53 protein-coding genes (1 of these 53 running past the window's edge) are annotated in these 57,671 nt (G+C 48.2%); 28 read left to right on the top strand and 25 right to left on the bottom strand.

All coding sequences use genetic code 11. From position 1 onward, the window contains the following. Together P6910_RS19575 and P6910_RS19580 are read left to right on the top strand one after the other, a co-directional pair. Positions 1–1,300 carry the 3' portion of an OapA family protein gene (locus tag P6910_RS19575; protein WP_317142932.1) on the top strand. It extends 140 nt beyond the left edge of the window, so the window shows 1,300 of its 1,440 coding nt (coding positions 141–1,440); its start codon lies beyond the left edge, outside the window; the stop codon is at positions 1,298–1,300. 44 nt (positions 1,301–1,344) lie between these two features. Further along, on the top strand, positions 1,345–2,475 hold the full coding sequence (locus tag P6910_RS19580; RefSeq protein ID WP_317142933.1) for an anhydro-N-acetylmuramic acid kinase: 1,131 nt from the start codon (positions 1,345–1,347) through the stop codon (positions 2,473–2,475). Positions 2,476–2,528: 53 nt separating this feature from the next. Here the strand turns inward: P6910_RS19580 and P6910_RS19585 are convergent, their stop codons facing one another. The 3 genes from P6910_RS19585 to P6910_RS19595 form a co-directional block, all read right to left on the bottom strand. Continuing rightward, positions 2,529–3,887 (bottom strand): hypothetical protein, encoded by a 1,359-nt coding sequence (locus P6910_RS19585; protein ID WP_317142934.1) that lies wholly within the window; start codon positions 3,885–3,887, stop codon positions 2,529–2,531. Positions 3,888–4,096: 209 nt separating this feature from the next. After that, the gene (erpA, locus tag P6910_RS19590; protein ID WP_317142935.1) at positions 4,097–4,453 is read right to left on the bottom strand and encodes an iron-sulfur cluster insertion protein ErpA; all 357 of its coding nucleotides are present in this window, start codon (positions 4,451–4,453) and stop codon (positions 4,097–4,099) included. Positions 4,454–4,608: 155 nt separating this feature from the next. After that, positions 4,609–5,394, bottom strand: coding sequence for a DUF6776 family protein (locus P6910_RS19595; protein WP_317142936.1), 786 nt, complete (start codon positions 5,392–5,394; stop codon positions 4,609–4,611). Between the two features lie 377 nt (positions 5,395–5,771). On the opposite strand from P6910_RS19595, the gene P6910_RS19600 reads away from it, so the two are divergent. Both P6910_RS19600 and P6910_RS19605 read left to right on the top strand, forming a co-directional pair. Beyond that, positions 5,772–6,272 carry a CDP-alcohol phosphatidyltransferase family protein gene (locus P6910_RS19600; RefSeq protein WP_317142937.1) on the top strand — a complete coding sequence of 167 codons (501 nt, stop codon included), beginning with the start codon at positions 5,772–5,774 and terminating at the stop codon, positions 6,270–6,272. A gap of 9 nt (positions 6,273–6,281) precedes the next feature. Further along, a complete protein-coding gene (locus tag P6910_RS19605) occupies positions 6,282–6,455 on the top strand; it encodes a hypothetical protein (protein WP_317142938.1) in 174 nt (57 codons plus the stop codon). 63 nt (positions 6,456–6,518) lie between these two features. Here the strand turns inward: P6910_RS19605 and P6910_RS19610 are convergent, their stop codons facing one another. After that, positions 6,519–6,728, bottom strand: coding sequence for a cold-shock protein (locus P6910_RS19610; protein ID WP_034832746.1), 210 nt, complete (start codon positions 6,726–6,728; stop codon positions 6,519–6,521). Positions 6,729–6,936: 208 nt separating this feature from the next. Between P6910_RS19610 and P6910_RS19615 the strand changes: the two genes are divergently transcribed. Both P6910_RS19615 and P6910_RS19620 read left to right on the top strand, forming a co-directional pair. Next, positions 6,937–7,080, top strand: a complete 144-nt coding sequence (locus P6910_RS19615; RefSeq protein ID WP_317142939.1) for a hypothetical protein — start codon at positions 6,937–6,939, stop codon at positions 7,078–7,080. 167 nt (positions 7,081–7,247) lie between these two features. Next, positions 7,248–7,760: a GNAT family N-acetyltransferase gene (locus P6910_RS19620; RefSeq protein ID WP_317142940.1), complete on the top strand. Its 513-nt coding sequence runs from the start codon at positions 7,248–7,250 to the stop codon at positions 7,758–7,760. A 213-nt stretch (positions 7,761–7,973) separates the two neighbouring features. Here the strand turns inward: P6910_RS19620 and P6910_RS19625 are convergent, their stop codons facing one another. Together P6910_RS19625 and argC are read right to left on the bottom strand one after the other, a co-directional pair. After that, the gene (locus P6910_RS19625) at positions 7,974–8,489 is read right to left on the bottom strand and encodes a TIGR00645 family protein (protein ID WP_317142941.1); all 516 of its coding nucleotides are present in this window, start codon (positions 8,487–8,489) and stop codon (positions 7,974–7,976) included. Positions 8,490–8,792: 303 nt separating this feature from the next. Continuing rightward, complete coding sequence (gene argC / locus P6910_RS19630) at positions 8,793–9,827, bottom strand: N-acetyl-gamma-glutamyl-phosphate reductase (RefSeq protein ID WP_317142942.1); 1,035 nt, start codon at positions 9,825–9,827, stop codon at positions 8,793–8,795. Between the two features lie 357 nt (positions 9,828–10,184). Here argC and hemJ point away from each other — a divergent pair, with 357 nt between their 5' ends. From hemJ to P6910_RS19655, 5 genes are all read left to right on the top strand, one after another. Beyond that, on the top strand, positions 10,185–10,607 hold the full coding sequence (gene hemJ / locus P6910_RS19635; protein ID WP_317142943.1) for a protoporphyrinogen oxidase HemJ: 423 nt from the start codon (positions 10,185–10,187) through the stop codon (positions 10,605–10,607). A 96-nt stretch (positions 10,608–10,703) separates the two neighbouring features. Continuing rightward, complete coding sequence (locus P6910_RS19640) at positions 10,704–11,531, top strand: DUF805 domain-containing protein (RefSeq protein ID WP_317142944.1); 828 nt, start codon at positions 10,704–10,706, stop codon at positions 11,529–11,531. Between the two features lie 410 nt (positions 11,532–11,941). After that, positions 11,942–13,129 carry an acetate kinase gene (locus tag P6910_RS19645; protein WP_317142945.1) on the top strand — a complete coding sequence of 396 codons (1,188 nt, stop codon included), beginning with the start codon at positions 11,942–11,944 and terminating at the stop codon, positions 13,127–13,129. A 66-nt stretch (positions 13,130–13,195) separates the two neighbouring features. Then, on the top strand, positions 13,196–15,292 hold the full coding sequence (gene pta, locus P6910_RS19650; protein WP_317142946.1) for a phosphate acetyltransferase: 2,097 nt from the start codon (positions 13,196–13,198) through the stop codon (positions 15,290–15,292). 261 nt (positions 15,293–15,553) lie between these two features. After that, the gene (locus P6910_RS19655; protein ID WP_317146572.1) at positions 15,554–15,838 is read left to right on the top strand and encodes a GDCCVxC domain-containing (seleno)protein; all 285 of its coding nucleotides are present in this window, start codon (positions 15,554–15,556) and stop codon (positions 15,836–15,838) included. A gap of 80 nt (positions 15,839–15,918) precedes the next feature. Here the strand turns inward: P6910_RS19655 and P6910_RS19660 are convergent, their stop codons facing one another. From P6910_RS19660 to bioA, 4 genes are all read right to left on the bottom strand, one after another. Further along, positions 15,919–16,581, bottom strand: a complete 663-nt coding sequence (locus P6910_RS19660) for an OmpA family protein (RefSeq protein ID WP_317142947.1) — start codon at positions 16,579–16,581, stop codon at positions 15,919–15,921. Positions 16,582–16,592: 11 nt separating this feature from the next. Continuing rightward, positions 16,593–17,237 carry an MBL fold metallo-hydrolase gene (locus P6910_RS19665; RefSeq protein WP_317142948.1) on the bottom strand — a complete coding sequence of 215 codons (645 nt, stop codon included), beginning with the start codon at positions 17,235–17,237 and terminating at the stop codon, positions 16,593–16,595. A 197-nt stretch (positions 17,238–17,434) separates the two neighbouring features. Further along, the gene (locus tag P6910_RS19670; protein WP_317142949.1) at positions 17,435–17,683 is read right to left on the bottom strand and encodes a hypothetical protein; all 249 of its coding nucleotides are present in this window, start codon (positions 17,681–17,683) and stop codon (positions 17,435–17,437) included. Positions 17,684–17,909: 226 nt separating this feature from the next. Beyond that, entirely contained in the window at positions 17,910–19,403 is a 1,494-nt protein-coding gene (bioA, locus tag P6910_RS19675) for an adenosylmethionine--8-amino-7-oxononanoate transaminase (RefSeq protein ID WP_317142950.1), read from the bottom strand. Here bioA and P6910_RS19680 point away from each other — a divergent pair. The 3 genes from P6910_RS19680 (at position 19,403) to nagA (ending at position 22,304) form a co-directional block, all read left to right on the top strand. After that, positions 19,403–20,257 carry a 6-carboxytetrahydropterin synthase gene (locus P6910_RS19680; RefSeq protein ID WP_317142951.1) on the top strand — a complete coding sequence of 285 codons (855 nt, stop codon included), beginning with the start codon at positions 19,403–19,405 and terminating at the stop codon, positions 20,255–20,257. The two genes, bioA and P6910_RS19680, sit on opposite strands and share 1 nt — an antisense overlap. 110 nt (positions 20,258–20,367) lie before the next feature. Beyond that, complete coding sequence (locus tag P6910_RS19685; protein ID WP_317142952.1) at positions 20,368–21,024, top strand: hypothetical protein; 657 nt, start codon at positions 20,368–20,370, stop codon at positions 21,022–21,024. A 125-nt stretch (positions 21,025–21,149) separates the two neighbouring features. Beyond that, on the top strand, positions 21,150–22,304 hold the full coding sequence (gene nagA / locus P6910_RS19690) for an N-acetylglucosamine-6-phosphate deacetylase (RefSeq protein WP_317142953.1): 1,155 nt from the start codon (positions 21,150–21,152) through the stop codon (positions 22,302–22,304). 43 nt (positions 22,305–22,347) lie between these two features. On the opposite strand, the gene P6910_RS19695 is transcribed toward nagA, so the two are convergent. Both P6910_RS19695 and P6910_RS19700 read right to left on the bottom strand, forming a co-directional pair. Further along, positions 22,348–23,247 (bottom strand): GlxA family transcriptional regulator, encoded by a 900-nt coding sequence (locus P6910_RS19695; protein WP_317142954.1) that lies wholly within the window; start codon positions 23,245–23,247, stop codon positions 22,348–22,350. A gap of 177 nt (positions 23,248–23,424) precedes the next feature. Then, on the bottom strand, positions 23,425–24,129 hold the full coding sequence (locus P6910_RS19700) for a class I SAM-dependent methyltransferase (RefSeq protein WP_317142955.1): 705 nt from the start codon (positions 24,127–24,129) through the stop codon (positions 23,425–23,427). A gap of 297 nt (positions 24,130–24,426) precedes the next feature. Here P6910_RS19700 and P6910_RS19705 point away from each other — a divergent pair, with 297 nt between their 5' ends. The 11 genes from P6910_RS19705 to P6910_RS19755 all read left to right on the top strand — a co-directional run bounded on the left by P6910_RS19705 (position 24,427) and on the right by P6910_RS19755 (position 35,004). After that, complete coding sequence (locus P6910_RS19705; RefSeq protein WP_317142956.1) at positions 24,427–24,726, top strand: type II toxin-antitoxin system RelE/ParE family toxin; 300 nt, start codon at positions 24,427–24,429, stop codon at positions 24,724–24,726. Then, positions 24,726–25,016: an addiction module antidote protein gene (locus P6910_RS19710; protein ID WP_317142957.1), complete on the top strand. Its 291-nt coding sequence runs from the start codon at positions 24,726–24,728 to the stop codon at positions 25,014–25,016. Before P6910_RS19705 ends, P6910_RS19710 begins: the two co-directional genes overlap by 1 nt. Before the next feature lie 145 nt (positions 25,017–25,161). Then, positions 25,162–25,308, top strand: a complete 147-nt coding sequence (locus tag P6910_RS19715; RefSeq protein WP_317142958.1) for a transposase — start codon at positions 25,162–25,164, stop codon at positions 25,306–25,308. A 553-nt stretch (positions 25,309–25,861) separates the two neighbouring features. Continuing rightward, positions 25,862–27,076, top strand: a complete 1,215-nt coding sequence (locus P6910_RS19720) for an aspartate aminotransferase family protein (protein WP_317142959.1) — start codon at positions 25,862–25,864, stop codon at positions 27,074–27,076. A 109-nt stretch (positions 27,077–27,185) separates the two neighbouring features. Next, positions 27,186–28,448 (top strand): hydrolase, encoded by a 1,263-nt coding sequence (locus P6910_RS19725; RefSeq protein WP_317142960.1) that lies wholly within the window; start codon positions 27,186–27,188, stop codon positions 28,446–28,448. After that, complete coding sequence (locus P6910_RS19730; RefSeq protein ID WP_317142961.1) at positions 28,445–29,476, top strand: arginine N-succinyltransferase; 1,032 nt, start codon at positions 28,445–28,447, stop codon at positions 29,474–29,476. The genes P6910_RS19725 and P6910_RS19730 overlap by 4 nt, the downstream gene beginning before the upstream one ends. Positions 29,477–29,512: 36 nt before the next feature. After that, a complete protein-coding gene (locus P6910_RS19735; protein WP_317142962.1) occupies positions 29,513–30,337 on the top strand; it encodes a DUF1338 domain-containing protein in 825 nt (274 codons plus the stop codon). A gap of 113 nt (positions 30,338–30,450) precedes the next feature. Then, complete coding sequence (gene astA, locus P6910_RS19740; protein WP_317142963.1) at positions 30,451–31,488, top strand: arginine N-succinyltransferase; 1,038 nt, start codon at positions 30,451–30,453, stop codon at positions 31,486–31,488. 48 nt (positions 31,489–31,536) lie between these two features. Then, entirely contained in the window at positions 31,537–33,003 is a 1,467-nt protein-coding gene (gene astD, locus P6910_RS19745; protein ID WP_317142964.1) for a succinylglutamate-semialdehyde dehydrogenase, read from the top strand. Positions 33,004–33,036: 33 nt separating this feature from the next. Further along, entirely contained in the window at positions 33,037–34,380 is a 1,344-nt protein-coding gene (astB, locus tag P6910_RS19750; RefSeq protein WP_317142965.1) for an N-succinylarginine dihydrolase, read from the top strand. A gap of 66 nt (positions 34,381–34,446) precedes the next feature. Then, positions 34,447–35,004, top strand: coding sequence for a DUF4136 domain-containing protein (locus tag P6910_RS19755; protein WP_317142966.1), 558 nt, complete (start codon positions 34,447–34,449; stop codon positions 35,002–35,004). 32 nt (positions 35,005–35,036) lie between these two features. Here P6910_RS19755 and P6910_RS19760 read toward each other — a convergent pair whose 3' ends face one another. From P6910_RS19760 to P6910_RS19800, 9 genes are all read right to left on the bottom strand, one after another. Beyond that, positions 35,037–35,162, bottom strand: coding sequence for a hypothetical protein (locus P6910_RS19760; RefSeq protein ID WP_317142967.1), 126 nt, complete (start codon positions 35,160–35,162; stop codon positions 35,037–35,039). After that, the gene (locus tag P6910_RS19765; RefSeq protein WP_317142968.1) at positions 35,149–36,846 is read right to left on the bottom strand and encodes an F-box/WD repeat-containing protein; all 1,698 of its coding nucleotides are present in this window, start codon (positions 36,844–36,846) and stop codon (positions 35,149–35,151) included. The genes P6910_RS19760 and P6910_RS19765 overlap by 14 nt, the downstream gene beginning before the upstream one ends. A 213-nt stretch (positions 36,847–37,059) precedes the next feature. After that, positions 37,060–38,730 (bottom strand): F-box protein, encoded by a 1,671-nt coding sequence (locus tag P6910_RS19770; protein ID WP_317142969.1) that lies wholly within the window; start codon positions 38,728–38,730, stop codon positions 37,060–37,062. Between the two features lie 522 nt (positions 38,731–39,252). Next, entirely contained in the window at positions 39,253–40,824 is a 1,572-nt protein-coding gene (locus P6910_RS19775; protein WP_317142970.1) for a WD40 repeat domain-containing protein, read from the bottom strand. Positions 40,825–40,842: 18 nt separating this feature from the next. Continuing rightward, positions 40,843–42,404 (bottom strand): IS3 family transposase gene (locus P6910_RS19780; RefSeq protein WP_317142971.1). Its coding sequence is split into 2 segments (ribosomal slippage): positions 40,843–41,942 and positions 41,942–42,404, totalling 1,563 coding nucleotides; the frame shifts between segments, so codons are not numbered across the junction. A 43-nt stretch (positions 42,405–42,447) separates the two neighbouring features. Beyond that, positions 42,448–42,732 (bottom strand): F-box protein, encoded by a 285-nt coding sequence (locus P6910_RS19785; RefSeq protein WP_317142972.1) that lies wholly within the window; start codon positions 42,730–42,732, stop codon positions 42,448–42,450. 283 nt (positions 42,733–43,015) lie between these two features. Beyond that, entirely contained in the window at positions 43,016–46,636 is a 3,621-nt protein-coding gene (locus P6910_RS19790; protein ID WP_317142973.1) for an F-box protein, read from the bottom strand. Positions 46,637–46,861: 225 nt separating this feature from the next. After that, positions 46,862–48,664 (bottom strand): F-box/WD repeat-containing protein, encoded by a 1,803-nt coding sequence (locus P6910_RS19795; protein WP_317142974.1) that lies wholly within the window; start codon positions 48,662–48,664, stop codon positions 46,862–46,864. Between the two features lie 365 nt (positions 48,665–49,029). Beyond that, positions 49,030–49,665 (bottom strand): glutathione S-transferase family protein, encoded by a 636-nt coding sequence (locus tag P6910_RS19800; RefSeq protein WP_317142975.1) that lies wholly within the window; start codon positions 49,663–49,665, stop codon positions 49,030–49,032. Between the two features lie 146 nt (positions 49,666–49,811). On the opposite strand from P6910_RS19800, the gene P6910_RS19805 reads away from it, so the two are divergent. Beyond that, positions 49,812–50,978 carry a cupin domain-containing protein gene (locus tag P6910_RS19805; protein ID WP_317142976.1) on the top strand — a complete coding sequence of 389 codons (1,167 nt, stop codon included), beginning with the start codon at positions 49,812–49,814 and terminating at the stop codon, positions 50,976–50,978. A gap of 25 nt (positions 50,979–51,003) precedes the next feature. Here the strand turns inward: P6910_RS19805 and P6910_RS19810 are convergent, their stop codons facing one another. Beyond that, a complete protein-coding gene (locus tag P6910_RS19810) occupies positions 51,004–52,806 on the bottom strand; it encodes an F-box/WD40 repeat-containing protein (RefSeq protein ID WP_317142977.1) in 1,803 nt (600 codons plus the stop codon). 412 nt (positions 52,807–53,218) lie between these two features. Here P6910_RS19810 and P6910_RS19815 point away from each other — a divergent pair, with 412 nt between their 5' ends. Next, positions 53,219–54,550 carry a hypothetical protein gene (locus P6910_RS19815; protein ID WP_317142978.1) on the top strand — a complete coding sequence of 444 codons (1,332 nt, stop codon included), beginning with the start codon at positions 53,219–53,221 and terminating at the stop codon, positions 54,548–54,550. 288 nt (positions 54,551–54,838) lie between these two features. On the opposite strand, the gene P6910_RS19820 is transcribed toward P6910_RS19815, so the two are convergent. From P6910_RS19820 to P6910_RS19825, 3 genes are read right to left on the bottom strand one after another with little or no spacing between them, the layout of a single operon-like run. Next, entirely contained in the window at positions 54,839–56,002 is a 1,164-nt protein-coding gene (locus tag P6910_RS19820) for an RNA-guided endonuclease TnpB family protein (RefSeq protein WP_317142979.1), read from the bottom strand. A gap of 11 nt (positions 56,003–56,013) precedes the next feature. Continuing rightward, positions 56,014–56,352: an IS607 family transposase gene (locus P6910_RS26910; protein ID WP_410493943.1), complete on the bottom strand. Its 339-nt coding sequence runs from the start codon at positions 56,350–56,352 to the stop codon at positions 56,014–56,016. Between the two features lie 39 nt (positions 56,353–56,391). Beyond that, complete coding sequence (locus tag P6910_RS19825) at positions 56,392–56,913, bottom strand: hypothetical protein (protein ID WP_317142980.1); 522 nt, start codon at positions 56,911–56,913, stop codon at positions 56,392–56,394. Between the two features lie 65 nt (positions 56,914–56,978). On the opposite strand from P6910_RS19825, the gene P6910_RS19830 reads away from it, so the two are divergent. Next, positions 56,979–57,251 carry a hypothetical protein gene (locus P6910_RS19830; RefSeq protein WP_317142981.1) on the top strand — a complete coding sequence of 91 codons (273 nt, stop codon included), beginning with the start codon at positions 56,979–56,981 and terminating at the stop codon, positions 57,249–57,251. The last annotated feature ends 420 nt before the right edge of the window (positions 57,252–57,671 follow it).

Below are 57,671 nucleotides of genomic sequence, written 5' to 3' on the forward strand. Positions count from 1 at the left end.
TGAGGCCAAACGCTCAGAAACCGAACTGCTTATTGACGAATTTCAACCTTCATCTCCTAAAGAAGCGCTGAAAGAACTGGCTCTTGAAGAGGAAGATGCTCCTGAGCAAACAGTTCCTGAAGAGACAAAAGCGCAACGTGAGGCCAGAGAAAAAGCCGAGCGACTGGCCGCGGAAGAAGCCGCTCTAGGTCCCCGTAAAAGTATCACTATCGAGTCCGGCGATAACCTCTCGATTTTGTTTGACGATATGGGTTTGAGCGCCAGAACTGTCTATGAAGTCTCCAGGACTCCAAAACTGGGCAAAAACCTGAACGATATTCTCCCCGGACAGACTTTTGAATACCGCGTCAACAGCAAAGGTGTTCTGACCCAGCTGCGCTATGTCCAGAATAAACTTGAAAGCATCCTCTATGAAAGACAGGGGAATGGCTACGTCGGTAAGAAAATTACCCTTCAGCCTGAATTGCGTATTGCCTTTGCGGAAGCCTCAATCAAAAACTCTCTTTTCCTGGCCAGCCAGAATGCTGGTCTGAGCGAGAAGATGACCATGGAGCTGGCAGGCATATTTGGTTGGGACATTGATTTCGCGCTGGATATTCGCAGTGGTGACAGTTTCAACGTGATGTACGAAGAAAAGTATCTGGGTAACGAGAAGCTCGGTGATGGCAATATACTCGCAGCGACATTTATTAACCAGGGTGAAGCCTTTACCGCCGTTCGTTACACCAACAGTCATGGTGATAGCAACTACTACTCTCCGGATGGCAAAAGTATGAAAAAGGCTTTCCTGCGAACGCCTGTTAACTTCACCAGGATCAGTTCAAGTTTTAATCCTAACCGCCTTCATCCGATTTTCAAAACCAAGCGCCCTCACAACGGGACAGACTATGCAGCGCCCACTGGCACTCCCATCAAGGCAGCAGGTGACGGTAAGATTCAATTTATTGGCTGGCAGAATGGTTTTGGTAACGTTGTCTTTATCCAGCACCCTCACAATATTGTTACCGTATACGCCCACCAGAGTCGTGTGAATAAAAGATTCAAGAAAGGTAGCCAGGTTAAACAGGGACAGACGATTGGCTATGTAGGCCAGACTGGCTGGGCGACAGGCCCGCACCTTCATTACGAATTCCGGGTCAATGGTGTTCATAGAAACCCCGTTACGGTCAAACTGCCTAATGCCTCTCCGATCCCCAAAGCTGAGAAGGCGCGCTTTATGGCATTTGCCAATAAAACCATGGCTCAGCTGGAAAAACACGGTGCAACCATGCTGGCCAGAAACGAGAAAGAGTCGAAATAACAACGATAGCCTCCAGGGAAGGGGCACTATGGATTATCAGAGATATGCCTGAATACTTTATCGGCCTGATGTCAGGCACCAGCCTTGATGCCATTGACGCAGTTCTGGTTGAATTTGAGGACAGAATATCCAGGCACTCCCCATCAGGAAACTGTCGACAGCTACAGGCAGTTTCCCATCCGCTCCCTGAAAATCTCAGGGAACAGCTTCTTGCCCTGACACAGCCTGGTCCCGATGAAATTGAACGAATGGCGCTGGCTGAGCCCGCTTTTGCCCGGGAATCGGCTGACGCCGTCAGGCAACTCCTGGAACAGGCTAATTTTGATTCGGATCAGATTTCTGCCATTGGCAGCCACGGACAAACCATCCGCCACCGCCCGGAAAAAGGTTTCACTCTGCAGATTGGTGACCCAGGTCTGATTGCTGAACTATCAGGGATTACTGTTGTTGCTGACTTCAGACGTCGAGATGTCGCGGCAGGTGGTCAGGGAGCCCCCCTTGTTCCTGCCTTCCACCACGCTGTTTTCAGTAGCTCCACATCAGACAGAGTCATATTGAATATCGGTGGAATGTCCAATATCAGTTTGTTACCCGCAGACCCTGAAAAGCCTGTCATAGGCTTTGACACCGGCCCGGGTAACGCTCTGATCGATTATTGGTGCCAGCAGCACCTCAACCAGAAATTTGATGCCAATGGCCAATGGGCCTCATCAGGAAGCGTGGATGACCAACTGCTGAATACGATGCTGAGTGACAACTACTTTTCTGAGGTACCGCCCAAGAGCACTGGCCGGGAACTCTTCAACCCGGGCTGGCTGGAGTCTCACCTGAGAAATTTTTCTGGCCTGCAACCTGAAGACGTTGCTGCCACACTGACTTTACTGACAGCAAAAACCATCGCTCTGGATATCTGCCAATACGCTCCGTCAGCCAAGGAAGTAATGGTTTGTGGCGGGGGTGCCAATAATAAGCAGTTGATGAGACTGATTGAAGATGAGCTTGACCCTCTGTCCGTTGCAACCACAACCTCGCTTGGCATAGCACCCGATTGGGTAGAAGCAGTAGCCTTTGCCTGGCTGGCCAGACAGACACTGTCAGGAAAACCTGGCAACCTTCCTGCCGTTACAGGAGCTGCTGGTGAACGGATTCTTGGAGCTATATTCCCGGCTGGATAAATATTGATAAAGTCGCTGACCAGACCAAGGCTGAAGAAATATCGTGATTTCTATTAACCTTCCGGAGCTTTCAAGAGTCGTTGCCTGGCTCCTTCAACACCGTATTTGGCGGTTAATGCTGGAGCAAGAACTTTATTAATTTTATCGACACTACTTCTCACCTTGTCCCTGTCTTGAATAGAGGTTAACCCTTTACTCATTAAAGACTCAATAGACTTTCTAAACTTATCAAAACCATTGCTACCCAGTTGCATCAGTGATCGTTCCTGTTTCATGTGAGCAGCCCATTCGAGTAGATCTGACTTCGGGGGTCTCTGACTCTTAAAGGTTTCAATCAGAGAAGGCATTTCATCATCAAGCCGAACAGAATTATTGAACAGTGGTTGAAAGTCGTAAGCATCAGCCAGATCCTGAGAGACACCTTCCAACTCCAGCTCTAATTCAAGCATCTCCAGCTCAAAATCCTTATTATCTATCGATTGGTATATATTTTCGCCAGTAGATGGGTCTATAGAATCCGAACGGACTCTTTCCGGATCACTTGCATGCAGGGGGGATGATCTGAAGTTCAAACTTTTGGGGACATCGTAATCCGAAGATACTTTCAGGTCTCCGGGTGTATCATAGTCTGTACTTTTCATCCGATTAACAGGCACATCATATTCTGGTTTTGCTTTCAGATTTGCAGACGCACCATATTCAGTGCTTCTCTTCCGGTTAGCAGGCACATCGTATTCTGGTTCTTTTTTTAGTTTACCGGGTACATCATAGTGATTGGTCTGCCCAGATTTTAGATTTCCGGCAAGTGCCTCTTTGCCTTGGTTACGTGGTTTTGGCTGCGGAGCTTTACTCAGAGAGCCGCTTAGGCCTCCTCTGTTTTTTCTTCTCGTTCTAGGGGTGGGTACTGGCCTTTCTTTTACATCCGGTTGCTCTTGTCGCTTGTTCTGAACAAGCTCATCGGCCGTCTCTTTTACCTGAAGAGGCTGTCTGGATAATGATTTACTTCTTCTGGGTGCCACTGGTGGCGCCTTCTTATTGCTGCCTTGATTCGATTCAACTTCATTTCCACTCCGCTTCTGTTGGCCTGACACTGAAGAGGGGCTATCTGGAGATCCAGACTTTGGAATGGGGGCTGAGATGGATTGCCCCTTCAGAGGGAGTACCTGAATGAAAATCTTACTTTCAGCTTTCGTTGCCGCTCTCGACTTCAGTTCTGTTTGAGGCTTAGGATTTGGTTGCTTACTTTTTGCTTGTTCAGTCTTCAAGGAAGGAAGGTCATGGGGGCTAACTTTTCTGATTTTTCTCAGTATGCCTCCCAGCAGTGCTTTAATAGTACTTTTCCAGCCCTTCTTAACAGGTGAAGCCGAATATAAGGGTCCATTGCTTCCTTGAGGACCTGAGACATCTGTCATCACACACCATCCATGTATGCATTAATATACCTATCAGTATAATAGCCGGTAAATTCACCGCATTACGACGACTTTCAAGTTACTGACTACTGACGCTTCAGAGAGTACTTTTCTGACAGCATTGCCCTGCTGGTCAAACAAATAGGATGAGGGCCTGAGCAGCCACTTAACAGGGATATCCGGGCGCTGGCGCCCGGCAAGAAGAGTATTCAGATGGAAAAAGAAGAACCGCAGCCACAAGTGGCGGTTGCATTAGGATTTTTCACCAGGAATCGGGAGCCTTCCAGTCCCTCCTCGTAATCGACCTCGGCACCGACCAGATACTGGTAGCTCAGTGAATCCACGACCATCTCAGCCCCCTGCTTTCTGACGAGGGTGTCGTCGTCTGCCAGTTGATCATCAAACTTGAAGCCATACTGAAAACCCGAACATCCACCCCCGGTCACATAGACACGAAGCCTCAGGCACTTGTTATCTTCATCTTCCATGAGCCGATTGACTTTTTTAGCGGCATTGTCCGTCAGTTCGATCGGGTCCGGCATTACCGTTTCAACTACTGCGCTCATTTATCCTCCCGTGCTACCTGATCGCCACAGGCAAACCCTGTCTCTGTATACTCTCATCAGAGTCCTGTTCTTAAGGTCTCTGCACGTATAACTGTATTAATATGCTGAGTCCATTATCCAAGTAACCCAGCAAAGCAGTCAACTACTCAGGCGACTTAACCACTTTCGGTCAGTTCGTTTTTCACATCGTCTTCCAGCTCTTCCTGCCAGTCCAGGATATTGGTCAGGCTACGCACTGCACCACTTTTGACTTTAATGCTGACCATCACTTTCTCGGGCTTAAACCCGTCGGGAAGCGTCAGATTGATATAGTCACGGTTTTCAGGGAAAGACTGAAAATAACGGAACCCAAGTGTCTGGGACTTTTCCATCCCAGCCAGTTCCATCAAGGACAAAGACTCTTTCTTACCATCTTTGACCCCCTTGACAGAGACATTCAGAACTCCTTTGAGAAACGGATTGTCTCTGGCCACCTGAGAGACCACCATTCTGAAGCGATACTGATTTTTCTCCTCACCCTGCAGCAGATCAAATGCGTAGAGCCTGATGCCTTCAGCACTGTCTTCTGGAGCAAGAATACTCTTGTAAAATGCCAGATCCTTGCTCAGCAGAGCTTTTTCATCTTCCAGATCCCGAATAACACTACGAAGGCTGTTTGCCGCCTCGCGGTCCACCTTACTGGTTCTTTCCAGGATGACCAATTTCTGCCTGAGAGACTCCTCTAACCCCGACAAGTCTTGCAACTGATTCCTGAGATCTGAGTTTTCCTGCCTCAATCTAGATGCCTCGGTATCGGAAATCCGTCCCCCAAGATAATAAGAAAGAGCCGTAACCAGAACAAAGGCCAGTACCAGAAAAAGCCTGATCTTACGCTCTCTGGCGGGATCATCACGCACCACCTTCATACTACCCGGAGGCTTGATAGAAAGAGAATCTGGCATCTCATTTATCCTGATAAAAAAGCGGCATAATGAACTTTCCGGGTAAAATTTATACTTTCAGGGACAATCCCCACGAGCTCCCGACAACCTAATGTTATATAAGCACCTAACCAGATTCTTACAAATAGAATCCGCTGGACTATACAAAAGCCACTTTCCCGGCGGCTAAAAACAGTAACATTTCGACTCTTGTGGCACGATCAGGGTATGATAACGGGCTGTGACTAAAGACTGCCTGGCACCCTGATGCTTGATCGCTGGACTTCCCTCTGGATCAGATCGCCTCTGAATCTTCTCGCCCGCCCACTGAAAAAAACAGGTGCCCGGCTGACCAGATTACTCTGACTGGTTTCCTGATCGGGTTAGCATCCCTGCCTTTGCTGGCATTTGAACTCTATTTGCCTGCCCTGGCTGCCATTCTTTGCAATCGTCTGATGGATGGGCTCGATGATGCACTGGCAAGAATAACACAAACCTCAGATGCCGGTGGCTATCTGGATATCACCCTGGACTTCATCTTTTATTCGGCCGTCGTGCTTGGCTTTGCCTTCGCCGATCCTGAAAAAAATGCCCTGATGGCCAGCCTGCTGATCTTCACTTTCGTCGGAACGGGCTCCAGCTTTCTGGGCTATGCGATTGTGGCTCAGAAGAAAGGTCTCTCAGACCCTGACTCCAGCAACAAATCCTTCTATTACCTGAATGGACTGGCAGAAGGTACAGAGACCATTGCCATTTTTGTGCTCTTCTGTCTGTTTCCTCAGTATTTCCCGATTCTGGCTGCATTTTTTGCTGTAATCTGTATCCTGACAACCATGACCAGAGTCTGGGCAGGTTACCAGACTCTCAGGCAGGCAGACGAACTCGATACCCATCAGTGAAAGATAACCATGGAATTATTGAAGATACTGTTTCTACTCTTTGTTGCGCTAGCCGTCTTGGTCATGGCAACACAGCGGTTCGGCAAACCCATGAGTCGGGAAAAACAGTCAAAACTGTCGAAAATAGCCATCATACTGATTTTGATCATGCTGGTGGCCAGAATCATCAAAGAGTTCGTCTAAACGAAAGAAGGCAGCGCAAAGCGCTGCCTTTTTTGTTCACTACCCGAAGGGCGTGAAGAGTAATCAGTCGATTACTTCGATGTTCTCAGCCTGAGGGCCTTTGGCACCCTGAGTCACTTCAAACTTAACACGCTGGCCTTCGACCAGAGTTTTGAAACCAGTACCGACGATAGCTCTGAAGTGAGCAAATACGTCTGGACCAGAGTCCTGACTGATGAAGCCGTAACCTTTGGATTCGTTGAACCACTTAACTGTTCCGGTAGAAGCAGACATAATCAATTCCTGAAATTGAACAAAAATAGGGTGGTCACACACATGACCGCTTAGCTGAAAGCACCGCTACTACTTATGATTTATCAGGAAGATCTACAACTATGGAACTTCGAAACGCAAGACATAAATATAAGGCATAACTTAAAGCTAAGCTAATTGTATCTCAAATAGCTACAGAAGCAATGAGTACAACACGATTAAAGATATCGTGAAAATCAGCAGATACAACCCCGACAACATTGATATAGAGATAACCTGCATGATTATTTCTCATACCCGTTACCTTGATTCATTATTCCGCATCAAAACCTGCGACTGGAAGACCGCTATCAACGAGTATGCGGCCTTGTAAAACACATACCAAAATAGCCAGACAGACAGTTTTGTTGAATTTTGCTACTTATCCCCACACCCAGGCTCACACCAGCCACCTCGAGTAACACCCAGCCATACAACTTGCATCGAACATTTGGGTAGAGAATACTGCAGTTTTGAAGTTATAGCAGAGAAGTAGAGATCATGAAAATAAAAATACGACATCAGGAAGACAGAGACTTACCCCACATTGCAGAAATGTTTGAATATGAGGATTTGGCAGAAAACACCTCCCAGATCCCCTATAACCACTCAGACCACTGGAAACAGCTATTCCAATCCCGAAGCAATGAATCCGTTCAACTGATTGCGGAGGTAAACGGCAAGGTTGCAGGTCATCTCGGCATTCTTATGTCCAGCAAGCCTCGTAAAAAGCACGTCGCTACTTTTGGCATCAGTGTACATCCTGATTTTCAGGGACAGGGAGTAGGATCAGAGCTGGTTGACGAGATGGTACAGCTTTGTGATCACTGGCTGAATATTGTTCGCATTGAACTGGGTGTTTTCACAGAAAACAAACAGGCAATCGCCCTGTATAAAAAGTACGGGTTTGAGATTGAAGGGACGTCCCGCTTTGACTGCTTCCGCAGAGGCCAATACAGCAGCACCTACAAAATGGCCAGAATAAGACCGGATCTTCTGGAACAGCTGTCATAAACCAAGGCTTCAAGCCAGGAATAATCTGCAAATCCAGAACGCTGTCCTGAGCCACCAGTATCGCAGCAAGGTCTTCTGATTTGCACGCTTCATCGGTCCATACTTCAGGCATTGGACAGGCTAAGAATACAAGAATTAAAAGCCTATCAGGCATCACTGGCTCAGCCGACTGAGCCAGCCTGAGAGCACGATTAGCCCACGGGTAAGAGAGCGTTAAAGCGAGGCATTAATGTCTTTCTCTTTTCTGTATAGCAGCAGATCGAGCAGGCCCATAAAGAACGCTGAGGCAACAAAGGTCAGGTGTATCAGCGCCCCCCACATCAACTTGTCATTTGGGATATTACCCGTATTCATAAACATTTTGAGCAGGTGGATTGAGGAGATGGCCACAATGGAAGCAGCAACCTTGGCCTTAAGTGAGCTTGTATCCATTTTACCAAGCCAACTAAGCTTCTCAGAACTCTCATCCAAGTCTATTTTAGAGACAAAATTTTCATAGCCGGCATACATAACCATAACGATCAAGCCCCCAACCAGAGCCAAATCAACCAGCGTAAGCACCTTGAGTGTTACCTCCGTCTCATTCATTTTAGAAACGTTGAGCAGCAGGTAAGTAACACTCTGAAAAAACTCAATCAACAAAGCGATCAGGACAAGACTCAAGCCGATATAAATTGGCGCAAGAAGCCAACGGGCAGAATAGAGCAGCTTTTCAAACAGTTTTTCCATGGATATGCCAGATCAGTTGGTAAACCACTATGGATCGCCGAATACTAGCACAATTACTCTAAGCGAAATTATAAAAAGCCGTACTGATTTGCCAACCGAAAAATCACCAGTCATCAGTGCCAGGAGCGCCAACCGAGCAGTGCCGACGCATGAAAGACTTAAAGAAGCCTTTACCCAATATACCTGCTGTGTTGATGTCACCCCCTCAAGCTGACGCATCCTTTGACCAAAAACAACGCTCAGTCTTTGAAACCTGACAGGCAAGGATGGAGCATCGAAAACCTGAACAGGCTCACAAAAAAATCAAGGCATCAAAGCAGGCGCATCAAGGCCTGCTTTTTCATTCAGTCCACACATGATATTCATGTTCTGAATAGCCTGCCCTGCCGCTCCCTTCACCAGGTTATCTATTACCGACAGAATCACTACGGTATCGCCACCCTGTGGACGATGAACGGAAATACGACATTGATTACAGGATTTGACTGAACGGGTTTCCGGATGACTGCCTGCAGGCAAAACATCAACAAAAGGTTCATGACTGAACTTGTTTTCATAAAGCGCCTGAAGATCAATGGAATGATCTTTTACCGAAACGTACGACGTTGCATGAATCCCCCTGATCATGGGTACAAGGTGAGGCACAAATACCAGCTCCCCCCTGTAACCCTGCTCCCTCATTCGGCCTATTCCCTGTCTGATTTCTGGCAGGTGTCTGTGGCCTGACACACCATATGCCTTGAATGACTCGGAAACTTCGCACAACAAACTGGCCACTTTGGCTTCACGACCAGCGCCGCTGACTCCAGACTTGGCATCTATAATGACATCTCCTTCTACCAGACCATTTTCCATCAAAGGCAACAGACCCAGCTGTGCAGCTGTCGGATAACACCCCGGATTAGCCACCAGCTGCGCAGCTTTAATGGACTCCCGATTCATTTCTGGCAAACCATAGACCGCTTCTGTCAGCAGTTCGGGACAGGCATGATCAACACCGTACCATTGCCTCCAGTCAGCTGCATTGGCCAGACGAAAATCAGCAGCCAGATCCACGACTTTCACACCTTTGTCCAACAGCTTGGGCACGGAATTCATGGCAATTCCGTTGGGCGTAGCGAAGAAAACAATATCACAGGTGGCCAGGGCATCGTCGTCTGGCTGAGAATAAACAATATCCATCTTGCCTCTTAGCCCCGGATATAGCTCACTGACGGGTTTGCCTGCCTCTTTTCTTGAAGTAATCACCGTTACTTCAATGTCGGGATGGACCGCCAGAAGACGCAGCAACTCCGCTCCGGTATAGCCGGTACCACCAACAATGCCTGCCTTGATCATGGATACGACGCCCTAAAAATAGAATAATTATTTAAAATAACAGAATAAATATATATAAGGATTCTTTCAAGACTCGCTTCTGCAAATATTCTTTCTCGAAGATGATGCTATTTGCCCAAGACTAAGATAAACGCCTTTAAAGCCCTCATGAGTATCCACAGCCTCTTTATGACGGCGTGTCACTCTAACAGCAGGGTTTCAGCAAAACAACGCTCAGAACACAACAGAGCCAGTCTACAATGTTCAAGAGTTCACCGTTAAAGAGTTCACCCACCCCTGCACCCTGATATCGAACTCTGGAGTCTTTTCCGCTACTCTCTATTCGCTATCAGCAATCGAAAATAAAGGATCTCATGAATGCTCTGGGTTAAAGCCTTTCATATTATCGCCATGGTCTGTTGGTTTGCAGCCCTTTTCTACCTGCCAAGGCTCTTTGTTTATCACGCCATGAGCGAAGATCAGGTCAGTAATGAACGATTCAAGATCATGGAGCGCAAGCTGTACCGTGGGATTGCCCTGCCGTCCATGATCGCCACTCTGGTGCTGGGTATCTGGTTACTCCGTTTCAACCCGTCCTATTACATGAGCAGTGGCTGGATGCACGCCAAGCTGGCGCTGGTGGTTCTGCTGGTTGGCTATCACCACATGTGTGGGGCGTTCCTGAAAAAGTTTGCCAATGATACCAACACTAAGTCAGACAAATTCTACCGCATTTTTAATGAAGTGCCGGTTCTATTTCTGGTGGCTATTGTAATTCTGGTTGTTGTCCGTCCCTTCTGAGGATTAACAGCCTTGCGTTTCCGGCATATCTGCCGATAAGACGCCCTGAGTGGAGACACCCCGAACAGGTGTTTCCAAAGCTCGGGAGATCCTGTTATGAAGCGCAAAGATTATAAAGTCATATTTAAAGGGCAGATTCTTCCTGGCTTTTCCGAAGCTGAAGTCAAAAATAATCTGGCCCGTTTGTTCAATGCCGATGCACAGCGCATTGACCGCCTTTTTTCAGGCAAGCCCTATGCGGTTCGAAAGCCTGTCACCAGGAAAGAAGCCCGCCAATACGAAGAAGCCATTAGAAAGGCCGGCGGACAATGCCAGATTATGACCCTGGATGGCTCAAAAACATTGCCCCCTAATGAAGAAAGCAGCTCATCTATCTTTGCCGAGACCCCGCTGTCCAGAACACCCCGACAAAATAGTAATGAGCCATTGCGGCTGATAAGACGCATCGGACGAACCCGCTACCTGGCCATGAGTTGGCTGGTCGTAGCTATAGAAGCTATTGCCTTCCTGCTTCCTGATTATTTACCAATGCTGATCGGAGCATCCCTGACTATTCAACAGACTGTGTCAATGGTTCTGGGCATTCACAGCCTGGCAATCATGCTGACACTTTCTCTGGTCATTACCCGACTTCATGATATGGATCGAAGCGGCTGGCTATGGCTGTTTCTGGTCATTCCAGTTGTTAATATTCTCCTCCTTTTCTGGCTCAGTATCGGGCCGGGCACAGAAGGAAAAAACAACTATGGGGAGCCGCCGTTACCACCAGCCAATCTGACTCGTGCACTGGGCATTTATCTTCCCATCTCATTGATGCTTATTGGAGTCGCAGGCGCCTATCTCTATCAGGAAGAACTGGTAACCTGGATACAAATGCTGCCTGAAGCGACCTCGGAATGGACGGGCCTTGAGTATCCGCAATAAAAGGCTAAATTACCTTTGTATCCTGAACAGATTCTTGAGACATATTCTTATTATCTGCGGATGGCCTTCCCCCAAGATTGCAGAAATTCCTATAGAGGCATTCAAAAATAGCATCTGAATACGCATCTTTACGCAGTCCATTGACCTGCATCAATGGTTATAATCGAAACTTTTATAACGTTGCACGTACTACAAGCCGATATTCGTCTGGTGAATTGCAAACATGTTCACCCAAGGTTTCCGAATATCTGACCTGTGGGCCACCATGATGCAAACAGCTCCTTCAGTATTGCAACCAGGGTGCTTCGGCACACAGAGTAACACTACTATTGGAACATACCCCTTCAGGAGACTGACCGGAACCAATCGGTCGATCTCCCATTGCCCGTATTCTGCTAGGTATTATTTCTATGAGCACAGACAGCATTCTGGTCATCAACTGCGGCAGCTCATCCCTTAAATTCGCAGTGATCAACCCGACAACGGAAGAAGAGAAAATCAATGGCATCGCTGAACGCCTGGACAGCAGCGAAGCGGTTCTGCGCTGGAAGGTCAACGGCGAAAAAGGCTCTCAGGCACTCGGACTGGCTGCACACGAAGCAGCTTTGGAAGCACTCATGGGTCTCCTGCGCGAAGAGGGTCTGGTAGAAGGCATCTCCGCCATTGGTCACCGTGTTGTTCATGGTGGAGAGAAGTTCTCCAAGTCCTGCCTGGTGACAGATGAAGTTCTGCAAGCGATTGAAGACGGCACCAAGCTGGCTCCTCTGCATAGCCCAGCCAATCTGGCGGGTATTCGTGCCGCCCAGAAAATTTTCCCGGGCCTGCCCAATGTTGTTGTTTTTGACACTGCATTCCATCAGACCATGCCAGCCGAAGCTTACCTCTACCCGATTCCATACAGCCTGTACAAAGAACACGGCGTTCGTCGCTACGGCTTCCATGGAACCAGCTATCGCTACGTCGGTCAGGCTGCTGCCGATATGCTGGGTCTGGACATCAATGACAGCAATCTCGTGGTAGCTCATCTGGGTAACGGAGCCTCTGCCTGTGCAATCAAGAATGGTAAGTCCATTGATACCACTATGGGCCTGACACCTCTGGAAGGTCTGGTTATGGGTACCCGTTCCGGTGATGTTGACCCCAACCTGTTCAACTTCCTGAACAAAACTCTGGGCTACACCCTGGAGGAAGCCACCGACCTGCTTAATAAGAAGAGCGGTCTGCTGGGTCTGTCTGAAATGGACAGTGACTGTCGTGTTATTGAAGACGCTGCAGCTCAAGGCAATGAACGTGCACAACTGACTCTGGACGTTTTCTGCCACGTTCTGGCTGAAAAAGTAGCGGGTTTTGCTGCGGCCATGGGTAAGATTGATGCCCTGGTATTCACTGGCGGTATCGGAGAGAACTCCAGCGTCATTCGCAAGAACGTCATTGAACGCCTGAGCATTTTCGGTTTCAAGGTGGACAACAAGCTCAATGATGAAACTTTCCGGGGCAAGAGCGATGTTATTACCGAGGAAGGCTCAACGGTTGCAATGGTAGTGACCACCAACGAAGAGCTGATGATTTCCCGTGACACTCAGGCCCTGATCGCCTGATTCAGCCTGGGGTCTGTCTGAAGACCCCATGTTTGACTTGCTTGCAAACATTTCTGGAGCTGCATTATGCGTACGTTTTTTCTGGCCCCAACCCGATATGGAGTCGGCCTGACTTCAGTCTCCCTGGGTCTGGTGCGGGCACTGGACACTCTGGGCCTGAGGGTAAAATTCTTTAAGCCCATTGCCCAGTTGCACACGACGGATAAAGGACCTGAGCGTTCTACACGACTGGCTCAGCGTATTATGGACCATGAGCCACCGACACCGATTACCACCCAAAGGGTTGAAAACCTGCTGGGGGACAATAAGGGTGATGAGATTATGGAAGAGATTGTCGCTCTGTTCGACGATGCTTCCGAAGGGGCTGAAGTGGTCGTGGTCGAAGGCCTGGTTCCTACCCGTGATATGCCTTATGCCAACCGCCTTAACAGCGATATGGCCAGAACACTGAACGCCGACATCATTCTGGTTTCAGAAAAAGGCAAGGACTCCCTGGAAGATGTTGCAGATAAACTGGAAATCGCTGCCGACAGTTTTGGTGGTATCAAAAACCCCAATGTCATCGGTTATATCCTGAACAAACTGGATAAAGAACTGGTTGAGCAACTGACTGAAGATCAACAATTCAAACCCTTGCCCGAGTTTACTCGCAAGAGCTTCTTGCCCCTGGGTTACATCAGCTATGATCCTCAGCTGAGTTCACACCGCACTCTGGACATCGCCCGCCATCTGGGTTGTGAAGTGATTAACGAAGGTGACATTGCCCAGCGTCGTGTTAATTCCTACACACTGAGTGCCAGAACTCCCAGTAACATGATCCAATACCTCAAGCCCGGTAATCTGATCATTACTGCCGGTGACCGTGATGATATTGTTCTGGCAACCTCTATGGCAGCCTCCAACGGTGTTCCCCTGCCCGGACTGCTACTCACCAGCGGCATCAGAATGTCAAATGCAGTTCATGAACTCTGTGCCAAAGCATTTTCTACCGGCCTGCCAGTCCTGATGACTGAAGATGATTCCTATACGACCGCTACCCGTCTGGATCGCATGAGTGACGAGTTGCCTCTGGACGACATGGAACGTATTGAAAAAGTGATGAACACCATCGCAGAGAATCTTAATAACAGTTGGTTCAAGCAGAACTGCGGAAGCCTGACAGAGCGTCGTCTGTCACCTCCTGCATTTCGCTACAGTCTGGTGCAACAGGCTAAAGCAGCTCGCAAACGCATTGTTCTACCAGAAGGTGACGAGCCAAGAACCATTCAGGCTGCCATCATCTGTCAGGAACGCGGCATTGCAGAGTGTATCCTGCTGGGAAACCGTGAAGTCATTGAACAGGTCGCTCGTGACAACGGTTTTGATCTGCCAGAAGGACTGATCATTATGGACCCCAGAAGTATCAGTCAGCGTTACATTGAGCCCATGGTTGAACTACGCAAGCATAAAGGTCTGAATGCACCTATGGCAGAAGCTCAGCTGGAAGATACCGTTGTTCTGGGTACCATGATGCTGGCTACCGACGAAGTGGATGGCCTGGTTTCCGGTGCTGTCCACACTACCGCCAACACCATCCGCCCGGCTTTCCAGCTGATCAAGCCGAAAAAAGACGCCGGTGGACTGGTATCTTCCATCTTCTTTATGTTGTTGCCTGATCAGGTTCTGGTATACGGTGACTGCGCCGTTAATCCAAATCCTGATGCAGAAGCTTTGGCTAACATTGCCATTCAGAGTGCCGACTCTGCCAAGGCCTTTGGCATTGAGCCGCGCATCGCAATGATCAGCTACTCTACAGGCTCTTCCGGTATCGGTGCAGATGTTGAGCGTGTTCGCGACGCTACCCAGCTGGTTCGTGAGAAGCGCCCTGATCTGGTAGTTGACGGTCCACTGCAGTATGACGCTGCGTCCGTGGAATCTGTTGCCAAGAGCAAGGCGCCCGATTCAGACGTTGCTGGTCGTGCAACTGTCTTCGTGTTCCCCGACCTCAATACGGGTAATACTACCTACAAAGCCGTACAGCGCAGCGCCAACGTCATCAGCGTAGGGCCAATGCTTCAGGGTCTGAACAAGCCGGTGAACGACCTGTCCCGCGGCGCTCTGGTGGACGATATTGTCTACACTATTGCCCTAACCGCCATTCAGGCTGCTGCCGAAAAAGCCTGATTCTGCCTCCTGTTCGGGAGAGACAAAATGTCTCTCCCGTCATAATATGCGAATCAAACATCTCATCTCACTGTCGTTTGTTTATCCTGCCCTCACATCCTTCTGAACATAACCGCAAATAACCTCCCAATCACTCAAGGCAACACATAATTGTCACACTTCTTGCTTAACATTTATGAACAATCATTCAAGTAAGGAGGAACAATGTCGACATTGGATTATTACGCCCTGACGAAAATAACAAAAGCAGAGAAATTGACAATGAAACTTCATCTTAATACCGAGTCAACAGTCACCTGTAACTGCTGTGGCCATTCCGAAACTGAAATCATGCCACTGGATGCTTGCGTTTATCTGTATGAATGCAGAAGCTGCAAAAACCTGATGACTCCCCAGAGAGGGGACTGCTGTATCTTTTGTTCTCGTGGCTCTCACCCCTGCCCAACAAGCCAGAAAGAAAGCAGAAGCTATCGAGTAATCCCAAAGCAAGAACAGGCAGCTCCGGAAGCCTCACACTATGAGACGAGCCAACCGATGGCGGGATAATCTATCTGCCAGCCCGAAAAGAAGCCAGTGAGGCCGACCGCTTATTTCAGAACAGTTTCGGCACACTGGCTTTTCAATATTTACTGATGTTTGGGATCTGGTATCAAATTTATCTCTACCCGTCTGTTCAGCGCACGACCCTGCATGGTGCTGTTATTGCCGATAGGATCTGAGGCACCCGCACCAGAGTATGTAATGCGAGATCCGGCAACCCCTTGGTATATCAGATAATCCGCCACACTCCTGGCCCGGTCCTCGGAGAGAGGCAGGTTAATTTTGTTACTCCCGGTGCTGTCGGTATAGCCAACTATGTCAACCAGATTCTTGTCGAACTCCTTGACGACCTTGGCAACAGAACCCAGAACGGGATAAAAACTGGACTTGATCGCTGACTTATTGGTATCAAATGTGATGTTAGAGGGCATGATTAACTTGAGGTTATCTCCATCCCGGTGAACCTGAACACCGGTTCCCTGCAGCTCTTTTCTGAGCGCTGCTTCCTGCCTGTCCGTGTAATAACCGTAGCCAGCCCCGGCCACAGCACCAATCGCAGCGCCCTCCAGAGCCCCTTCGCCTCCACCGACCAAACCGCCAATGACAGCACCGGTAACGGCACCAATGCCACCGTACGCTGTGGTTTTATTGACTTCCTTCTCACCGGTGTATGGATTGGTCGTATGACAACCCGCTACGATCGCAGCGGTGGCAACGACCAATGACATTCTTTTCAGCTGCATTAACATGTTCACTTCTCCTAACCGCGAATAATGCTGTTTTCCCGGATTTCTTCGCCAATACAGGTATCCGGACCATGACCTGTAACTACAGTGGTTTCCTCATCCAAAGTGTACAGACGATCACGAATGGACTTCTCAATTGCTTTGAAGTCACCACCCCAAAGATCCGTTCTACCAATTGATCGGCGGAACAGGGTGTCTCCGGCGATCAACAGATTCTCTTTCACAAAGTGGAAACACACTGACCCAGGGGTATGTCCGGGAGTATGCATCGCCACCCCCCCACAACAAGGAAGCTCCTGATCATCATTCAGCCAGAAGTCAGGATCTGGAACAGGGCTATAGGGCACACCAAACATACGACACTGAGTTTCGAGATTATCCCAGAGGAACTTATCTTCTTTGTGAAGATGAATGGGAGCACCAGTCTTTTTCTTGATTTCACCGCTAGCCAGGAAGTGATCCAAGTGAGCATGAGTATGAATCAACGCTACTGATTTTAGTCCGTGACTCTCCAACTTGGCAAGGATCACATCAGGATCACCACCAGGGTCGATGACGATGGCTTTCCTGGTAATGGGGTCACCGATGATGGTGCAGTTACACTGCAAAGGCCCCACAGGAAATGTTTCTTTGATCAGTGATGGATATTGCTCGGTCATTTTAGGGAACCCGCGAATAAGATTTAATTTCTTCCAACCTTTTTATTTTCAGCAAAGCCAGATCTATATTCGAAAAAGAGAGTGGCTGTTGAATGGACATTCTCTGATAGGCTTTGACGGAGATTATCGCATATTGGAGGAACTTATTCGCCAGCTTACGTTCGAAGTGTCTGCTGCGCCAAACTCCAACTCCAATCTCAGGGAAGTCTTACCAGCACCTTCATTCGCCCACGACCTTGACTCAAAGAAATATTCAACCGCGTATTGAGGGGAGCACCACGCAGATTCAGCTTGACCAATGAATTACAAACGATCAGCTGCCTCACGGCGACTTCTTCAGACAATCCGCAAAACATCGGGTAGGGATAGCAGGGTTCTGCATCACAAGAGTCCTGTTCCTGGTCAAGGTCTTCCAGCAGACCAGGCAGATTAAAACGGAGAGCCATGACTAAACCTCCAGCGGCAGCCTTGGGAAGTGCCAGCCCGGAAGCCCGAACGAAGGCCACCGGACTCTACAACTGACTATCCGAGCCGGATAGCACGTAGAATTGTAGACAACCTCTGCAGCCCATGAATCTTTTTTGAGCACAGGAACGCCAACTACCAAATCTTTCAGCGCAACCCTGCCCTCAGCCATTAATGGCAATTAGCACTCTCGTGAGGCAGCGCTCGTTAACGAATGGACTCAACTACCTTACAAATGGCCCTGCAAAGAGTACCCAGATCTTCATCTGAAATGACGTAAGGTGGCATAACATAAACCAGCTTTCCGAAAGGTCTGACCCATACACCCTGTTCAGGGAAACGAGGTTGAATTTCAGACATCACCACCGGCTCTTTCAATTCAACCACACCAATAGCTCCCAGAACCCTTACGTTGGCCACCCTCTCAAGCTCATTACAGGGAGAGAGACCAACCCATAATTTTTTCTCTATGTTGGCTACCTGATTGCCCCACTCACCTGAGGATAAAATATCCATGCTCGCCACACCGGCTGCACAAGCCAGAGGATTAGCCATGAAAGTGGGACCGTGCATGATCGGACCAGAGTCACAGATGGCCTTACTGACTTCTTCGGTGCACATCACAGCAGATAACGTCATATAGCCACCGGTCAGTGCTTTACCTACACACATGATATCCGGGATAACATCGGCGTGTTCACAGGCAAACATTTTCCCGGTTCGACCAAAACCCGTGGCAATCTCATCATGAATCAGCAAGACCTCATGCTCATCGCAGAGTGCTCTGACTTTTCTCAGAAAGTCGGGGGAGTAGAAATGCATCCCACCAGCCCCCTGAACGATAGGCTCAATAATAACGGCGGCCACCTGATGATTCAGGGACTCCAGTTCAGAGCGAAAAGTTTCTATATGGTGGTCTTCAAATGTCTCATCGAAGCCGCAGCCTGGCCGGGGTACAAAATGATGTTCAGGCAGAATACCAGTAAACAGATGGTGCATACCATTATCAGGATCACAGACCGCCATGCCCCCGGTCGTATCGCCAAAGTATCCACCTTTAAATGTCAGCAACTTGTTCTTGTTAATCTCGCCCCTGCATTGCCAATATTGCATGGCCATCTTGATGGCCACTTCTACAGCGACAGAACCTGAATCCGCAAAAAATACGGTTTTGATCGGTTCGGGTGTCAACTCAACCAGTCTGCGAGACAGTTCAATGGCGGGCTTATGGGTCAACCCACCGAACATGACATGGGACATTGAATCGACCTGATCCTTAATGGCCTGATTCATAACCGGATGATTATAGCCGTGGACCGTACACCACCAGGAAGACATCCCATCAATCACTTCTCTGCCATCACTCAAGCGAAGCCTGACCCCTGAAGCGCTTTCGACGGCAAACAGTTCATACTGGCTGGGCGTTGTCCCATAAGGGTGCCAGATATGCCGGGCATCAAACTCAAGATCAGACTGTGTGATGGTACGATCCAAAATGGACTCCAACGTTTTCAGGTATTCAGAAGCTGTGAACAATAAGCTAACAGCCTGCAACAATTCAACGAAAGCGGCCAGACGAAAGCCCATTTCACAGAATTTAACCGGGCACTGAATCGCCTCGAGAAATGAGTTACAATTGCTGATTAACTCATTATTTTTCTTCAGCCCGTTTTCTTCAATCACAGTAGAACCAGAAGCCAATGACCGCACTGTTCGTCAATCAACTCACCACTCTTGATTTCAGTTTCCTTTCGCCGGAGCGCGGGGTTGTAGGGGAAACCTGGCTGGTCGATGTCGTGCTACGGGGCGATCTGGATGAACAGGGCATGGTCTTTGACTTCGGCCATGTCAAAAAGCAGATCAAAGCTTCTCTGGACATTCTTGCTGACCACCGCCTGCTTGTACCTGCTTCTCACGGAGCAATAACCGTCAAAACAGAGGGCGAGGAATGCCTTTCTGTCAAAATGCAGACCAGCACCGGTGATGTCATCGAATGCAAGGCTCCCGCCCCTGCAATTTTACTGGTCCATGCTCAGGAAATAACCCCCGAAGCTCTTACCCCCTTTCTCGAAAAAACCTTGCTGGATGAACTGCCAGACAACGTCATTGGTGTTGAACTGGATATTTATCCTGAACAGTTTTCCGGTCCTTTCTACCACTACAGCCACGGCCTGAAAAAACATCTGGGCGACTGCCAGAGAATTGCCCATGGCCACCGCTCTCCTATCCACATCTATCTGGACGGAAAGCGGGACCCGACGCTCGAAGCGGACTGGGCCGAAAACTGGAAAGATATCTACATTGCTACCCGTGAAGACCTGCTGGAAAAAGTGACCATAGGCAGGCGGGATCACCTTCGTTTTGGCTATACCTCTGACCAGGGCCACTTCGAGCTGACTCTGGCAGAAGACCGCTGCTACCTGATTGATACTGACAGTACCGTGGAACTTCTGGCAGAACACATCGCAACAACGCTGAAAGCCCATACCCCGAATCACTCAGTCCGGGTTGTAGCTTTTGAAGGGTTTAATAAGGGCGCTGTGGCGGAAAAATAAATGCCCCTGATTCAGGGGCGTCTTTGACGGGTCGGATTCATACTTTCAAGCCAAAGCTGTATTAAGTCCGACTAAAATTAGGTCTATCGATCAACAGAAACGGATTTCTTATGGCCATCGAAGATATCAATAATCGCCCCACTCCCCTCTCCAGCCCGCGACAAGATCCAGAATTGGGCCTTTCCAGTGAGCAACAGGTCGAAGAAGAAGTAAAATTCACTTTTCAAGACCTGAAAAGCCACATGGAAGAGATGTTGCAATTCAACTATGCCATCATCCATGAGCTTCTGGGGCAGATTGCCGCTATCAGTCCCTATCGGGCCGACATGGCTCAGGGTAAACAGCCAGGAGTAGCCTCAGCAGAAGCGTCTGATGCCGTCAAAGCAACCCCTGTTGCGCCCGTCGGAAAAGCAAGCGCTTCAGCCTATCTGGCTGGCCTTCAGCACATTGAAGGGATGTTGGGAAACCACGATATCAAGCTTCAGGAAATGCTTGATAAGTTGGCACTGTCGCGCTCTGGCAGAAAAGTCAGCCTGGAAAGTCAGGGGTTGGAGTTTGAACGTCTGAAATCCATCATCATTCAGGCAGAAGGCAGGATGAACCAGGTATTGAGCCAGATGCCAGAAACCCTGCCTGAACATCCGGGTCGCATGTTAAAGGGCATGCTGCCTGAGGTCATCGAAAAATTGCAGCAATACGATGGCAGCTTTCGGGAAGCGCTCACCGAAGTGCGTGAAGAAATTCTCAGAGTCAGCTCACACCAGTAAGAACCGATGATCACCTCACCGGCCCCTGAGCATCCTCCCCTGAGCATAGGTAATCATAACCCTACGGAGCTCGTTTAGCGTCATGGTACAATTTTTGATCATTTTCCTGCTGATAGGTCTGAGACATGACGACTTTTTATCTGAAGGCAAAAAAGATCTTCACTGAAGAAGGCATTCTCCAGGACAGTTTTCTGAAAATAACGGACGGCCGTATTGCGGCCATTGACCGTGTGCCTGATGAAGACGCGGACATCATGGATCTGGGAGACAGTCAAATTGTCCCTGGCCTCATTGATTTACATATTCATGGCAGCGCTGGCTTTGACGTCATGGATGCCAGCCACGAAGCCATTAATACCATCTCAAAAAGCATTGCTGCTAAAGGTGTCGTAGGCTTTCTTGCCACTACTGTTACTGATACTTGGGAAAGGAACCTCGCGGCCCTGAATAACGTTAAGGAGTGCATCGAGCAGGGCGTTGAGGGTGCAGAAGTACTGGGTTCCTACAGCGAAGCCATATTTTTTTCCGAACGCTTCAAAGGCGCCCATGAAAGCAGCTATTTCCTGAAACCCACAAAAGAAAGACTGGATGAGTTGCTGGCAGCATCGGGTGGCACCCTTCGCTCACTGGCTCTTGCCCCTGAAATTGAGGGCGGCATTGAAGCGATTGAGTACCTGACCAGCAAGAATGTCCGCGTCATGATTGGTCATACAGGCGCTTCTTACGATGTCTGCAAGAAAGCCTTTGCAGCGGGAGCCGTCGGCGGCGTTCATATTTTTAACCAGATGCTCGGATTGCATCATCGTCAACCCGGTACCGCCGGTGCTGTTCTGCACCACCGGGATATCTATGCAGAATTGATTGCAGACGGTGTCCATGTTGACCCCATAGTGATGGATCTGGTTTACCGCCTCAAAGGGGCTGATAAAACCGCTTTGATCACCGATTGCATGTGTGCAGGTGGATTGAGCGACGGGGAATACCAGCTGGGACTGTTGACAGTTCATGTCAAAGACGGTGTGGCCAGAACCGAATCGGGTGCTCTGGCAGGAAGCACCCTGACACTGAATCGTGCCGTAGCCAACATGATCGAAAAAGTGGCTGTAGACCCTCTGAGTGCCGTTCACATGGCTTCTCTGACACCAGCGACTTTGCTCGGGCTGCAGGACGAACTGGGCAGCATTAAAGTCGGTAAGCGAGCATCCATAGCGGTTATGAACAAAAATCACGAAGTCCTGATGACTTTTATCGACGGCAGACAGGTTTTCAGCCTGTATTGATATCTTGCGTAGCCTTTTACTGCGCTGACTGTAAAAGGCTAACTTACGATTGCCGCTCTTCCCTGGGCGTCAGATCAAAATGGTTTTTATACGCCGTGCTGAAATGTGAAGCATTGGAGAAACCACAGGCAACCCCCACATCCACTACAGGATTGTCAGTCTCCCTGAGCAGCTTTCTGGCGTGCTCAAGCCTGAGTTTCAGATAGTGCCTGGAAGGTACAGTATCCAGATATTTTCGAAACAGTCGTTCCAGCTGTCTACGGGAAATACCCACCAGAGAAGCCAGTTCATCGGCACCCAGGGGCTCCTCTATATTGGCAGCCATCAACTGAGTTGCCTCCTCAATCTGTGGCTGCTGCTTCCTGACGGGGGGCACGACAAAAGAAGACGTCACCGGCCCGCCAAGACGATCCCTCACCAATAATTCCGATACACTGGCTGCAGGATTAACCCCCTGCTCCCGGGCGACCAGAGAGAGCATCATATCCATAGCAGCCGTGCCTGCGCCACAGGTCATTCTGTTTCGGTCCAGTTCAAAAGTCGTCTGGCTCAACGCCACCCGGGGGTAGAGTTCCTGAAGGGCATCAGTGGCCCCTTCCAGTCGAGCCCGATAACCATCAAGAAGACCGGCACTCGCCAACAGGTTGGCACCTTTGCCAATCCCACCCAACACAGATGCCTCAGACAATGCGGCAGATGGAATCTGAACCTCTGTTTTTGAAGCGACCAGAATCACCACATCCATGAATTCCAGCGCCGACTGAGAGGGCTCAATCGAAAGACCCAGGTTACTCGTGACCGCTGACTCTGCGATGACAACACTCTCATAAACCCTCTGTCCGGTCACCTGATTAACTGCTCTCAGCACTTCCAGGGCTGAAGAGAACCCCAGCAGAGAGAAGCCGGGATATAAAAGAAAACCGACCTTGCAAGGCTTACTCACCCATAGCTCCTTTCTGCGCTGCAATCTCCGGAACCGAAAAAAGAATTATTATTCACAGAGAAAAAATACTCGTAAAGCGTGCCTGATGATATCTCTGAGGACAAAAGCCAGACTCTGAAAAATGCATCATAACAATCAAAGGCACCTTTTTTCACTACAGAAATAAGCCTTGCAGCTTCAGTCAGGACAACAATGCCCCAAAATGTAAATACTGAACAAAGGTGAATGAAGCTCGTCCTTCCACGGCATCCCGTCATCTGCCGTCCCCAGGGGCTGACTACAGGCCAGCAGGTTCAAATTCGACAGAGAGAATACTGAGCGGTAGTCCTCATCAGTCCAGAAGAAATCTTCAAAGACCACCCCCGAATCCGCCACAGAGCATTTAACTCGACAGCCACTGGCAAGCTCCCTGTTTTGAGGGAAGTCATTATTGATCATCAACCAGTTGCCCTGGAACTTTTGCTCTGAACTGACAATCACTATCGCCACACCACTAGGTTTTAATACCCTTTTCACTTCCCGGATAACCGCCTCCATTTCAGATAAAGAGGCTATTTCAACCAGAACATAAGACAACATCACCAGATCATAAGACGCATCGGGGCGTGGAATAGCTGCGGAATGAATGCGGGTAAATACCGTGTTCTGATGATCCTTTACGGCCTGATGGAGCATACTGTCTGAAATGTCCATACCCTCAACATCAAACCCGGCGTCTTTTAATAGCGGAATCATCAATCCTGCACCGCAGCCGTAGTCCAGTGCCCGGGCTCCCGCTCTAACGTATTTAGCCAGGATTCCGGGCAGGTCTCTGCGGATCATAAATCCAAGGTGGTTTTTCTCTTCGGCATAAGCCCTGGCGATCTCTTCTGTGTACTCCATAAACTCATATCACTGTGATGGGAACATGAAGGTAAAAAATAGCAGAGCCGTTCAGAAAAAAAGTTTCTCAGTAATACCCATAGTGCTTTCTGACTCCTGTGATGAGCATGAAGGCTCGAATTCATTGCAAATCAGCTCAGATTCATTGCGAAAAGCTTGAAAATAGCCGTTTCTGCTCACATTCGTTGCAAAAAGCTCAGCCCTCTTGTATGCCAGTCGCGCCAGTCATAATTTCATCCCTTGGGAAATATTCAGATCATCTTTCCAGTCCGTAGTTTATAAACTACAATGTGTTTTATGGTCACAATTAAACAGACTGAAACTTATCGTAAATGGGAACGAAAGCTGAAGGGTTCCCGGGCAAAGGCGGCCATAGCAGCGCGAATCTTTCGCCTGGCTAACGGGCTACCTGGCGATGTTTCTCCCGTGGGACAAGGGATAAGCGAACTAAGGATTCACCACGGTCCCGGTTATCGTGTGTATTTCCGCCAACAAGGAGATGAAATCATCCTCTTGCTGTGTGGAGGTAACAAGAGTTCGCAGAGCAGAGATATAGTAGTTGCTAAACAATTAGTAAAAACAATGGAGGACAAGTGATGACTGAACCTGTATACAATTATGATCCGGCTGCTGCACTGGACAGCCCTGAGGCTATAGAGTTGTTTATCGCAGATGCTTTCGAGACTGGCGATGCGTCTTATATTGCCAAAGCTCTCGGTGTTGTTGCCAGAGCTGAAGGCATGAGTAATGTTGCCAAAAAGACCGGACTTTCCCGTGAACAGCTGTATCGTTCATTCAGTGAGGATGGAAACCCAACATTGAAAACCATCCTGTCCGTTATGCAGGCGCTTGGCTTAAGCGTTACAACCAAACTCCAAAAAGCTTGAAATGATCACCGTGGCAGAATTCTTTTCGTTCTGTCATTGGGAGCTAGGGGGCGTTCTTATCCAACCGACCGAACAGATAAAAACATCAGTAACCTGACCGGTAAGACACCTAAAAGTGATCTGGAGTATGGCATTTAGGTTTGCCATGTCTCGCACAGTACTCAAAGATCAACAATGGGATCGGATCAAAGACATGCTGCCGGGTAAGGTCTCTGACCCCGAACCAACAACTGACAACAGGTTATTCATTGAGTCGATTCTCTGGCTTGCTCGTTCCGGAGCACCTTGGTGAGACATGCCTGAAGAGTTCGGTGATTGGCACAATATATACAACCGATTCAGTCGCTGGAGCTTGAAAGGAATATGGAATCAAGTCTTTGAAGAACTGAGTCAGGATTGTGATATGGAATACCTCATGGTTGACGGATCAATCACCCGTGTTCATCAACACGGTGCTCCAAAAAAACGGATAACAGTGCCGAGGCAGTTGGAAAATCAAGGGGAGGTTTAACAACCAAGATCCACGCTGCGACGGATGCACTTGGTAATCCTGTTCGCTTCATTCTCACAGCTGGACATGAAAAACTTTACGACACCCGACCTCTTCAAGTGCTTCAATCTGGGGAGTTATAAAGCTCGATTGGTGCAATATGGTCCTCAGAGAAAACTTCAGGTCGCTTGGTGTAAACTGTTCGAACCGACTTTGATCTATAGTGGACAGGCAAGCGGCCAAAACAATAAATAAGTTCATGATAAATCAGCCATGATCGGAAGCGGCGCATTTCAGTCTGTACCCTGTTGAAAGACGCTCACTCTATAAAAACCATGTACACCGAGGACAAGAAATGAGCGAATACTCCGTTAACAGAGCGACCTTCGATGAAGTCATGGTGCCAAACTATGCACCACAGGCGATGATTCCCGTTCGCGGAAAAGGATCACGAATCTGGGATCAGAAAGGCCGTGAATACATCGATTTCGCAGGGGGTATTGCCGTTAACGCCCTTGGCCACTGCCACCCTCAGCTGGTCAAAACTCTCAAGGAACAGAGTGAAAAGCTCTGGCATCTGAGTAATGTTTATACCAACGAGCCTGCTCTGGCTCTGGCCCAGCGCCTGACCGAAATCTCTTTTGCCGATAAAGTTTTCTTCTGTAACTCTGGCACCGAAGCCAACGAAGCAGCCTTCAAGCTGGCCAGAAAGTATTCTTTTGATCATTTCGGCCCTGAAAAGCATGAAATCATATCCTTCAAGAGTTCCTTCCACGGTCGCAGCCTGTTTGCTGTAACAGTGGGTGGCCAGCCAAGTTACTGTGAGGGTTATGCGCCGGTTCCCGCCGGTGTGACTCATCTTCCCTACAACGATCTGGAAGCCCTGAAAGCGGCCATTTCCGACAAGACCTGTGCGGTTGTTCTGGAACCGATCCAGGGTGAAGGTGGGGTGATCCCGGCAGACCCTGAGTTTCTGAAGGGCGTAAGAGCACTGTGTGATGAACACAAAGCTCTGATGGTTTTGGATGAAGTGCAAACCGGTGTAGGCCGTTCCGGTGAGTTTTATGCTTACATGTCCACCGGTGTCATTCCAGACATTCTGACCACAGCCAAGTCACTGGGCGGCGGCTTCCCTGTGGCTGCCATGCTGACCAACGACGAGGTAGCCAAAAGCTTCGGCTTTGGCAGCCACGGCAGCACCTATGGCGGTAACCCGCTGGCCTGCGCTGTCGCTCTTGAAACCATTAACCTGATCCACAACGACCAGGTTCTGGCCAATGTCAGCAGCAAACACGAACTCTTCCGAAGCGAGCTGGAACGCATTAACAAAACTTATGGCATTTTCAGGGAAGTTCGTGGCAAAGGCTTGCTTATTGGTGCTGAACTGACAGAAAACTGGCACGGCAAAGCCAAAGACTTTCTGGCTGCTGCTGCTGAAGAAGGTCTGATGATGCTGGTTGCCGGACCGAATGTGCTGAGAATGGCCCCCTCACTGATCATCCCGGATGAAGATATCCGTGAAGGTATGGCAGCACTCGAACGGGCAATTGCCAAGGTAGTCAATTCATAATTAACCACAGCACCGGTCTCTTGCTTCTGGCCGGTGCCCCTCTTTTATCAGAAGAGAATGCAGCTTTAGTGTGCATTTCAACAAAAACCATCTCTGAAAATGGTGTTTCATGTCCGACCTTCTTGCCCCGTTCCAATCCCTGCTAACCCGTCTGGACAGCCTTCAGGCAGAGATGCTCATAGACACCATTGAACTGGCTGAAATCAACTCTGGCAGTCTCAATGCCACGGGCGTTAATCAGGTTATGGAACGCCTCAGACAAATGACTGCACCTCTGGGTGGAGAGCAAGAAGTCATTGATCTGGAACCTTACGAAGTGATTAATGACCAGGGAGAAGTGATTCAACACGAGCTAGGCAAGGCTCTGAGAATCCGTAAGCGCCCCGAGGCTCCCCTTCAGGTTTTCCTGTGCGGCCACATGGACACCGTGTTCCCAAAAGACAGTTCTTTCCAGAAGGTTGTCCAACTTGATGAAGATACCATCAATGGTCCGGGTGTTACCGATTTGAAAGGAGGCATCATTGTGATGCTGAATGCACTTAAGATTCTGGAAGCAAGCCCTTGGGCTGAGCATATCGGCTGGGAAATTCTGTTTAACCCGGATGAAGAAATTGGTTCACCGGGTTCTGCTGCGTTAATAAAAGAAGCCGCCAGTCGTGTAGATCTGGGCATGATTTACGAACCCTGCTTCCCTGATGGCAGCTTCGCTGGTCAACGCAAGGGCAGCGGAAATTTCACTGCTGTCTGCTACGGCAAAGCAGCCCACGCTGGCAGGGAACATCATCTGGGAAGAAATGCTATTCGTGCCCTGTGCGACTTTGTTTCAGCTATGGATGACCTGAACGGCAAGCGGGAAGGTGTCACATTTAATCCCGGCTATATTCACGGTGGTGGAGCAACCAATATTGTTCCCGACAAATGCATAAGTCGTTTCAATATCCGCCTGGAGAGACCGGACGATGAGCAGTGGTGCCTTAAGGAACTGCAGATGATTGTCAATGAGATCAGCAGTCGCAACAGCATCCGCCTGGAACTTCACGGTGGCTTTGGCAGAAAGCCTAAAGTACTCACTCCGGCCAATCAGCAGCTGTTTGAGCTGGCCAGACAGTGTGGTCATGCCCTGGGGCTGATCCTTGATGTAAAGCCGACCGGCGGCTGCTGCGACGGCAACAACCTCGCCTCAGCCGGAATTCCTAATATTGATACCCTGGGTGTTCAAGGTGGGCATATCCACAGTGAACAGGAGTACCTGAAAATCAGCAGTCTGGTGCCCAGAGCCAAATTGAGTACAGCTCTTCTGCTTACATTGGCTCGCAATGAGGCTCTGGGCACTGGAAACGCCTGGTTGAAGAACAAAGAGGCCCGGTCATGAAATTCGTCAGACCTGTTGATTATCAAGACCTCAGTGCTCTGGAAACACTGGCCAGCAGCGCCAGAGGCTCAATGACCACCCTGCCTGCAAACCGTGATCATCTGGCAGAATTGATCTGCAAAACCCGGGACTCCCTCAGTCAGGACATTGAAGGTGCCGGAGAAGAAAGCTACCACTTTGTGCTGGAAGATCAGGAAACGGGTGAAATTCTTGGCATATCTGGCATTATCGCCACGATAGGTCTTTCGGCGCCTTTCTATAACTTTCGTGTCGACGAAGAAGTTCATGCCTCCGAGACACTGCAAACCATCAACCGGATGACGGTTTTAAAGCTCTGTCAGGACTACACAGGTTACACCAGCCTTTGCACTCTTTTTATCTCTCAAGAACACGACAGCTGGTCTAACCTTCAGTTGTTGAGCCGTGCCAGGCTGCTGTTCATAGCCGAACACAGAGACCGTTTTGCTGACCGTGTTCTGGCAGAAATTCAGGGCGTTGTTGATGAAAACAACCACTCAGCGTTCTGGAACAGTCTGGGCACTCACTTTTTCCCAATGGCGATGTCTAAAGCCAATTATCTGACCGGCCTCGAGGAAAAGAACTTTATTGCTGACCTGATGCCTCGTTATCCGATTTACGCACGCTTGCTCCCGAAGCAGGCAAGAGCAGTCATTGGTGAACCCAGACCTGATCGGGAGCCGGTGTTTAACATTCTAGAACGGGAGGGTTTCAGCTATCAGGGGTATGTGGATATTTTTGATGCTGGCCCCACTCTGGAAGCAGGAACCGACCGGCTGACCACTTTGCGTGACAGCCAGACCCATCAACCTGATGTATCCACAACATCGGCTGAGCGAGAAACAGTTGATGCACAAAACAACGACTATCTTGTTGCCAATACATCGGCCCGGTCTTTTCGATGCATCAGCACGGCTTTCAACCCTCAAGCCCCCACCCTGACACAGAAACAAACGGATCTGCTGCAACTGAGTGACGGAGACCCCGTCAGAGTGGCAGTTAGCTATTAAAAGACCTTAGACTTATAAAGTTAGAGGAAACAGGCAATGACAGAAGCCAAAACAAACACGATCAAAACCCTTCTGGAAGCCATGTGGCAGAATTATCTGGAACTGACCCCTGACGCCCGAACAATCCATAACCTCTTTGCTGCTCAAAATGATGGCGTGGTGATCAATGATCACATTGCACTGCGCACGTATAATCTGGAAAGGGTCAGTCTCGAAAAAGTAGCCCGCGCCTTTCTCGATGCAGGCTATGTTGCCGGCGGCGACTATGAGTTTCCTGGCAGAAAACTGGTAGCCAAACACTTCCAGCATCCAGACGACACCCTGCCAAAAGTATTTATCAGTGAGCTGCTGGTTGAAGCGCTGTCCATTGAGGCTCAGCAAGTTATCCACAGCCTGGTCAACCAGGTCACTGAAGCGTCTGTTCTTCAGGATAATTTCTGTTTTTCAGGACGTCCCTGGACGGTCAGTCAGCAAGACTATGACCTGCTATTACAGGAAAGTGAATACGCTGCCTGGGTAGCAGCCCTCGGATACCGTCCCAACCACTTCACTGTTTCCATCAATCACCTGCAATCCCATGATGACATCCATGTTCTGAACCAGATGCTGCAGGACAATGGTTTCATACTGAATGAAAGCGGCGGTCTGGTGAAAGGCTCTCCCGAGGTGCTTCTGGAGCAGTCATCCACCATGGCCGGTAAAGTTAACGTCAGCTTCTCCGATGGTGACCGGGAAATCCCCGGCTGCTTCTATGAGTTTGCCAAGCGCTACCCTCTGCCCGATGGCAAACTCTATCAAGGGTTTGTAGCCGCTTCTGCTGACAAAATTTTTGAAAGCACTGATACCAGGTCAACCCAATAATCTGATGTTGTTCAGTCAGTGAAGAAGACAACTGAGACAGTGCGATTTTTTTCTCAGGCTGCTCTGTTCAACTCAAGATAATCAAAAAAACAACTATTCAGTGACGTTTTCTTATGATGATAATCAGACCCATCACCGAACAGGATCACGACGCTCTCTGGCAGATTGCCCAGATAACCGGCGTGGGATTCTCTTCCCTGCAACCTGATCCAGAAATGGTGCAGAAAAAGCTCGAATGGACAGTCAACTCCTTCAGGGCTGAAAAACCTCTGGAAGAAGCTTACTACCTGTTCGTCATGGAAGACACGGAAACGGGAAAGGTCGTTGGTGTCTGCGGCATTGAGTCCGCAGTGGGCCTTAAAGATCCCTGGTACAACTATAAGGTCAACACTCAGGTACATGCCTCCAGAGAACTGGATGTCTATACCCGCATCAAGACCCTGACGCTTTGCAGTGACCACACCGGTCATTCAGAACTCTGCACTCTGTTCCTGACACCGGAATACCGCAAATCCAGCAATGGACACCTGTTGTCCAAATGCCGCTTTCTTTTCATGGCCGCTCATGAGCCTCGCTTTGATGAAAGCGTCATTGCTGAACTCCGTGGTTTCTCCGATGAAGAGGGCGAATCGCCTTTCTGGGAAGCTCTGGGCAGACAATTCTTTGCCGTGGATTTTGTCGAGGCTGATCGGCAGGTCGCCCGTGGTAAATCCTTCATCGCCGAGTTGATGCCACGCAACCCCATCTATAGCAACCTGTTACCCGCAAAAGCCCAGAGTGTCATTGGCCAGACTCATGAGGATACCGTACCGGCGAGAAAACTACTGGAGGGCGAAGGGTTCCGATACACCGGCTATATCGACATTTTTGATGGCGGCCCAGTGCTGGAAACTCAGGTTAAAGACATCCGGGCGATCAGGGATTCCCGCCGCTACCGGGTCAAGGTCCATGACCATCTGGATACCGATGAAACGGTCTGGCTGATGGCCAACAGTCACTTCCGTGAATTCCGCTGCATGGCTGGACAACTGTCGTTTGAAGGACTGGAGTTCGTCAACATCAGCCAGAAACAGGCCCAGGCACTGAATGTACAGGACGGCGATGAACTCAGAGTCGTGCCACTTTTCAACCCACAACGAAGTCATCGCTAAGAAGCAGTCATCGATAAACAGCCCTTGGCTCATTACGGGAGTTACATTATGAAAGGTTCTCTATTTATAAAAGCACAATGGCTTCAGGGTGAGGGTCAAACATTTCATTCCCTGAATCCAGCCAGTGGAGAAATCGTCTGGAGTGGTTCTGCTGCTCAACCCTCCCAAGTTGATCAGGCTATTTCAGCAGCCCGAAAAGCCCAGCCGGAATGGGCTGCACGCACTCTGGAAGACCGCATTAAACTGGTGCGCAAGTTTGCCGGGCAGGTTGAAGAAAATGCTGACTTGCTGGCCAGGACCATTGCCATGGAGACGGGTAAACCCCTCTGGGAATCCAGAACCGAAGCTGCGGCCATGAAAGGCAAGATTGAAATTTCTATCAAAGCCTATAACGAGCGCACCGGAACGACAGAAAACGCCATGCCGGGAGCTCGCGCTTTTATACGACACAAGCCTCATGGTGTCGTCGCGGTTTTTGGCCCCTACAATTTTCCAGGACACTTACCCAATGGGCACATTGTTCCGGCCTTGCTGGCGGGCAATACGATTGTCTTCAAACCCAGCGAACTGACCCCGGCCACTGCGGAAGAAACCATCAAACTCTGGCAGCAGGCCGGTCTGCCGGAAGGCGTGTTGAACATGGTTCAGGGCGAGAAAGAAACGGGTATGGCTCTGGCCGGGCACAAAGGCATTGACGGTCTGTTCTTCACCGGCAGTTCCAATACCGGAAGACTGATCCACCAGCAGTTTGGTGGCCAGCCAGGCAAGATTCTGGCTCTTGAGATGGGTGGCAATAATCCATTAATTATTACTGAAGTTAAAGACCACAAAGCAGCGATACACGACGCTATTCAGTCAGCATTTATTACTGCCGGTCAGCGCTGCACCTGCTCCAGGCGCTTGTTCGTTCCTGCCTCAGAATGGGGTAATAATTTTATTGATCAGCTGGTTGAAGCCGCTGGCAACATCAAAGTGGGTCAATGGAATGATGAAGATCAACCCTTCATGGGAGCCGTTATTTCAGAAGCCGCGGCGGACGGTATTCTTCAAGCTCAGACAAGCCTGCAGCAGCTGGGTGGTCAATCACTGCTGACGAGCCAAAAATTGAAGAAAGGCACCGGTTTACTGTCACCCGGCATTATTGATGTTACCGCCATTAAAGAGCTGCCTGATGAAGAATACTTTGGCCCTCTGTTGCAGGTAATTCGTTATAACCAGCTCGACGAAGCCATTGAACAGGCCAATAACACCCGCTATGGACTCTCCGCAGGCATTTTCAGTGACAGTCGTCAAGACTATGAACAGTTCCTGCACCGCTCCCGAGCCGGAATCGTCAACTGGAACAAGCCCATTACCGGAGCCAGCAGTGCTGCGCCATTTGGTGGTATTGGTGACAGTGGTAACCACCGCCCCAGTGCCTACTTTGCTGCTGATTACTGCGCTTACCCTATAGCCAGTGTGGAAGCTGAGAGCCTGTCACTCCCGGAAAAACTGGCACCGGGTTTGAAGCTTTAATAACGCTGGCTCCGAGATCAGGATAGAAGAAATATGAATAAAACTGTTGAAGCCAATTTTGACGGCCTGGTAGGTCCAACCCATAACTATGCTGGCCTGTCTCTGGGCAATATCGCCTCAACCCATCACCAGTCAGCGCCTTCCAATCCCAAACAGGCTGCGTTGCAGGGTCTGGCGAAAATGAAGGCATTGCACGACATGGGTTTAGTACAGGGAGTACTGGCACCCCAGGAAAGACCTGACGTTTATACCCTGCGCAAGCTTGGTTTTAGCGGCAGTGATGAACAGGTGCTTGCCGAAGCCTCACGACAGGCGCCCACAATTCTTGCCGCATGCAGTTCTGCATCCACCATGTGGACCGCTAATGCCGCTACCGTATCACCCAGCGCCGATACAACCTCTGGTACTGTGCACTTTACACCCGCAAACCTGTGCAACAAGTTTCACCGTTCCATTGAGCATGAGATAACAGGCAGAATTCTAAAAGCCGTTTTCTCCAGCGAGGAACATTTCACCCATCATCCTGCCCTTTTCAGTACCTCTCACTTCGGCGATGAGGGGGCAGCCAACCATACCCGTTTCTGTCAGAACTATGGAGACGAAGGGGTAGAATTCTTTGTTTATGGCCGTTACAGCTTTGATGACGCCCGGCCAGCTCCAACAAAGTTTCCGGCTCGACAGACTCTGGAAGCCTCACAGGCTGTTGCCCGCAACCATCAACTGAATACCCGTCGTACTGTATTTGCACAGCAAAACCCCGAAGTCATTGATCAGGGGGTTTTCCATAATGATGTTATTGCTGTGGGGAATCGCAACGTCCTGTTCTGTCACGAGAAAGCTTTCCTGAACCAGGCTCAGGTCTATAACGACCTGAAAAATGCCTATGGCCGGGATGACTTCTGCATTATCGAAGTGCCTGAAAGTCAGATCAGAGTGGAAACGGCGGTGAAAAGTTACCTGTTCAACAGCCAGCTGCTCAGCACTTCCGACCGTGATATGACGATTGTTGTTCCCTCCGATTGCCAGAGCGATCGACAGGTCGCAACCTATCTGGAAGGGCTGGTTGCGTCCGATAATCCCATCAATGACATCAAAGTGTTCGACCTGCGTCAAAGTATGAATAATGGCGGTGGACCTGCCTGCTTGCGCCTGAGAGTTGTGCTGACCTCTGAAGAACTGGCTGCCACCAACCAGGCCTGCCTGATAAACGACACTCTTTACACAACACTCTGCCACTGGGTAGAAAAGCATTACCGCGACAGGCTCACTGAAGCCGATCTTGCCGATCCTGAACTTCTGATTGAGTCCCGCACAGCACTGGACGAGTTAACCGGCCTTCTGAAACTGGGGTCTATTTATCAGTTCCAACAGGTGTAGAGGCCCGGAGCTGATTTTATCTCCGCAAGTGATAGAATCAGCTCATCCAGTTCATGGGAGAAAACAATGAGAACAATGTCGCTTGCCATGGTGGCGCTTATTTCCATAGTCCTTACAGGTTGCGTGAGCCTGACGGCTCCTCAGGAAAATCCTCAGGTCGCCCCCCTGTCGATTACTTCTTCGCCCCTGCATCGATTCTCTTTAGCCGATTTTGATGGTCTGATGTTCGAACCCATTATCCCCGAAGAAGCGGACCCGATGTTCCCCAGCCGCGAGAGTGCTTATCAAACAATAGAATTCGAGATAGCCAAACAGCTGTCAGCGAAAATGACTATCGATCCTGAACAGATCCCTCAGAATTCATTGATTGTTCGCTATGGCATTGCCTCTGATTCCATCGTCTCCGACGCAGAACTGATTCAATTCTTTGGCACAACGCCGGGACTGGTCACTGAGCCGGGTCAGGAAAAACTGACCATAGCCATTGCCCTGATTCGGGCCAATACCGGCGACGCCCTGTGGAAAGGGGTTGCCCAGGGCACGATTGTTCCCGGACTGAGCAATGAAACACGACTGGCCAGAGCCGAAGCGGCCATAGCCAGAATGCTGGGCAATTTGAAGTAACGTCGGGGATATTGGAGAATGAAAGCAAGCAATCAATTATTCATTTTCCGTAGTTCAAAGATTTTCACCTTGTTATAGCCACCGGGATAGCCACTGCTGGCGGTGGTAAGCACATGGCCGCAGTCGTTACTGAAGGTGGCTGATTTAACCCCACCCATGGGAAATTGTGCCTTTTTCTACCCATAATCCATCAGCCCTCAGGCCAATAATTTTCGACGTTGAATCTCTGCTGGCAGTTATCAGATGGCAGCCATCGGGACCGAAGGTGGCTGAGTTGACCCCTGCTTTGTGGGAAAAGGTGGCTAATTTTTCCCATACTCCATCGTCGTCATGGCCATAAATTTTTACCTTTCCATCGTCACTGGCGGTTACCAGGTAAAGGCCATCGGCGCTAAAGCTGGCTGAATTGACTTCGTTATTATGGTGAATGGTGGTTTTTTTCTCCCATGTTCCGTCCTCCTCCTGGCCGTAGATTTTCGCCTTGCCATCAACACTGGCGGTCACCAAATGGCTGCAATCAGCGCTGAAGGTGGCTGAATTGACTGTTTCCTTATGTAAAATAATGGCTTTTTCCTTCCACGATCCATCCTTATGACCATAGATTTTCACCGTACAATTGCTGACGGTCACCAGATGGCTGCTATCAGCGCTGAAGGTAGCTGAATCGACATCATCAACGTGGTAAATTTTCGCTTCTTCTGCCCAGGTTCCACCCTCCTTCTGGCCGTATATTTTTGCCGTGCCATCATAACTGGCGGTCACCACATGGGTGCTATCGGGGCTGAAGGTAGCTGAGCTGACCCAGCCATCATGATCAATTGTGGCTTTTTCCACCCATAGTCCATCGCCCATCTTGCTGTAGATCTTCGCCGTGTGATCGCCACTGGCGGTCACTAAATGAGAGCTATTGTCGCTGAAAGTGGCTGAATTAACCCATGCATCATGAAAAATGGTAGCTTTTGCTTTCCATGATCCACCATCCTCATAGCCATAGATTTTTGCCGTGCCATCATCACTGGCAATGACCAGATAGCGGCCATCGGCACTGAAGGTGGCTGACTCTACGAGGGAATCATTGGAAATGGCGACCTTCTCTTCCCATGAACCATCGTCATTCCGGCTGCAGATTTTCACCTCTTCATCATCACCGATGGTCACCAGGTGGCGACCATCGTCGCTAAAGGAAGCCGATTCGACGCCATCATCATTGAAAATGGTGGCTTTTTCTTTCCATGATCCGTCGGACTCATTGTCATAAATTTTCGCCCTGCCATCGTCACTGGCAGTCACCACGTGGAGACCATCTTTACTGAAAGTCGCTGAATTGATTAAGGCACCATGGAAAATAGTGACTTTTTTATCGACATTAAATGTTTCACATTGCGACATTAGATCGGCATTGTTGAAAAAGAGCAGATCAGGAAAACAAGACTGTTCCCGACGTTTAACAAGTGACTGGATCAGCGCCCGATTATTCGTAAATTGCCCCAGCCAGGCACTGAGTTGCTCATCACTTCTTGCAGCGATGGTTGTCTTCAGTAGAGACTGGTGTGCTGAAGAGAAACGACGATACCAAGCTTTTGCCAGGGTATCTTCTTGTTTAACAAGCTCTTGAAAGTAGCTACATACCTGTTTCAAACGGGTAACATCTTTAAGCCCCAAATAGCCAATAATATTTAATTGTGCAGGGAGGGGCAAATTGAGTAGCTGAGCCTCACTGCTCACAGATACAGTGATTTCCCTACCCCCACTGACACCCGTTGGTGCCTGCTCCGATATAGATTGAGGAAGTTTTGGTAAATATGAAAAGGCAGCTTTTGAGTTGTTGCTTATTGATTCCATGCTTGGTCAATCCTTAGTTTGATAGTTTGTATTTATCTTCAATCAGGAAGAACATCCAAAACTGAAACTAAGGGTTGGATTCTGTCTTAAGGTAAAAGTTCATAACAGGTTGTTAAGTGAAACTAACAACAGTTTCTGTCTTGCAGCATACGCTAAATGGCATCACTCAGAAGGAATCTTTTAAATTGAATAAAAGTGAAGACAAACAATCAATTATTCTTTTATCCGTAGTTCAGTGATTTTCACCTTGTTATAGCCACCGGCATAGCCTTCGCTGACGGTGGTAAGCACATGGCCGCAGTCGGCACTGAAGGTGGCTGATTCGACCCTCTTCCCATGGTAAATTGTGGCTTTTTCTACCCATGATCCATTAGCACTCAGGCCAATAATTTTCGACGTTAAATCTCCACTGGCAGTTACCACATGGCGGCCATCGGGACCGAAGGCGGCTGAATTGACACTTGCGTAATGGAAAAAGATGGCCATTTTTTTCCATGATCCATCGTCGTCATGGCCATAAATTTTCACCTTTCCATCGTCACTGGCGGTCACCACATAAAGGCCATCGGCGCTAAAGCTGGCTGAACAGACTGCTTTCTTATGGCGAATGGTGGCTTTTTTTTCCCATGTTCCATCCTCCCTCTGGCCGTAGATTTTCGCCTTGCCATCACGACTGGCGGTCACCAAATGGTTGCCATCGGCGCTGAAGATGGCTGATTTGACAACAAATTTATGGTTAATAATGGCTTTTACGTTCCATGATCCATCCTTCTCATGGCCAAAAATTTTCACCGTGAAATCGTCACAGACGATCACCAGATGATTACTATCAGCACTGAAGGTAGCTGAATCGAAAAGATCAACAGGGTAAAGGGTGGCTTTTTCCTCCCATATTCCACCCTCCTTCTGGCCGTAGATTTTCCCCGTGCCATCAAGACTGGTGGTCACTACATGGGTGCTATCGGAACTGAAGGTAGCTGAGCTGACCCAGTTGCCATGATCAATGGTGGCTTTTTTCACCCATAACCCATCGCCCTCCCTGCTATAGATCCTCACTTTATGATCATTACTGGCGGTCATTATATGAGAACCATCGGCGCTGAAGGTGGCTGAATCGACCGGTTCATCATGGAAAATGGTAGCTTTTGCTTCCCATGATCCACCGTCTTCATAGCCATAGATTTTCGCCGTGCCATCGGCACTGGCAGTGACCAAATAGCGGCCATCGGCACTGAAGGTGGCTGATTCAACGTAGAGATCATGGGAAATGGTGGCCTTTTCTTCCCATAAACCATCGTCATTCCAGCTACAGATTTTCACCTTGTTATCTTCACCGATGGTCACCAGGTGGCGACCATCGTCGCTAAAGGCAGCCGAGTCGACGCCATCATCATGGAAAATGGTGTCTTTTTCTTTCCATGATCCATCGGACTCCTTGTCATAAATTTTCGCCGTGCCATCGTCACTGGCAGTCACCACGTGGAGACCATCTTTACTGAAAGTCGCTGAATTGATTAAGGCGCCATGGGAAATAGTGACTTTTTTATCGACATTGAATGTTTCACACTGCGACATTAGATCGGCATTGTTGAAAAAAAGCAGAGCAGGAAAACAAACCTCTTCCCGACGTTTAACAAGTGACTTGATTAGCGCCTGATTATTCGTAAATTGCCCCAGCCAGGCACTGAGTTGCTGATCACTCCTTGCGGTGATGGTTGTCTTCAGTAGAGACTGGTGTGCTGAAGAAAAACGACGATACCATGCCTTTGCCAGAATATCTTCTTGTTTAATAAGCTCTTGAAAGTGGCTACATACCTGTTTCAAACGGGCAATATCTTTAAGCCCCAAATAGCCAATAATATTTAATTGTATGAAGTGGGGCAAATTGACTAGCGGAGACTCACTGCTCTCAGATACAGTAATTTCCCTACCCCCACTGACACCCGCTGGTGCATGCTCCGATATAGATTGAGAGGGTTTTGGTAAATATGAAAAGGCAGTTTTTGAGTTGTTATTTATTGACTCCATGCTTTGTCAATCCTTAGTTTGATAGTTTGTATTTAAGTACTCAACCATACGAAATCATATTTTCTGACTCATTGTTCAGGCACTCGCGGCAACTGCTCCTGCGTTGCTCTAGCTCCTGCATCCATGCAGTCGTGCTGCGTTGCAACTCTGGTCACATAGCTTGCTATGTTCCCGTCGTTGCGCCTTGCAGAGCACCTGCCCAATAAGCCAGAAATATTCGATTCCGTACGGCTGAGTACTTATCTTCAATCAGGAAGAACATCCAAAATTGAAAGCAAGGATTGGATTCTGTTTTAAAGTAAAAGTTCCTAACAGGTTGTCAACTAATCACTCAGAACAAACCTCCTGGATTGAACAAAAGTAAAGGCAAACAATCAATTATTCATTTATCCGCAGCTCAGTAATTTTCGCCTTGTGATAACCACCATCGGCGGCGGTGGTAAGCACATGGCTAAAGTCGTCACTGAAGGCGGCTGATGAGACCAGTCCCCCATGGGAAATTGAGGCTTTTTCTACCCAGGATCCATCAGCCCCCAGGCCAATAATTTTCGCTGTTTTATCTTTACTGGCGGTCACGATATGGTAACCATCAAAACTGAATGTGGCTGAATAGACTCGACTATTATGGCAAATGGTGGTTTTTTCTTTCCATGATCCATCGTCCTCACGGCCATAAATTTTCACCTTACCATCGTCACTGGCGGTCACCACATAGCGGCCATCGGGACTGAATATGGCTGAATTGACATCGCCTCCATGGTAAATGGTGGCTTTCTTTTCCCATGATCCATCTGCCTTCTTGCCATAGATTTTCGCCGTGCCATCATAACTGGCGGTCACCACATGGCTGCCATCGCCGCTGAAGGCGGCTGATTTGACCTTATTTTTATGACGAATACCGGTTTTAAATTCCAATGATCCATCGTCTTCAAGGCCATAGATTCTCACCGTGTAATTGTCGCTGACGGTCACCAGATAGCTGCCATCAGCGTTGAAGGCAACTGAATCAATATCGCCAAAATAGTGCAAGCCGGCTTTTTCTTCCCATATTCCACCTTCCTCCAGACCGTAGATTTTTGCCGTGCCATCATAACTGGCGGTCATCACACGGGTAGCATCGGCGTTGATCTTAACTGAGCTAATCAAGTCATTATGATAAATTATGCCGGTTTCCAGCCATGATCCATCGTCCTCCCTACTATGGATCTTGACTGTGTGGTCGCCGCTGGCAGTCACCATATGGCGGCCATCGTTACTGAAGGTGGCTGAGCTGACAAATTCATTATGGGGAATGATAGCTTTTGCTTTCCATGATCCATCGTTCTCATAACCATAGATTTTCGCCGTGCCATCGTCACTGGCAGTTAACAAATAGCGGCCATCGGCGCTGAAGGTGGCTGATTTGACATAGGCATCATGGCAAATAGTGGCCTTTGCTTCCCATGATCCATCATCATTACGGCCATAGATTTTCACCTTGTCATCTTCACCGATGGTCACCACGTGCAGGCCATCGACGCTGAAGGTGGCTGATATGACCGATTTATCATGGGAAATGCAGGCTTTTTCTTTCCATGACCCGTCGGCCTCCTTGTCATAGATGCTCGCTGTGCCATCATCACTGGCAGTCACCACGTGGAGACCGTCTTTACTGAAAGTCGCTGAATTGATAAAGGCGTTATGGGAAATAGTGACTTTTTTATCGACATTGAATGTTCTGCACCTCGACATCAGATCAGTGTTGTTGAAAAAGAACAGAGCAGGAAAACATTCCTCTTTTCGACGCCCAACAAGTGACTCGATTAACGCCTGATTATTCGTAAATTGCCCCACCCAACCTCTGAGTTGCTCATCACTTCTTGCGTTGATAACTGTGTTCATCAGAGACTGTTGAGCTGGAGAAAAACGTCGATACCATTCCTTTGCCAGGACATCTTCGGTAACTTTCAAGGTAGATGTCGCCTCAACTTATGCAGCTAAATCACAATGCTGCTGATTCTCTGATCGCTCAGGGTTAAGCCACACCTCTACCGGTAATTGCCAGTTTCTGGTTTCACGGCTTCCCCATCGCTCAGGGTGTTGCTCTTTTGCTTTACGGTAAACTCTTTCACGATTCAGAACCCTTTTCTGAGCCTTCCCTGTATGTCTGTCGTAGGGGGTCTGGAACTTGATGCCACTGTGCTTATGCTCCATGTTGTACCAGTTTACGAACCCGTACACCCACTTTCTGGCTGACTCCAGACTGGAGAAGTGATTCGGATACCCGGGACGATATTTCATGGTTCTGAAGCCTGACTCTGAGTATGAGTTATCGTTACTTACGCGCGGCCTGCTGAACGATGTCTGTACTCCTAGCTGCTGAAGAGTACTCAGCATGGTCGCCCCTTTCATTGGGCTGCCATTATCGGAGTGCAGAACCAGTGGTTGCTCCTGAAGGCTGATTTTATTCTGCATGAAAGCTTTGCGGATCATCTGAGCAGCCAGATCAGAGGACTCCCTCTCATGGACTTCCCAGGTCACAATCATGCGGCTATAGACGTCCAGAACCAAATAGAGATAATAATATTTACCCCTGATCGGCGACCCCAAAAATGTTATATCCCACGACCAGAGCTGATTCGGAGCCGTAGCCCGATGCGATGTCGGCTTCCGCTTTGCGGGCTTCTGACTGCGACCGCGATGATGCTGTTGATTATGGGCCTTCAGCACTCGATAAAAGCTTGACTCAGAAGCCATATAAACACCTTCGTCGGCCAGTGTCGGTACAATTTGGCATGGCGACTTACTTTTGAATCGCTCGCTGTTACAGACTTTCAGAATCTCGTTTTGCTCACTCTTGGTTAGTTGGTTGGCAGGCATTGTCCGGTCTGCGTATTGACGCTGATCTTCCCGCACCTGTTCTACATCTTTTTGCCAGCGCTGAACCGTGCGTATCGACAGGTTGAGCGCAGCACAGGCTTTCACTTTACGTGCACCCTGTGAAACAGCTTCCTGGATTAAAGCAACGGCTTCCTTGCGATCAGGGAGAGGAATCAATCGTCCTCGCGCTCCCCCCAGATCGCGTTTGCCTTTTTTGTTAGAACCAACAGTGCTGCGGTTTCAGCAAGTGCCTTGTCTTTGCGTTTGAGTTCTTTTTCCAGTTTCTGGATGCGCTTCTTGTCATCTCGTCTGGCAGCGGCCTGTACCTGACGGGATTCAGCAGGCTTTGTGCTGCCTGCGATAAAATCAGCTTTCCACTGCTGCAAGTCTTCATAGTAGAGACCCTTCTTACGACAGTATTCGGATAGCTCTGTTGTGTTCATGTTGGCGGTTTCCATCAGAACCGCGAACTTGTTTTCAGCACTCCACTGCTGAGGATTCTTACCATCACCGGGCACGGCTACACCTTGCGCTTTTGCCTGTTTGCGCCAAGTATACAGGGTTGCATCAGTAATGCCGGTTTCTCTTTTAAGCTGAGCCACGGAAACATTATTTGGCGGCATCATCTTCTGGATAATGGACTCTTTCATTTCTTTGGAGTAGCGAGTCATAACGGCCTCTTTCTGTATGCTCTCAATTATTGAGAGTCATGAATCAAAAGAGGCGACATCTATCCTGACACAGTGGGTCTTCTTGTTTAATAAGCTCTCGAAAGTGGGTACATGACTGTTTCAAACGGGCAATATCTTTAAGCCCCAGACGGCCAATAATATTTAATTGTGTCGAGCGGGAGGCATTGAGTAGAGGAGGTTTACCATTCTCAAAGGCAGTGATTTCCCTAGCCTCACGGACACCGGTTTTTGCTCGCTTCGATTCAGGTTCATCAGGATCTGGCAAATATGAAACGCCGGTGTTTGAGCTGTTATATATTGCGTGCATGCTTTGTCACTCCTTAGTTTGATAGTTTGTATTTATCCTCATTCGGAAAAAACATTCGATTTTATATTTAGAATTGGATTCTGTTTTAAAGTAAAAGTTCTTAACAAGTTGTTAAGTGAAACTAACAAAAATTTCTGTCTTTGAGCACAACACGCAGAACAGGGTCACTCAAAAGAAACCTCTTGAATGTATAAGCCCGGATCGCACGCTCATCTTCGGGGTGACAGGATTTCTGAAATACGGCCAATGTCGTATTATTGTGAACAATGAAATATGGGAGCGGCTATTCGAGGCTGTATGCTCTTTGATGAAGATGCGGTGGACTGGTAAATAAAAGTGAAAGCAAACAATCATGCATCAGTAGTTGTGTAATTTTTACCTTGCGATCGCTACCAACGGTAACTACATGGCCGCCATCATTACTGAAGGTGGCTGATGTGACCCAACCCGTATGGGAAATAGTGGCTTTTTCCAACCATGATCCATCAGCCCGCTGGCCAATAATTTTCGCCGTTTTATCTTTACTGGCAGTCACCACATGACGGCCATCGGGACTGAAGGTGGCTGAGAAGACATTATGATTATGGGAAATGATGGCTTTTTGTTTCCATGATCCATCGTCCTCATGGCCATAAATTTTCACTTGGCCATCGTCACTGGCGGTTACCAGGTGGCGGCCATCGGCGCTGAAGGTGGCTGAATTGACGTGGCCATCGTGGGAAATGACAGCTTTCCCTTCCCATGAGCCATCCACCTTCTGGCCATAGATTTTTGCCGTGCCATCAGAACTGGCGGTCACCACATGGCTGCCATCGGCGCTGAAGATGGCTGATTTGACATCACCTTTATGGGGAATAACGGCCTTTATGTTCCAGGATTCATGCTTCTCATAACCAAAGATTTTCACCGTGTAATCGTCACTGACGGTCATCCCATGGCTGCCATCAGTGCTGGAGGTGGCTGATTCGACATCGTCAAGGTGGTAAATGGTGGCCTCTTCTCTCCATATTCCACCTTCTTCCTGGCCGCAGATTTTTGCCGTGCCATCATAACTGGCGGTCATCACACGAGTGTCATCAGCACTGAAGTTAGCTGAGTTGACCCAGTCATCATGATAAATGATGGCTTTTTCTGCCCATGACCCATCGTCTTCACGGCCATGGATTTTCGCCGTGCCATCGTCACTGGTGGTCACTGCATGGTGGCCATCGGCACTGAAGGTGGCTGAATTGACATCTTTATCATGAAAAATGGTCGCTTTTGTCTTCCATCGTCCATCGTCCTCATGGCCATAAATTTTCGCCGTGCCATCGTTACTGGCAGTGATCAAATAGCGGCCATCGACGCTGAAGGTGGCGGATTCGACAGAGGAATCATGGGAGATGATGGCTTTTGCTTCCCATAATCCATCGTCATTCCGGCCGTAGATTTTCACCTTGTGATCTTTACCGATGGTCACCACCTGGCAGCCATCGGCATTGAAGGTGGCTGATGTGACCGATTTATCATGGGAAACGGTGGCTTTTTCTTTCCATGATCCGTCAGCCTCCTTGTCGTAGATGTTCGCTGTGCCATCGTCACTGGCAGTCACCAGGTGGAAACCGTCTTTGCTGAAAGTCGCTGAATTAATAAAGGCGTTATGGGAAATAGTGACTTTTTTATCGACATTGAATTTTTCGCACTTCGACATCAGATCAATGTTGTTAAAAAAGAACAGAGCAGGGAAACAATCCTCTCTTCGACGCTTAACAAGTGACTCGACTAACGCCTGATTATTCGTAAATTGCCCCACCCAGCCTCGGAGTTGCTGATCACTTCTTGCGGTGATAACTGTCTCCATCAGAGACTGGTGAGCTGGAGAAAAACGGCGATACCATTCCTTTGCCAGAATATTTTCTTCTTTAATAAGCTCTCGAAAGTGGCTACAAGACTGTTTCAAACGGGCAATATCTTTAAGCCCCAGACGGCCAATAATATTTAAGTGTGTTGAGCGGGACAAATTGAGTAGAGGAGGTTTACTATTCTCAAATACGGTTTCTTCCCTACCCCCACTGATACCCGTTGATACTCGTTCCGATAAAGATTGAGCAGGTTTTGGTAACAATGAATCATGCATCAGTAGTTGAGTGATTTTCACCTTGTGGTCGTCACCGATGGTTACCACATGGCCGCTGTCATTGCTGAAGGTGGCTGACATGACCCAAAACTTATGGGAAATAGCGGCTTTTTCCAGCCATGATCCATCAGCCCCCTGGCCAATAATTTTCGCTGTGTTATCTTTGCTGGCAGTCACCAAATGGCGGCCATCGGAACTGAAGGTGGCTGAATTGACATCGCCAGCATGGAAAATAGTGGTTTTTTCTTTCCATGATCCATCGTCCTTACGGCCATAAATTTTCACTTTGCCCTCTTCACTGGCGGTTACCAGATGGCGGCCATCAGCGCTGAAGGCGGCTGATCTGACGTCATTTTCATGGGGAATAGCGACTTTTTCTCTCCATACTCCATCGCTCCCAAGAGCAAAGATTGTCACCGTGTTATCGTAAGTGGCGGTGACCAAATAGCGACCATCGGCGCTGAAGGTGGCTGAGACATCAGACTCAAAATGGCTAATGGTTACTTTTTCTTCCCATGTTCCATCTTCCTTCAGGCTGCAGATTTTCGCCGTGCAATCATAACTGGTGGTCACAAGGTGGTTACTATCGGCGCTGAAGGTAGCTGAGCAGGCCCAGTTATCATGATAAATTGTGGCTTTTTCTACCCATGACCCATCGTCCTCCTTGCTAAGGATCTTCAGTGTGTAGTCGTTGCTGGCAGTCACTATATGCTGGTCATCTGGGCTGAAGCTGGCTGAATGGACCTCTTCAAGATGGGAAATGATCGCTTTTTCTTTCCATGATCCATCGTCCTCATGGCCATAGATTTTCGCCGTGCCATCGTCACCGGTGGTCACGACATGGTAGCTATCGGTGCTGAAGGTGGCCGAGTTAACATATTCACCATGGCAAATGATCGCTTTTTCTTCCCATGATCCATCGTCCTCATGACCATAGATTTTCGCCGTGCCATCGTGGCTGGCAGTCACCAAATAGCAACCATTGGCGCTGAAGGTGGCTGATTCAACACGGGCATCATGGGAAATGATGGCTTTTGCTTGCCATGATCCATCGTCATCGCGGCCATAGATTTTCACCTTGTGATCGCAACCGATGGTCATCACGTGGCGGCCATCGTCGCTGAAGCTGGCTGATCTGACCGAGTAGTCATTATGGGAAATGATGGTTTTTTCTTTCCATGATCCATTGTTCTCCTGATCATAGATTCTCGCCGTGCCATCATAACTGGCAGTCACCAGGTGGCGGCCATCGGTGCTAAAAGTGGCCGAGTTGACATAGCTGCCATGGGAAATAATGACTTTAGCCTCTAAATTAAACGTTTTGCGTTGCGACATTAAATCAGTGTTGCTGAAAAAGAGCAGAGCAGGAAAATAAGCATGGTTTCGGCGTTCTATAAGTGACTTGATTAACGCCTGATTATTCGTAAACTGTCCCAGCCAAGCACTGAGTTGCTGATCATTTTTTGCAGTGACAACTGTCTTTAGCAGAGTCTGGTGCGAGGTAGAAAAGCAGCGATACCACGCCTTTGCCAGAATATCTTCATCTTTAATAACCTCTCGAAAGTAGGTACACACCTGATTTAAACGGGCAATGTCTTTAAGTCTCAAACAGCCAATAATTTTCAATTGTGTCAAGCTGGGCAAATTGCGTAGTGAAAGTTCACCCTTGTCACATACAGTAATTTTCCTGCCTGTACTGACAACCGTTGGTGCTGGCATCGATGTAGATTGATCAGGTTTTGGTGAAAGTGAATCGACTATATTGGAGTTGTTATTGGCTCCATTCATGATCTGTTACTCCATGGTTAGTATTTACCCTCAATTAAAAAAGAACATTTAAAATTGATGCCACGGGTTAGAATCGGTGATGAAATAAAAGTTCATAACAGGTTGTTAAGTGAAACTAACAAAAGTTTCTGTCTTTCAGCACACGCAGAGCAACGTCACTCAGATGGATAAGCCCGGATCGCACGCTCATCTTCGGGGTGACCGGAGTACCGAGCAAGCAAACAATCAATCGATGAATAGTTTAATGATTTGCACCCTGTCATGGTAGCTGACGGTAACCAGATGGCTAACGTCGTTGCTGAAAGTGGCTGATATTTCCGACTCCCATTGGTAAATCGTGGCTTTTTCTACCCATGATTCATCAGTTTCCTGGCCAATGATTTTCGCCATGTTGTCGTAACTGGTAGTCACCAGATGGCGGCCATCGGCACTGAAGGTAGCTGAGGTGACCGGACCGTCATGTTCAATTTCGGCTTTTCTTTTCCACAATCCATCGTCGTCACGGCCATAAATTATCACTCTGCCGTCGTGACTGGCAGAAACCATATGACGGCTATCGGCGCTGAAGGTGGCTGAATTGACGTGGTCATAGCCACCATGGTCGATGGTGGCTTTTTTTTCCCATAATCCACCCGCACCGGCCTTCTGGCCACAGATTATCGCCATGCCATCATCACCGGTGGTCACCAGATGGCAGCCATCGGGGCTGAAAGACGCTGTTTCGACGAAGTCACTATGGAAAATAGTGACTTTTTCTTTCCATGTTCCATCGTCCTCATAGCCATGGATTTTCACACTTTTATCGCCACTGACGGTAACCACATGGTATCCATCGGCGCTAATAGTGGCTAAATCGACACCGTCTTCATGGTAAATGATGGCCTGTTCTTCCCATGTTCCGCCCGCCTCCTGGCCGTAGATTTTCGCAGTGCCATCCCAACTGGCGGTCAACAAATGACGACCATCGGCGCTTAAATTAGCTGAGATGACACAGTCATCATGAGTAATTCTGGCTTTTTCTTTCCATGAACCATCATCCTCATAGCCGAAGATTTTCGCGCTGTGGTCGTAACTGGCGGTCACCACGAGACGGCCGTCGGAGCTAAAGACGGCTGAAACGATCTTGTTATCATGGGAAATGATGACTTTTTCTTCCCATAATCCATCCTCATCATGACCATAGATTTTTGCAATGTTGTCGTCACTGGTGATCATCAGATGGCGGCCATCAGGGCTGAAGTTAGCCGAGTTGATGCAGTCATTATGACGAAAGATCGCTTTTTCTTCCCATCTTCCATTAGCCTCCCAACCGAAGATTTTTGCGGTTTTACCGTCACTGGTGGTCACTACGTGACGGCCATCGTCACTGAAGGTGGCTGATCTGACCGCGCCATAATGGGAAATGATGGCTTTTTCTTGCCATGTTCCATTGTCCTGCTGGTCATAGATTTTCGCCTTGCCATCATTACTGGCAGTCACCACATGGAGGCCATCGGTGCTGAAAGTGGCCGAGTTGACATCCATTCTATGGGAAATGTCTTTAGCCTCTAAATTAAATGTTTTGTGTTGCGACATTAAATCAGTGTTGTTGAAAAAGACCAGAGCAGGAAAATAAGCATTCTTTCGCCGTTTTATAAGTGACTGGATTAACACTTGATTATTCGTAAACTGCCCCAGCCAAGCGCTGAGTTGTTCATCGCTTTTTGCGCTGACGACTGTCTTTAGTAGAGACTGGTGTGCTGAAGAAAAGCGGCGATACCATGCCTTTGCCAGAAGGTCTTCTTCTTTAATAACCTCTCGAAAGTAAGTACACACCTGTTTTAAACGGGCAATATCTTTAAGTCTCAAACAGCCAATAATTTTCAATTGTACCAAGCTGGGCAAATTGATCAGTGACAGTTCATCCTTGTCACATACAGTAATTTTCCTGCCTGTACTGAGACCCATTGGTGCTGGCATCGATGTAGATTGATCAGGTCTTGGCGAAAGTGTACCGACAATGTTGGAATTGTTATTGACTCCATTCATGTTCTGTTACTCAATGGTTAGTATTTAACCTCAATCAAAAAGGACATTCAGAATTGGTGCCACGAGTTAGAGTCGGTATTGAAATAAAAGTTCATAACAGGTTGTTAAGTGAAACTAACAAAATTTTCTGTCTTTCAGAACACGCAGAATAGCATCACTCAGAAGCCCCCCTTGGATTAATAAGCCCGTAGCGCGGTCTCATCTTCGGAGTGACTGGAGTAAGGCTTTTCAGCCGAATAATAATCCGGCTCAGCCATACTTTTTCACCACCGGCAGTAAAATTTTTCACTACTGCCGCTCTTAATTTGAATTTTCCATGAAGAAATAGATAACACCTGTTTTCTCATATCCAAAGTTTTATGTAATTAATTCAACAACTTGGCATCTTCCTTAATTCTTTTCTGTAAAGCCGGATGCGCCTTGACCCTATGGAGATAGGCGGCAAAGGCCGGATATTCTGACGGGTCAGGTTCGAATCCAGCATAACCGGCATTGATAAAACAGGAACCGATGCCAATATCAGCCATCATCAAGGATTCACCCAAGAGAAAACCCTGTTCCGGAACAACACTTTCCAGATAGGCCAATGTCCTGGGCATGTTGTCTTTAAGGTTTTGCTGTACTTTGTCTTCGTCCGTTTCCATCCCCATCATTGGCTTCACCACCCGTTCGAAGAACAAACCTTCAGCAATCACTTTCATCAAAACGGTATCAGCGTATTCCTCATACCAGCGGGCTTTGGCTTTGTGGGCCGGATCGGTGGGATACAAAGCAATTTCCGGATAGCGATCTTCCAGATACTCACAGATGATGGAAGAGTCGGCCAGTGTCACTTCACCATCCTGCAGGGCAGGAATTTTTTTCAGGGGACTGATTTTTTCAAAACCCTCCGGGGTATTAAATGGAATGACGAGGTCCAACTCAAAATCCAGTCCCTTCATTTCCAGGGCCACTATAACCTTTCGAACCATGGGAGAAAGGATTGCTCCGTAAACTTTCATGTTGATTCTCCTCTACTGTGAATCATTTTCATTCCTTAAGGATAAGTACCTGAAAGGCTGAGAACCATCCATCCTACAACCAAGACTGCTAATAAAGCCACTTTATGCTAAGCTTGCGTCGTTTATTTACATTCCGATGAAACTCAATGAGACAGTCCATTCTGGGTCCCCTCTCTCCAGAGGTTTTCCTGCAGAGCTATTGGCAAAAGAAACCTCTGCTGATCCGTCAGGCCATAGCGGATTTTCAGTCGCCTCTCTCAGCCGATGAGCTGGCGGGTCTGGCACTGGAAGAGGAGGTTGAGTCCCGTATTATTCTGGAGAAGGGAGAAACTCCATGGGAGCTGAGACGAGGACCTTTTAGTGAATCTGACTTTACCTGTCTGCCTCCCAGTCACTGGACACTTCTGGTTCAGGCTGTGGATCACTGGGTTCCCGATGTTCACTCGCTGCTGGATTACTTTGACTTCCTGCCCTCCTGGCGCCTTGAAGACATTATGATCAGCTATGCAACCGATGGGGGTTCCGTGGGTCCTCACTACGATCATTTTGATGTTTTCCTGATTCAGGCCCAAGGCAAAAGGCGTTGGCAAGTTGGCCCGGTCTACGATGCCAGCTCACCGAAACTGGAAAACACTAACCTTCATATCTTGTCAGAGTTTGCGGTTCTGGAAGATTATGTCCTTGAACCAGGTGATATGCTCTATCTGCCGCCCGGTGTCGGTCATCATGGTGCTGCCGAAGGCGAATGCATGACTATTTCAGTCGGTTTCCGGGCTCCCAGTCATCGCGAAATTCTTATGCAGTTTACAGACTTTATCGCCGATCAGCTGCCAGAAAGCCTTCGCTATTCTGACCCCGACCAGACTTTGCCCGTGCGCAAAGGCGAGATTGATGATAAAGCCCTGGATCGTTTGCAGACAATCCTGAAACAGCATATAGAAGATCGCTCCATGCTGGCAGACTGGTTTGGCGGGATGATGACTCAACCCAAACACGAGCAGCCTGTTGAAGAGCCCTGGCAAAATTGGGAAACCTTTAAGGAAGAGGCTGAAGGAGTTGATCTGGTGCTTAATGAGGGCTCAAGGCTCGCTTTCCGGGAAGAAAGAAATTCCATGACATTGTTTGCTGATGGTGACGCCTATGTATGTCACTCTGCAAACGCAACGAACCTGGCTCAACAGTTGTGTCAGAACTCAAAACTGACATCCGATCAATGGTGCTCTGTCATAGATAATGAAACACGGGAGCTAGTGCTCGACTTGATTAACTCAGGCTCCATCTACCCGCTCTTTGAGGAAAGTGCAGACGGCTGATAAATATAAGAGTAAAAGCAAACCATCAATCGCTCATCAATAGTTTAATGATCTTCACCCTGAGATCGCAGCCGACGGTAACCAGATGGCTTAAGTCGTTGCTGAAGGTGGCTGATGTAACCGAATCCCAATGGGAAATAGTGGCTTTTTCTACCCATGATCCATCAGTTGCCTGGCCAATAATTTTCGCCGTGTTATCTTTACTGGGAGTCACCAAATGGCGGCCATCGGCACTGAAGGTGGCTGAGATGACCGGACGATTATGACGAATTTCTGATTTTATTTTCCACAATCCATCGTCATCAAGGCCATAAATTATCACTCTGCAATCGTGAGTGCCAGTAACCAAATGACGGCTATCAGCGCTGAAGGTGAAATTGGCATGGCCATAGCCACCATGGTACAAAGTGGCTTTTTCTTCCCATAAACCACCTGCACCCGCCTTATAGCCATAGATTATCGCCACGCCATCTTCACGGGTGATCACAAGATGGCAGTCATCGGGGCTGAAAGAGGCTGTTTTGACCACATCACTATTGATAATAGTGACTTTTTCTTTCCATGTTCCATCGTCCTCATAGCCGTGGATTTTCACACTGTAATTGTGACTGACGGTAACCAGGTGGTGTCCATCGGCGCTAATGGTGGCTATATCGATACCTTCTTCATGGAAAATGGTGGCTTGTTCTTCCCATGTTCCGCCCGCCTCCTGACCGAAGATTTTCGCAGTGCCATCGTAACTGGCGGTCAGCACATGGCGACCATCAGCGCTTAAAGTAGCTGAGACGACACAGTCGTCATGAGTAATTCTGGCTTTTTCTATCCATAATCCATCGGACTCCAGACTATAGATCTTCGCTGTGTTATCGTCGCTGGCAGTCACCACATGGTGTCCATCGGCACTGAAGGTGGCTGAATTAATAACGCAACCATGGACAATGATGGCTTTTTCTTCCCATAATCCATCGTCATCATGACCATAGATTTTTGCTATGTAGTCGTCATGAGTGATCAGATGGCAGCCGTCAGGGCTAAAGTTAGCTGCGGAGATGTAGTCATCATGGTGAACGATGGCTTTTTCTTCCCATCTTCCATCAGCCTCGCAAACGATGATTTTTGCGGTTTCATTGTCACTGATGGTCACCACTTGACGGCCATCGTCGCTGAAGGTGGCTGATCTGACCCTGTCATCATGGGAAATGATGGCTTTTTCTTGCCATTTCCCATTGTCCTCCAGATCGTAGATTTTCACCGTGCAATCATTACTGGCAGTCACCACGTGGAGGCCATCGGTACTGAAAGTGGCCGATCTGATATGGAGTCTATGGGTAATAGTGGCTTTCGTCTCTAAACTAAACGTTTTGCACTGCGACATTAAATCAGTGTTGTTGAAAAAGACCAGAGCAGGAAAATAAGCATTCTTTCGGCGTTTTATAAGTGACTGGGTTAACTCTGGATTATTCGTAAACTGCCCCAGCCAACGACTGAGTTGTTCATCATTTTTTGCGGAGATGACTGTCTTTAGTAGCGACTGGTGTGTTGAAGAAAAGCGGCGATACCATGCCTTTGCCAGAATGTCTTCTCCTTTAATAAGCTCTCGAAAGTAGCTGCACACCTGCTTTAAACGGGCAATATCTTTTAGTCTCAAACAGCCAATAATTTTCAATTGTGTCAGGCTGGGCAAATTGAGTAGTGAACGTTCACCCTTGTCAGCTACAGTAATTTTCCTGCCTGCACTGACACCCATACCCGTTCCTGGTCGCCCCGAGATAGATTGCTCAGGCGTTGTTGAGAGAGAAATATCAGGGTTGTTATTTATTCGATCCATGGGTGGTTGCTCCACACCTCGTATTTATCCTCAATTAGAAAAAGTCAATTAAAAAAGGCATTCGAAATTGACGCTGTAAGTTCGACTCACTTTTAAAGTAAAAGTTCATAATATGTTTTTAAGCACAACTGACAAAGTTTCTGTCTTCCAACATACTCAGAATGACTGACTTCAATCAGCCAGAGCTCCGTGGAGCTTTAAGGCTTGGAATTTTCATTTTCCAGGTCTCAAATCAAGAAAAGTTGAAGCTGATTTCTTAGGTAGATATGTCCTGTCAAGTACTGGATTTCTTAGTCTTTTACAGATTAACCAGTCATTTTTTGGCCTTCAGGCTTTACTGAAAAAAAACCCAACGGAAGGCTTGTCAGTAACTATTCTAATGAGGTTGTTTTAATTAATTGAAGGCAAAGTTATGATCCTGGAGCGCGCCTTTAAGGTGTTTTTGTTTTCAGTGTTTTTTTGTTTTTTTCAGCAGGGGCTGGCAAAGGATACCTATGACCTTGAAGAGTTTCGCCAGTATTTTAAAAAGAGCTGGAATCCGCCTTCGAAAGAACAACAAGAGGGCACAGATAATTCGATTGTGAGCCCGTTTGAAAATATTCGTATTGGCTTTTTCAGACTAAATTTAACGGCTGACGATGTATCTGGAGATGATCGACTGGAAATACATAATGATTTTTGGCTTGATGAGCAAGACTTTAGAAATCTGTCAAACTTTTACTTTAACTATGTCAACATTGGGGATTCTCAACATCGGCATGGGCGCATTCAGAAAATACTAAGACTTATATTTCGTATATTCACTATAAATACGACCACGGAAAATAGCCCGGAAGATCAGGAGCTAATACAGGCAATGGCAAAAAGCCTCTTTGAACCATTGTTTTATACTCGAACCAACGATGACGGGATTAACCCCTATTACGGTATTTTCAATCCAAATGCAGCAGACTTACTGTCTCATCATATCAATATTAATAACAGTTTAGCCCTGATGTTTTTTACTTTTCTTGGTCCTTATGTTCTTCCCATGAATACCTTTTTACATCACTCACATGTTCTGGTTTGGCGTATCACCCGAAACAGCTATCATCAGGCATTATCCAATTCACTGCTGTCTGGCAATATCAGCGAATATCATTCTCCGCAAAGCTTTGCCAATCAGCTCAAAGCGGCAAACCTGGACACTGAAACAGCCCTTATAATCGGTCTATCCTCAATGGCAAGAGCTTCTACAATGTGCACAAATTTACATCGGAGCTGGCCAGAGACGCTGGAATCACTGTTGCAAAAATTCTTGTCCACTGGAATTTTAGACAACTGCTACAACACTATGTCGCTCCTACGCCTAGGACCCTTTGCCTTTGCTTCTTCACCCGAGTTTTTGCATAGCTACCAAGGCATGCGAGAGTTTGCATACAATATTCTGGGTCTTGACATTGACCTCACACCCTCGCGTGTATTAGCTAAAGAAAGCTATGCACATTCAGGCGTCCCCGGCAATCTGTCGGGCCATTCTCCCCAGGATAACAGTTCTTGCCGTAATTCTGATTCTGCCTGGCGTTCAGAAAATAAAGGTTCCAACAATGAAACAACGCTGGAAGCAGGAGCAATTGTGGGAGCCACAGGAGGAAGTCAGGAATGTTTGATTTGTTCAAAATCACTGGAAGATAAAACAATACCAGAAAACGCCATACGTTCTGTTGTCTGCAAAGACTGTATTAAGAACATATTAAAGGACTAGAGAGGAAGGGAAGCCATGCTTCCCCTTTATCTTTCCTGCGGTTCTGACATTCTTTCCCGCTGAACATCACAATCACTGATTATCATTTTGTGGTGGCTCCAAAGGAGCCACGGGACTGGAGCTCAGCTTTTGCCTCTGCGCCTGCAGCATGCCAGGGGTCAGAGAGTTGTCATTGTCTCCAGTTTCTCCGGGATTAGTGACGGTTTCCGGATTGATTGCCGGATCGTTGGAATTACCTTGGTTACCGCTACTAAAAATCTAACATAATCTGTAATTATGTAGACTTATCTACGCCGTCGGCATGGATGCACGACGAATCGTGTCTAACTCCACTCTTGCGTAGGGTTTAGGGTCGAGCTGTAACGTGTCTCGACCATAATTATCAAGGTTAAAACTCGCACTGTAATCCCTATCATGCAGAGTTTTACATTTTGGACACCGCCACTCACGATCAGACAGAGTAAGATTGTCATTTACGTAGTCGCAAGTATGAACCGCACACTTCTTCGAGCTGGGAAAGAACCGATCTGCAATCACAACCTGGCATCCTCTCAGCTCTGCCTTGTATTCAACAAGTTCTCTCAGCTTACCGAAACCTGCGTCACTGATTGCTCTTGCCAGTTTGCGGTTTTTTACCATGCCTTTGACATTCAGATTTTCGAGGGTGATTATTTTGAATTTTGAAGTCAGATAATCACTTACCTCATGTATTGCGGCTGATCGCTGGTTACTTATCCGGTAATGCAGTTTGGCAACCGCTCGCTTGGCTTTCGCATAGCGGTTGCTTCCCTTTGTTTTGCAGCTTAACGCTCTCTGTTTACTGTTAAGGCGTTTCAGAGAGCCTTTCAGTTTCTGATTAGCAGCAAAGGTTTTGCCATTCGAGCAAATAGCTAAATCTTTGATGCCAAAATCAACGCCTACAGACTCATTGCTTTGTGCTTTTGGGTCGTAATCCTGAGTGTCTACCAAAATAGAAGCGAAATACTTTCCGGCTCGCTTACTGATCGTCACCTGACAGGGTGCTCCTGTGAATCTCAGCTCTTGGCGCATCTTGATGCGGGTTTTCAGTTTCTCAATGCGAAGTGTTCTGTCATCAACATCGAACTTGGGTTTTTCTCTGAGAGAAAAACTGTCGTGTAGTCCTCGCTTCTTGAATCTTGGATAACCTGCTTTTTCTCCTTTCTTCACCCGACGAAAGAAGTGAGTAAAAGCGTCATGAAGATCGTCGATTGTGTTCCTGGTGACACGTTGGCTGACTTCTGAATACCATGGAAACTCCAGCCTGAGTTCTTGGTATTTTTCATTCGCAGCCTTCTTTGACCATTTAACGCCTTCTTGATTGAAATGGGCTAACAGTTGATTGAACGCATGACGACGGGAACCACAAGCCCTATCAAGATAATCGGCTTGTTGTTTTGTCGGTCTGAGTTCAATCTTGTGAGCTAACAACATCTCGCAAAGTCTCAAGCATTTTTTCGTATAACCTGAGTTCGCCAACCTTTTGCAGAACAGCAGGCTTCCAGTAACTCTTGCTGCCTGTCTAAGTCTGGCTTTTGGTCGTGACCGGATACTCTGCAATAGCAAAGCGTAGGCGCAGCTTCGTTACTGTAGCCTATGAATTCAGACACGTTGTAGTAACGAGTTCCACCTTTGGTCTTTCTGGCAGGAAGCAGCTCACCTGTGCTTTCCCATTTTCGAAGTGTTACTGGGTCTGTACCAAGTAGACGAGCTGCCTCACCTATCTTTACTAATCTCTTATCTATGCATGAGATTTTATAAGATAGTTTTAGATTATAATAGATTGTTGCGAACTGTTTTTAACCCCTGGCTTTATCAAGCCTTTACTGGGCTGACCCAGGCCGAACTTCGGTAATAACTACGGGGCTATTGGAGCGGTTCAAACCTTCAAACGCCTCCAGTCTCACAGGCTTATGGCGAACGTCCTTCCAGTGCTTTTCCCAATCGTTATCGTAATCGTTCTCACCTTCCTGGTGAGTGTTGTCGCCCAGTTTATCAGCGATCACTTTGATACTGTTTTTAATTATTTCCAACTTTTCATTTTCATGTTCAGGATTGTAATTGGCAAAGTTTGCAGTCTCATGTTCTGCCAGCACCTTTTTAGCGGTATCCCAAAGTTCCCGAAAGTCAGGACGGTCCATAAGCTGGTCGTCCCACGGAATGAGGGTAACGGGCTCCTTACCTGGAAAGGCAATGGTCACTTTGAGATCTTTTGGGGCATTCTTTGGATTGTCCAGTGCCTCCTTTGCTCGATTTAATAAGGAAAACTCCTCATAGCGATTGGCGATCGGAGCTGCTTCATTCAGCTTCTCCTTTTGCCTGGCAATGAGCTGATCCTTAGTCATGGTTTCAAGCTCTCTGGCCTCCCTGATGGCTTTTTCTTCGGGAGTCTCAGGTGCCGGCGCCGGTTGTGGCGCTGGTGCCGGTTGTGGCGCTGGTGCCGGCGCTGGTGCTGGTGCTGGTGCCGGCGCTGGTGCTGGTGCTGGTGCCGGCGCTGGTGCCGGTGCTGGAGCTGGAGCTGGTGCCGGCGCTGGTGCCGGTGCCGGTGGATCTTCACCGGGCCTCAGCCCCAGTATATTTTCGGGGCTTGAAGAATCTATTCTTCTTTCACTCAGAGGCGTATCAGGCGTCTTGTTTTTCTGAAGCTGGCCTAACTGCTGATCAGGGTCCACAGGACCACTGATTTTATGAGTAGTTGAATTCCCGTCCTTTGATACAGGGTCCCTGCCGCCCGGACTTCCAGTCGGTATTTGAAGATGACTTCCACTCCCTGTAATTTCCATGCCACTGCTCATATACTGCTCCTTTTCTGTTAATCGCCATGACCAGAGTCATCGGCAAAGTTCATTCCTGATTGAGTTAGAAACTCTCCTTAGAGGGTCAATCTCCTCTGTCCATATAAGGTTTGATTCTGAAAGATCTAAAAGGTTCCTTCATATCCACTTTTTTTGAGCCTAAGATGCGAGCTTAAGGAACGCTTTGTCATCAACAATGGCGTCGGTATGAAGTGATTTATGCAGGCAGATCGCCGCAAACGATGGGGAATATGATCATCAAAAAAGGCCACTCCTGAAACAGAAGCAGCCTTTTGGGAGAAGCAGAG

Origin of the sequence: Endozoicomonas sp. 8E (genome assembly GCF_032883915.1) — a bacterium.
In the GTDB taxonomy this organism is placed as follows: domain Bacteria; phylum Pseudomonadota; class Gammaproteobacteria; order Pseudomonadales; family Endozoicomonadaceae; genus Endozoicomonas_A.

Coding starts and splice junctions, on each gene's coding strand:
- astB (WP_317142965.1), top strand. CDS start 33,037: ATGAATAAAACTGTTGAAGCCAATTTTGACGGCCTGGTAGGTCCAACC.
- P6910_RS19810 (WP_317142977.1), bottom strand. CDS start 52,806: ATGGATCGAATAAATAACAACCCTGATATTTCTCTCTCAACAACGCCT.
- P6910_RS19735 (WP_317142962.1), top strand. CDS start 29,513: ATGACAGAAGCCAAAACAAACACGATCAAAACCCTTCTGGAAGCCATG.
- P6910_RS19825 (WP_317142980.1), bottom strand. CDS start 56,913: ATGACTAAGGATCAGCTCATTGCCAGGCAAAAGGAGAAGCTGAATGAA.
- P6910_RS19795 (WP_317142974.1), bottom strand. CDS start 48,664: ATGAATGGAGTCAATAACAATTCCAACATTGTCGGTACACTTTCGCCA.
- P6910_RS19705 (WP_317142956.1), top strand. CDS start 24,427: ATGGTCACAATTAAACAGACTGAAACTTATCGTAAATGGGAACGAAAG.
- P6910_RS19620 (WP_317142940.1), top strand. CDS start 7,248: ATGAAAATAAAAATACGACATCAGGAAGACAGAGACTTACCCCACATT.
- P6910_RS19715 (WP_317142958.1), top strand. CDS start 25,162: ATGTCTCGCACAGTACTCAAAGATCAACAATGGGATCGGATCAAAGAC.
- P6910_RS19725 (WP_317142960.1), top strand. CDS start 27,186: ATGTCCGACCTTCTTGCCCCGTTCCAATCCCTGCTAACCCGTCTGGAC.
- argC (WP_317142942.1), bottom strand. CDS start 9,827: ATGATCAAGGCAGGCATTGTTGGTGGTACCGGCTATACCGGAGCGGAG.
- astD (WP_317142964.1), top strand. CDS start 31,537: ATGAAAGGTTCTCTATTTATAAAAGCACAATGGCTTCAGGGTGAGGGT.
- P6910_RS19660 (WP_317142947.1), bottom strand. CDS start 16,581: ATGTTAATGCAGCTGAAAAGAATGTCATTGGTCGTTGCCACCGCTGCG.
- P6910_RS19760 (WP_317142967.1), bottom strand. CDS start 35,162: ATGGGTGGGGTTAAATCAGCCACCTTCAGTAACGACTGCGGCCATGTG.
- P6910_RS19625 (WP_317142941.1), bottom strand. CDS start 8,489: ATGGAAAAACTGTTTGAAAAGCTGCTCTATTCTGCCCGTTGGCTTCTT.
- hemJ (WP_317142943.1), top strand. CDS start 10,185: ATGCTCTGGGTTAAAGCCTTTCATATTATCGCCATGGTCTGTTGGTTT.
- P6910_RS19785 (WP_317142972.1), bottom strand. CDS start 42,732: ATGCACGCAATATATAACAGCTCAAACACCGGCGTTTCATATTTGCCA.
- P6910_RS19820 (WP_317142979.1), bottom strand. CDS start 56,002: ATGTTGTTAGCTCACAAGATTGAACTCAGACCGACAAAACAACAAGCC.
- P6910_RS19680 (WP_317142951.1), top strand. CDS start 19,403: ATGACCGCACTGTTCGTCAATCAACTCACCACTCTTGATTTCAGTTTC.
- erpA (WP_317142935.1), bottom strand. CDS start 4,453: ATGAGCGCAGTAGTTGAAACGGTAATGCCGGACCCGATCGAACTGACG.
- P6910_RS19580 (WP_317142933.1), top strand. CDS start 1,345: ATGCCTGAATACTTTATCGGCCTGATGTCAGGCACCAGCCTTGATGCC.
- P6910_RS19665 (WP_317142948.1), bottom strand. CDS start 17,237: ATGACCGAGCAATATCCATCACTGATCAAAGAAACATTTCCTGTGGGG.
- P6910_RS19800 (WP_317142975.1), bottom strand. CDS start 49,665: ATGAAAGTTTACGGAGCAATCCTTTCTCCCATGGTTCGAAAGGTTATA.
- P6910_RS19645 (WP_317142945.1), top strand. CDS start 11,942: ATGAGCACAGACAGCATTCTGGTCATCAACTGCGGCAGCTCATCCCTT.
- P6910_RS19720 (WP_317142959.1), top strand. CDS start 25,862: ATGAGCGAATACTCCGTTAACAGAGCGACCTTCGATGAAGTCATGGTG.
- P6910_RS19805 (WP_317142976.1), top strand. CDS start 49,812: ATGAGACAGTCCATTCTGGGTCCCCTCTCTCCAGAGGTTTTCCTGCAG.
- P6910_RS19815 (WP_317142978.1), top strand. CDS start 53,219: ATGATCCTGGAGCGCGCCTTTAAGGTGTTTTTGTTTTCAGTGTTTTTT.
- nagA (WP_317142953.1), top strand. CDS start 21,150: ATGACGACTTTTTATCTGAAGGCAAAAAAGATCTTCACTGAAGAAGGC.
- P6910_RS19755 (WP_317142966.1), top strand. CDS start 34,447: ATGAGAACAATGTCGCTTGCCATGGTGGCGCTTATTTCCATAGTCCTT.
- P6910_RS19700 (WP_317142955.1), bottom strand. CDS start 24,129: ATGGAGTACACAGAAGAGATCGCCAGGGCTTATGCCGAAGAGAAAAAC.
- P6910_RS19685 (WP_317142952.1), top strand. CDS start 20,368: ATGGCCATCGAAGATATCAATAATCGCCCCACTCCCCTCTCCAGCCCG.
- P6910_RS19610 (WP_034832746.1), bottom strand. CDS start 6,728: ATGTCTGCTTCTACCGGAACAGTTAAGTGGTTCAACGAATCCAAAGGT.
- pta (WP_317142946.1), top strand. CDS start 13,196: ATGCGTACGTTTTTTCTGGCCCCAACCCGATATGGAGTCGGCCTGACT.
- P6910_RS19595 (WP_317142936.1), bottom strand. CDS start 5,394: ATGCCAGATTCTCTTTCTATCAAGCCTCCGGGTAGTATGAAGGTGGTG.
- P6910_RS19730 (WP_317142961.1), top strand. CDS start 28,445: ATGAAATTCGTCAGACCTGTTGATTATCAAGACCTCAGTGCTCTGGAA.
- P6910_RS19790 (WP_317142973.1), bottom strand. CDS start 46,636: ATGAATGGAGCCAATAACAACTCCAATATAGTCGATTCACTTTCACCA.
- P6910_RS19710 (WP_317142957.1), top strand. CDS start 24,726: ATGACTGAACCTGTATACAATTATGATCCGGCTGCTGCACTGGACAGC.
- astA (WP_317142963.1), top strand. CDS start 30,451: ATGATGATAATCAGACCCATCACCGAACAGGATCACGACGCTCTCTGG.
- P6910_RS19640 (WP_317142944.1), top strand. CDS start 10,704: ATGAAGCGCAAAGATTATAAAGTCATATTTAAAGGGCAGATTCTTCCT.
- P6910_RS19765 (WP_317142968.1), bottom strand. CDS start 36,846: ATGGAATCAATAAGCAACAACTCAAAAGCTGCCTTTTCATATTTACCA.
- P6910_RS19655 (WP_317146572.1), top strand. CDS start 15,554: ATGAAACTTCATCTTAATACCGAGTCAACAGTCACCTGTAACTGCTGT.
- P6910_RS19605 (WP_317142938.1), top strand. CDS start 6,282: ATGGAATTATTGAAGATACTGTTTCTACTCTTTGTTGCGCTAGCCGTC.
- P6910_RS19670 (WP_317142949.1), bottom strand. CDS start 17,683: ATGGCTCTCCGTTTTAATCTGCCTGGTCTGCTGGAAGACCTTGACCAG.
- P6910_RS19585 (WP_317142934.1), bottom strand. CDS start 3,887: ATGACAGATGTCTCAGGTCCTCAAGGAAGCAATGGACCCTTATATTCG.